The 57,671-nt window shown below is 38.2% G+C and carries 55 protein-coding genes, 1 tRNA gene, 2 rRNA genes and 1 riboswitch (2 of these 59 running past the window's edge); of the genes, 14 read left to right on the top strand and 44 right to left on the bottom strand.

Translation table 11 applies throughout. The features are described from left to right. Positions 1 to 84, bottom strand: partial view of an alkaline phosphatase D family protein gene (locus Q5760_RS09825; RefSeq protein WP_428912004.1) — the start only. The gene continues 1,839 nt to the left of window position 1, outside the view; only the first 84 of its 1,923 coding nucleotides appear in the window; its start codon is at positions 82 to 84; its stop codon lies beyond the left edge, outside the window. Between the two features lie 356 nt (positions 85 to 440). Between Q5760_RS09825 and Q5760_RS09820 the strand changes: the two genes are divergently transcribed. After that, positions 441 to 2,066, top strand: a complete 1,626-nt coding sequence (locus Q5760_RS09820) for an alkaline phosphatase D family protein (protein WP_428912003.1) — start codon at positions 441 to 443, stop codon at positions 2,064 to 2,066. 49 nt (positions 2,067 to 2,115) lie between these two features. Continuing rightward, positions 2,116 to 2,928, top strand: coding sequence for a glycerophosphodiester phosphodiesterase (locus Q5760_RS09815; protein WP_428912002.1), 813 nt, complete (start codon positions 2,116 to 2,118; stop codon positions 2,926 to 2,928). 447 nt (positions 2,929 to 3,375) lie between these two features. Here the strand turns inward: Q5760_RS09815 and Q5760_RS09810 are convergent, their stop codons facing one another. Further along, positions 3,376 to 4,671 (bottom strand): alkaline phosphatase family protein, encoded by a 1,296-nt coding sequence (locus tag Q5760_RS09810; RefSeq protein WP_428912001.1) that lies wholly within the window; start codon positions 4,669 to 4,671, stop codon positions 3,376 to 3,378. Positions 4,672 to 5,091: 420 nt separating this feature from the next. Between Q5760_RS09810 and Q5760_RS09805 the strand changes: the two genes are divergently transcribed. Together Q5760_RS09805 and Q5760_RS09800 are read left to right on the top strand one after the other, a co-directional pair. Then, positions 5,092 to 5,481, top strand: coding sequence for a P-II family nitrogen regulator (locus tag Q5760_RS09805; protein WP_428912000.1), 390 nt, complete (start codon positions 5,092 to 5,094; stop codon positions 5,479 to 5,481). After that, a complete protein-coding gene (locus tag Q5760_RS09800) occupies positions 5,472 to 6,767 on the top strand; it encodes an ammonium transporter (protein ID WP_428911999.1) in 1,296 nt (431 codons plus the stop codon). The genes Q5760_RS09805 and Q5760_RS09800 overlap by 10 nt, the downstream gene beginning before the upstream one ends. 82 nt (positions 6,768 to 6,849) lie before the next feature. Here the strand turns inward: Q5760_RS09800 and Q5760_RS09795 are convergent, their stop codons facing one another. From Q5760_RS09795 to Q5760_RS09785, 3 genes are all read right to left on the bottom strand, one after another. Continuing rightward, a complete protein-coding gene (locus Q5760_RS09795; protein ID WP_428911998.1) occupies positions 6,850 to 8,058 on the bottom strand; it encodes an MFS transporter in 1,209 nt (402 codons plus the stop codon). A 328-nt stretch (positions 8,059 to 8,386) separates the two neighbouring features. Then, on the bottom strand, positions 8,387 to 9,325 hold the full coding sequence (locus Q5760_RS09790) for an alpha/beta hydrolase (RefSeq protein WP_428911997.1): 939 nt from the start codon (positions 9,323 to 9,325) through the stop codon (positions 8,387 to 8,389). 139 nt (positions 9,326 to 9,464) lie between these two features. Continuing rightward, on the bottom strand, positions 9,465 to 10,592 hold the full coding sequence (locus tag Q5760_RS09785) for an FAD-dependent monooxygenase (protein ID WP_428911996.1): 1,128 nt from the start codon (positions 10,590 to 10,592) through the stop codon (positions 9,465 to 9,467). Positions 10,593 to 10,869: 277 nt separating this feature from the next. Between Q5760_RS09785 and Q5760_RS09780 the strand changes: the two genes are divergently transcribed. Both Q5760_RS09780 and Q5760_RS09775 read left to right on the top strand, forming a co-directional pair. Then, the gene (locus Q5760_RS09780; RefSeq protein ID WP_428911995.1) at positions 10,870 to 11,502 is read left to right on the top strand and encodes a TetR/AcrR family transcriptional regulator; all 633 of its coding nucleotides are present in this window, start codon (positions 10,870 to 10,872) and stop codon (positions 11,500 to 11,502) included. 196 nt (positions 11,503 to 11,698) lie between these two features. Next, positions 11,699 to 12,895, top strand: coding sequence for an MFS transporter (locus Q5760_RS09775; RefSeq protein ID WP_428911994.1), 1,197 nt, complete (start codon positions 11,699 to 11,701; stop codon positions 12,893 to 12,895). A gap of 78 nt (positions 12,896 to 12,973) precedes the next feature. Here the strand turns inward: Q5760_RS09775 and Q5760_RS09770 are convergent, their stop codons facing one another. The 11 genes from Q5760_RS09770 to Q5760_RS09720 all read right to left on the bottom strand — a co-directional run bounded on the left by Q5760_RS09770 (position 12,974) and on the right by Q5760_RS09720 (position 21,204). Then, positions 12,974 to 13,762, bottom strand: coding sequence for a hypothetical protein (locus Q5760_RS09770; protein ID WP_428911993.1), 789 nt, complete (start codon positions 13,760 to 13,762; stop codon positions 12,974 to 12,976). A 46-nt stretch (positions 13,763 to 13,808) separates the two neighbouring features. After that, entirely contained in the window at positions 13,809 to 14,798 is a 990-nt protein-coding gene (locus tag Q5760_RS09765) for a tetratricopeptide repeat protein (RefSeq protein ID WP_428911992.1), read from the bottom strand. Between the two features lie 61 nt (positions 14,799 to 14,859). After that, positions 14,860 to 15,276 carry a hypothetical protein gene (locus Q5760_RS09760; RefSeq protein WP_428911991.1) on the bottom strand — a complete coding sequence of 139 codons (417 nt, stop codon included), beginning with the start codon at positions 15,274 to 15,276 and terminating at the stop codon, positions 14,860 to 14,862. A gap of 170 nt (positions 15,277 to 15,446) precedes the next feature. Then, positions 15,447 to 15,602, bottom strand: coding sequence for a hypothetical protein (locus Q5760_RS09755; protein ID WP_428911990.1), 156 nt, complete (start codon positions 15,600 to 15,602; stop codon positions 15,447 to 15,449). A gap of 57 nt (positions 15,603 to 15,659) precedes the next feature. Next, entirely contained in the window at positions 15,660 to 16,106 is a 447-nt protein-coding gene (locus Q5760_RS09750) for a hypothetical protein (RefSeq protein WP_428911989.1), read from the bottom strand. A 122-nt stretch (positions 16,107 to 16,228) separates the two neighbouring features. After that, on the bottom strand, positions 16,229 to 16,873 hold the full coding sequence (locus tag Q5760_RS09745; RefSeq protein ID WP_428911988.1) for a DUF6438 domain-containing protein: 645 nt from the start codon (positions 16,871 to 16,873) through the stop codon (positions 16,229 to 16,231). 3 nt (positions 16,874 to 16,876) lie between these two features. Next, positions 16,877 to 18,106, bottom strand: coding sequence for a hypothetical protein (locus Q5760_RS09740; RefSeq protein ID WP_428911987.1), 1,230 nt, complete (start codon positions 18,104 to 18,106; stop codon positions 16,877 to 16,879). Positions 18,107 to 18,314: 208 nt separating this feature from the next. Continuing rightward, positions 18,315 to 18,773 (bottom strand): UPF0158 family protein, encoded by a 459-nt coding sequence (locus Q5760_RS09735; protein WP_428911986.1) that lies wholly within the window; start codon positions 18,771 to 18,773, stop codon positions 18,315 to 18,317. An 850-nt stretch (positions 18,774 to 19,623) separates the two neighbouring features. Then, the gene (locus Q5760_RS09730; protein ID WP_428911985.1) at positions 19,624 to 20,133 is read right to left on the bottom strand and encodes a hypothetical protein; all 510 of its coding nucleotides are present in this window, start codon (positions 20,131 to 20,133) and stop codon (positions 19,624 to 19,626) included. 26 nt (positions 20,134 to 20,159) lie between these two features. Next, positions 20,160 to 20,666: a hypothetical protein gene (locus Q5760_RS09725; RefSeq protein WP_428911984.1), complete on the bottom strand. Its 507-nt coding sequence runs from the start codon at positions 20,664 to 20,666 to the stop codon at positions 20,160 to 20,162. A 154-nt stretch (positions 20,667 to 20,820) separates the two neighbouring features. Beyond that, positions 20,821 to 21,204, bottom strand: a complete 384-nt coding sequence (locus tag Q5760_RS09720) for a YmaF family protein (protein ID WP_428911983.1) — start codon at positions 21,202 to 21,204, stop codon at positions 20,821 to 20,823. A 501-nt stretch (positions 21,205 to 21,705) separates the two neighbouring features. Here Q5760_RS09720 and Q5760_RS09715 point away from each other — a divergent pair. Continuing rightward, on the top strand, positions 21,706 to 23,049 hold the full coding sequence (locus Q5760_RS09715; RefSeq protein ID WP_428911982.1) for an HNH endonuclease: 1,344 nt from the start codon (positions 21,706 to 21,708) through the stop codon (positions 23,047 to 23,049). A gap of 81 nt (positions 23,050 to 23,130) precedes the next feature. Here the strand turns inward: Q5760_RS09715 and Q5760_RS09710 are convergent, their stop codons facing one another. Next, positions 23,131 to 23,976, bottom strand: a complete 846-nt coding sequence (locus tag Q5760_RS09710) for an NlpC/P60 family protein (RefSeq protein ID WP_428911981.1) — start codon at positions 23,974 to 23,976, stop codon at positions 23,131 to 23,133. Positions 23,977 to 24,417: 441 nt separating this feature from the next. On the opposite strand from Q5760_RS09710, the gene Q5760_RS09705 reads away from it, so the two are divergent. The 4 genes from Q5760_RS09705 to Q5760_RS09690 all read left to right on the top strand — a co-directional run bounded on the left by Q5760_RS09705 (position 24,418) and on the right by Q5760_RS09690 (position 26,779). Beyond that, on the top strand, positions 24,418 to 25,434 hold the full coding sequence (locus Q5760_RS09705) for an acyltransferase family protein (protein ID WP_428911980.1): 1,017 nt from the start codon (positions 24,418 to 24,420) through the stop codon (positions 25,432 to 25,434). A gap of 204 nt (positions 25,435 to 25,638) precedes the next feature. Next, positions 25,639 to 25,722, top strand: a riboswitch (cyclic di-GMP riboswitch). 208 nt (positions 25,723 to 25,930) lie between these two features. Next, positions 25,931 to 26,164, top strand: a complete 234-nt coding sequence (locus Q5760_RS09700) for a hypothetical protein (RefSeq protein ID WP_428911979.1) — start codon at positions 25,931 to 25,933, stop codon at positions 26,162 to 26,164. Positions 26,165 to 26,200: 36 nt separating this feature from the next. Next, entirely contained in the window at positions 26,201 to 26,416 is a 216-nt protein-coding gene (locus Q5760_RS09695) for a DUF2187 family protein (RefSeq protein WP_428911978.1), read from the top strand. A gap of 90 nt (positions 26,417 to 26,506) precedes the next feature. Then, positions 26,507 to 26,779 carry an HU family DNA-binding protein gene (locus tag Q5760_RS09690; protein WP_428911977.1) on the top strand — a complete coding sequence of 91 codons (273 nt, stop codon included), beginning with the start codon at positions 26,507 to 26,509 and terminating at the stop codon, positions 26,777 to 26,779. A gap of 251 nt (positions 26,780 to 27,030) precedes the next feature. Here Q5760_RS09690 and Q5760_RS09685 read toward each other — a convergent pair whose 3' ends face one another. After that, entirely contained in the window at positions 27,031 to 27,909 is an 879-nt protein-coding gene (locus Q5760_RS09685; RefSeq protein WP_428911976.1) for a LysR family transcriptional regulator, read from the bottom strand. Positions 27,910 to 28,054: 145 nt separating this feature from the next. Here Q5760_RS09685 and Q5760_RS09680 point away from each other — a divergent pair, with 145 nt between their 5' ends. Next, entirely contained in the window at positions 28,055 to 29,023 is a 969-nt protein-coding gene (locus tag Q5760_RS09680; RefSeq protein ID WP_428911975.1) for a DMT family transporter, read from the top strand. Positions 29,024 to 29,575: 552 nt separating this feature from the next. Here Q5760_RS09680 and Q5760_RS09675 read toward each other — a convergent pair. Beyond that, positions 29,576 to 31,969 (bottom strand): beta-glucosidase family protein, encoded by a 2,394-nt coding sequence (locus Q5760_RS09675; protein ID WP_428911974.1) that lies wholly within the window; start codon positions 31,967 to 31,969, stop codon positions 29,576 to 29,578. 237 nt (positions 31,970 to 32,206) lie between these two features. Between Q5760_RS09675 and Q5760_RS09670 the strand changes: the two genes are divergently transcribed. Beyond that, positions 32,207 to 32,755 carry a hypothetical protein gene (locus tag Q5760_RS09670; RefSeq protein WP_428911973.1) on the top strand — a complete coding sequence of 183 codons (549 nt, stop codon included), beginning with the start codon at positions 32,207 to 32,209 and terminating at the stop codon, positions 32,753 to 32,755. 326 nt (positions 32,756 to 33,081) lie between these two features. Here the strand turns inward: Q5760_RS09670 and Q5760_RS09665 are convergent, their stop codons facing one another. The 22 genes from Q5760_RS09665 to Q5760_RS09560 form a co-directional block, all read right to left on the bottom strand. After that, positions 33,082 to 33,564, bottom strand: a complete 483-nt coding sequence (locus Q5760_RS09665; protein WP_428911972.1) for a YjdJ family protein — start codon at positions 33,562 to 33,564, stop codon at positions 33,082 to 33,084. Positions 33,565 to 33,745: 181 nt separating this feature from the next. After that, the gene (locus Q5760_RS09660) at positions 33,746 to 34,396 is read right to left on the bottom strand and encodes a 2OG-Fe(II) oxygenase (protein WP_428911971.1); all 651 of its coding nucleotides are present in this window, start codon (positions 34,394 to 34,396) and stop codon (positions 33,746 to 33,748) included. A 296-nt stretch (positions 34,397 to 34,692) separates the two neighbouring features. Then, positions 34,693 to 35,952, bottom strand: a complete 1,260-nt coding sequence (locus Q5760_RS09655; RefSeq protein ID WP_428911970.1) for an anaerobic sulfatase maturase — start codon at positions 35,950 to 35,952, stop codon at positions 34,693 to 34,695. Between the two features lie 57 nt (positions 35,953 to 36,009). Then, on the bottom strand, positions 36,010 to 38,289 hold the full coding sequence (locus Q5760_RS09650) for an arylsulfatase (RefSeq protein ID WP_428911969.1): 2,280 nt from the start codon (positions 38,287 to 38,289) through the stop codon (positions 36,010 to 36,012). A 99-nt stretch (positions 38,290 to 38,388) separates the two neighbouring features. Beyond that, a complete protein-coding gene (locus tag Q5760_RS09645) occupies positions 38,389 to 39,180 on the bottom strand; it encodes an SDR family oxidoreductase (RefSeq protein WP_428911968.1) in 792 nt (263 codons plus the stop codon). Continuing rightward, a complete protein-coding gene (locus tag Q5760_RS09640) occupies positions 39,164 to 40,036 on the bottom strand; it encodes a carbon-nitrogen hydrolase family protein (protein WP_428911967.1) in 873 nt (290 codons plus the stop codon). Before Q5760_RS09640 ends, Q5760_RS09645 begins: the two co-directional genes overlap by 17 nt. Further along, positions 40,033 to 41,109: a hypothetical protein gene (locus tag Q5760_RS09635; RefSeq protein WP_428911966.1), complete on the bottom strand. Its 1,077-nt coding sequence runs from the start codon at positions 41,107 to 41,109 to the stop codon at positions 40,033 to 40,035. Before Q5760_RS09635 ends, Q5760_RS09640 begins: the two co-directional genes overlap by 4 nt. 69 nt (positions 41,110 to 41,178) lie before the next feature. Continuing rightward, positions 41,179 to 42,822: a purine-cytosine permease family protein gene (locus Q5760_RS09630; RefSeq protein ID WP_428911965.1), complete on the bottom strand. Its 1,644-nt coding sequence runs from the start codon at positions 42,820 to 42,822 to the stop codon at positions 41,179 to 41,181. A gap of 23 nt (positions 42,823 to 42,845) precedes the next feature. After that, the gene (locus tag Q5760_RS09625; RefSeq protein ID WP_428911964.1) at positions 42,846 to 43,661 is read right to left on the bottom strand and encodes an SDR family NAD(P)-dependent oxidoreductase; all 816 of its coding nucleotides are present in this window, start codon (positions 43,659 to 43,661) and stop codon (positions 42,846 to 42,848) included. A 39-nt stretch (positions 43,662 to 43,700) separates the two neighbouring features. After that, a complete protein-coding gene (locus Q5760_RS09620; protein ID WP_428911963.1) occupies positions 43,701 to 44,600 on the bottom strand; it encodes a VOC family protein in 900 nt (299 codons plus the stop codon). Positions 44,601 to 44,629: 29 nt separating this feature from the next. Further along, a complete protein-coding gene (locus Q5760_RS09615; RefSeq protein WP_428911962.1) occupies positions 44,630 to 44,842 on the bottom strand; it encodes a hypothetical protein in 213 nt (70 codons plus the stop codon). Positions 44,843 to 44,852: 10 nt separating this feature from the next. Beyond that, positions 44,853 to 45,383, bottom strand: coding sequence for an aromatic-ring-hydroxylating dioxygenase subunit beta (locus Q5760_RS09610; protein ID WP_428911961.1), 531 nt, complete (start codon positions 45,381 to 45,383; stop codon positions 44,853 to 44,855). Next, positions 45,376 to 46,734, bottom strand: coding sequence for an aromatic ring-hydroxylating oxygenase subunit alpha (locus tag Q5760_RS09605; protein WP_428911960.1), 1,359 nt, complete (start codon positions 46,732 to 46,734; stop codon positions 45,376 to 45,378). Before Q5760_RS09605 ends, Q5760_RS09610 begins: the two co-directional genes overlap by 8 nt. Positions 46,735 to 46,764: 30 nt before the next feature. Further along, entirely contained in the window at positions 46,765 to 48,723 is a 1,959-nt protein-coding gene (locus tag Q5760_RS09600) for an FAD-dependent oxidoreductase (RefSeq protein ID WP_428911959.1), read from the bottom strand. Positions 48,724 to 48,771: 48 nt separating this feature from the next. Further along, on the bottom strand, positions 48,772 to 49,530 hold the full coding sequence (locus tag Q5760_RS09595) for a maleate cis-trans isomerase family protein (RefSeq protein WP_428911958.1): 759 nt from the start codon (positions 49,528 to 49,530) through the stop codon (positions 48,772 to 48,774). A gap of 15 nt (positions 49,531 to 49,545) precedes the next feature. Then, positions 49,546 to 50,244 (bottom strand): isochorismatase family protein, encoded by a 699-nt coding sequence (locus Q5760_RS09590; protein WP_428911957.1) that lies wholly within the window; start codon positions 50,242 to 50,244, stop codon positions 49,546 to 49,548. Positions 50,245 to 50,473: 229 nt separating this feature from the next. Continuing rightward, positions 50,474 to 51,145, bottom strand: a complete 672-nt coding sequence (locus Q5760_RS09585) for a GntR family transcriptional regulator (RefSeq protein ID WP_428911956.1) — start codon at positions 51,143 to 51,145, stop codon at positions 50,474 to 50,476. 255 nt (positions 51,146 to 51,400) lie between these two features. Continuing rightward, positions 51,401 to 52,324, bottom strand: a complete 924-nt coding sequence (locus tag Q5760_RS09580; RefSeq protein WP_428911955.1) for a DMT family transporter — start codon at positions 52,322 to 52,324, stop codon at positions 51,401 to 51,403. Positions 52,325 to 52,431: 107 nt separating this feature from the next. Next, positions 52,432 to 53,433 carry a 2-keto-3-deoxygluconate permease gene (locus tag Q5760_RS09575; protein WP_428911954.1) on the bottom strand — a complete coding sequence of 334 codons (1,002 nt, stop codon included), beginning with the start codon at positions 53,431 to 53,433 and terminating at the stop codon, positions 52,432 to 52,434. Between the two features lie 194 nt (positions 53,434 to 53,627). Continuing rightward, positions 53,628 to 54,665 (bottom strand): Gfo/Idh/MocA family protein, encoded by a 1,038-nt coding sequence (locus Q5760_RS09570; RefSeq protein ID WP_428911953.1) that lies wholly within the window; start codon positions 54,663 to 54,665, stop codon positions 53,628 to 53,630. An 84-nt stretch (positions 54,666 to 54,749) separates the two neighbouring features. Beyond that, complete coding sequence (locus Q5760_RS09565; RefSeq protein ID WP_428911952.1) at positions 54,750 to 55,082, bottom strand: 2Fe-2S iron-sulfur cluster-binding protein; 333 nt, start codon at positions 55,080 to 55,082, stop codon at positions 54,750 to 54,752. Positions 55,083 to 55,118: 36 nt separating this feature from the next. Then, positions 55,119 to 56,033, bottom strand: coding sequence for a catechol 2,3-dioxygenase (locus Q5760_RS09560; RefSeq protein WP_428911951.1), 915 nt, complete (start codon positions 56,031 to 56,033; stop codon positions 55,119 to 55,121). A gap of 251 nt (positions 56,034 to 56,284) precedes the next feature. On the opposite strand from Q5760_RS09560, the gene Q5760_RS09555 reads away from it, so the two are divergent. Then, positions 56,285 to 57,034, top strand: coding sequence for a FadR/GntR family transcriptional regulator (locus Q5760_RS09555; protein ID WP_428911950.1), 750 nt, complete (start codon positions 56,285 to 56,287; stop codon positions 57,032 to 57,034). 138 nt (positions 57,035 to 57,172) lie between these two features. On the opposite strand, the gene Q5760_RS09550 is transcribed toward Q5760_RS09555, so the two are convergent. From Q5760_RS09550 to Q5760_RS09540, 3 genes are all read right to left on the bottom strand, one after another. After that, positions 57,173 to 57,260: transfer RNA gene (locus Q5760_RS09550), tRNA-Ser, on the bottom strand. Between the two features lie 142 nt (positions 57,261 to 57,402). Further along, positions 57,403 to 57,518, bottom strand: a 5S ribosomal RNA gene (rrf, locus tag Q5760_RS09545). 62 nt (positions 57,519 to 57,580) lie between these two features. Next, a 23S ribosomal RNA gene (locus Q5760_RS09540) occupies positions 57,581 to 57,671 on the bottom strand (it continues 2,845 nt past the right edge of the window).

Genomic DNA, 57,671 nt, shown 5'->3' with positions numbered 1-57,671 from the left:
CGCTAAAAATGTTTTTAAGAGTTTTCTTCTACCATGATTCATTTGAGTTGAAGTCTCTACGTTATTCCTCTTATGTTGATCCATTCAATTACCCCTTCCTTTATTATTCTTTTCTAACAATATAAAAAAGGTACTATATACGGGCGGGCACCTTTGGTATCAATATACTATCAGTTCACTATTAATTGTTAATTACAAAACTATTAATATTTTACAAATGAGTAAGGGGACTGGTTCCTTGACTCATTTTTTTGGTGTCGTGAGTCAAGGGACCTGTACCTCTGACTCAAAGGAACTATTCCCCTATTTCACATTGTTCCTCTATCATCCTACAATTTTACTAAATTCGACATATTTACCAAATGTTTATAATCTTCGAATTAACTCTTAATAATTGTTACCTATGATTTTAATTGAATCTTAGATAGGAGGAATCATACATGACAGAAAAGGAAAATCATCATTTTACAGACGAGGTTGGTCGTAGAAATTTTTTAAAAACAACCGGAAAGGGAGTAGGAATTGCATTAGGTGCTACATTGATGAATACATTACCCGTCAATTTTGCATCCGCTGAATCTTCTGCGTCCTCTAATTCTAGCAATCTAGCTTATCCATTTACTCTAGGAATCGCTTCCGGTGACCCACTACCTGATAGTGTGGTTTTATGGACAAGACTTGCACCTGACCCTCTAAATGGAGGAGGCATGCCAAGCCACCCTTTCCCTGTGCAATGGGAGGTTTCTCTTGATGAAGATTTTAATCATGTCGTAAAAAGAGGAACCGAACTATCCAAACCTCAACTTGCCCATTCCGTTCATGTAGAAGTGGAGGGCTTAAAACCTTCTACATGGTATTACTACCGTTTCAAAAGCCAAGATCATTTTAGTCCAGCTGGCAAAACAAAGACAGCTCCAGCTTACGGCAGTCCATTAGATAAACTAAGTTTCGCCTTCGCTTCCTGCCAGAACTGGCAAGCAGGCTTTTACACTGCTTACCAACATATGGCCAAGGATGACCTAGATTTAGTGGTCCATTTAGGTGATTATATTTACGAAGGAAAGCATAGCTCAAACGTTCGACCGAACAAAGAGGTTTACCCCGAAATTTACACGCTTGAAGATTACAGAAATCGTTATGCTTTATATAAGTTAGACAGTGATTTACAGGCAGCACATGCCAGCTTCCCATGGATTGTTGTATTTGATGATCATGAGGTCGATAACAACTGGGCTGGAGAAGTTCCTCAAGATCCACACAAACAATCACGCGAGGATTTCTTAAAACGAAGAGCACTTGCCTTTCAAGCCTATTATGAACATATGCCGCTTCGACGGACCTCGTTCCCAGATGAAAATAGTATCCAATTATACAGACAGTTGTCTTTTGGGAATTTAGTTGATTTTAATGTACTAGACACACGTCAGTTTAGAGACACACTCGTCAATTACAGTGTTTGGCAGAAGCCATCACCAGAATCCATGGACCCAAACCGCAGCATTTTAGGTGAACAACAAGAGCAATGGTTATTAGATAAGTTAGGAACTTCACAGGCTAAGTGGAATGTTCTTGCACAGCAGGTGTTTTTTGCAAAGCGAGATAACAAATTAGGGGTTGAAGAGGAAATAAATATGGACAAATGGGATGGATATTCGGCTACACGAGACCGTATTTTACATTTTGTCCAAGAAAAAGGGATTTCCAATCTTGTCGTTTTGACTGGTGATCAACACAACAACTGGGCGAATGAAATAAAAGCTGATTTCAATGATCCGAATTCAGCTAATCTCGGAGTAGAGTTTGTTGGCACATCCATTTCATCAGGAGGGAATGGCGCAGATAGCAATAATTCCTTAAAACTTGCCCTTGCTGAAAACCCGCATATTAAATTTAATAACAATCAACGCGGATATGTACGCTGTACCGTAACTCCAGAAAACTGGCAAACCGATTTTATGGTGCTTCCATATGTCAATAGACCAGGCGCCCCTATTCAAACCCGTGCTTCATTCAACGTAGAGAATGGAAAGCAAACCTTACAGCAACTTGCAGTAGCACAAGCTTAGTTCTGTCTTGATAAAAAGAAATTATTAAAAGAATAGGAAGTGTTGAAAAATGAAGAAGAAAACCATTGTATCATTAGCTGCACCATTTGTATTGGCGACATCTCTATTTGGAACTGCTGCAAGTGCAGCACCGAGTGATAACTGGTTAAAAAGCAGCAAAACAGAGTTAAGTGCTCACCGTGGCGCTCAAGTGGCAGCTCCTGAAAACACATTAGAGGCGATCACTCAGGCTGGAAAATTAGGATATGGCTTTGTTGAAATTGATGTCCAACAAACAAAGGATGGTCATTATATCTTAATGCACGATAAAACGATTGATCGTACCACGACTGGTACTGGAAATGTGAAAGATTTGACATTAGAAGAAATTCAACGTGTTCAAATAGAAGATAAAGCAGGAAATGTCACAGAATATAAAGTACCCACATTAGAAGATGTATTAGACGAAGCTCATAAATACGATGTTGGTATCAATTTTGACGGCTCAAAAGGTGATTGGCATGATAAGGAATTCGTAGACGGTCTTATGGAAGAAGCTGAAGAAGCGAAAGTATTAAATCATTCATTTTTTGTCTTAAGTAATGATGACATTCGAGATCAATTTAACGAATGGTACCCAGAAGCAACTGTAACATTCCTTGGAAATGCATTAACCAATCTAGAGAGCGATATTGAAGAGTTAAAGCAATATGAAAATGCCATTTATACAACATCGATTAAAAATGTAGATGAAGAAAGTGCTAAAGAAATTAGAAAAGCAGGCCTAAAACTACATGTATACTCTGTGAACACAGCAGAAACCTATGAAAAAGCGAAAAAGATTCATCCTCGTCTGATTGAAACTGATGTGATTATTCCCTAAATCATTATGGAATGAATGCATATGAAACACCGGGACGGAACCGTTCCGGTGTTTTACAAATTTGTCCTGCCTCCTAAGAGTTAAAGTGAATTTTAACTCTTGGGATGTATTTTTGTAAAATAAATTTTCGGGAAGAACACAGCAACCGTACTCTCAGACCGGATATTGTATTGTTATCGTTGTTTTCTATCTGAATGCTTCTAAAATAGACACTGCATTTCCACTATTTTCAAGTTTGGCAAATCCTCTTCCTCTTTTCCTACCTGTTCCCAAAAAAACAATTAAAATCCTAGTGAAAATAGTGATTCATAAAGGTCCCATAATCAAAATGGGAGTTAGATTCATACACCTCTTCCCTACCATTATCGGGTTCACCAGTCGGAGTTAAAAAATGGAACTACCTCTTTTCAGAGATAGTTCCGTGTGATCGAATCTATTAATCATTTTTTATTTATGGGCAGGTAGTGTCAATGCCTCACTCAGAACTCTGCCTTGAGCGTCTTTTGGTGAACGTGTTCCCAGTATTTTTGAAATGGTTGGTGCGATATCAATGAGTTTAGCATCATTCACTAGGGCATGATGACGAATTTTGTTTCCGGAAAGGATAAGCGGTACCTCCATTTCTTCCAAGCTTCCATGAGATCCTCTATCTTTTCCATCGTTGAGCAATGAGAAGCTCCAAGGCGCTTCTGCTTCCAGGACAAAATCACCTACTTTATCACTAGCATGTAAAGCTTTTAAGTCCTCTTTCTCAAGAATCCTTGCTATGTGTGGAACTTGTTCAAATGCTTGTTTTACCCGTTCATAACCTTCTGGAGTGGCAGCATTTCCACGTAATGTAATATCGGCGAGTCGTACATTCTGGACAATAATTACATCTGTCTCCTCTGCTGCTGATTTGCCCGTAGTAAGAATTTCTGGTTTAAAACCCGCTTCAGTGAGCTCATTCAAAAGAAACTGAGCCAATGAGGGATTCCAAGTAGTCATACCGTGATCACCTGTCACGATAAAAGTAGTTTTATGATAAATTCCTACATCTTTCGTCGCTTGGATCAAACGCCCGACCTGACGATCTAACTCAGCCATTAGACCGCCTATACTGGGGCTATCCGGACCTTCTTCATGAACAAGCCCGTCCAAATCGCTTCCGTAAACTGCTAAAAAGTCAGGAATCTTTGGAACGGTTACCATTTGTCCGCCAGAATTAACCGGTCGCTGGTTTAAAATATCAATCGCTGCATCCACGCGCTTTTCAAAAGATCCACCTGGCTGAACATAGAGTTGTTCAGGGTTGCCATAAGACGTTCCGTAATTCTGGACCATGTACCATTGGACAGATGCTACCGTTTTTCCTTCAGAAGCTAGGCTCTCGGCAAGAGTTTCTGCTGCAAGAAAACGATTTTGCCCAATTGCTTTATCTTGTTCAAGATCATAGTAAGCGGATGTATTACCATGAACTTCCGGATAGGCTCCCGTCACCATTGATGCGCGTGCGGAATTAGAAATTGACTTATACGTGCTTAGCGCTGTTGTATGAGTACCCTGTTTGATTAGAGAATCAAGATTAGGTGTGTCTGCTCTATCAAGAAACTCTGGGTCAAAACCATCCCAATCGATCAAAATGACATGTTCTGAATTTTTTTTGGCAGAAAGATTATCAGATTTGGCCAATGGTGTTGAAACAGGGGTTAAGAGTAAAACTAAAACAAGACAAAGAAACATATTTTTTCGGAACAACTTCATTATGATTCCCTCCTTTTTAATGTACTAACTATTAGAATCATTTCGATTATAATAGTTTTGTATATAAGGAGGATGAATAAGCTGTAAATCTGATGTTAATATTTTTCCAATATTCAAATATAAAGTTGCACACACCTTATCATTTCAGATAAGATAAAGCTTTTATCTCACTTTCATACCTTTGTTGCTTGTCACTTCCCGATAACCGAACGATTAACAGTGTCGCGGTATAAGATTAAGGCTGTCTGCCATTTCTCCAACTCATTTCCTACCATCTAATGAGTCAAGGGACCTGTCCCTCTGACTCACTCCGGTCCATTTTCCCTATATATAACATTATTCGATAAAACCAATCTCAAATTGATATTGAATATTAGATAAATGTTCAATATTATAGATTAATATAAATAGTACATAAGCTTGGAGGGGAAAAAGTTCAAAAAAATTGAAGCGATTATAAGACCAGAAAAGCTTACGGATACGATAAAAGGGTTAAAGAATATCGGAATTACAGGCTTTACCGTATCCCAGGTTGTGGGTAGAGGAAAACAAAAAGAAAGCCAAGGCGTTTATCGCGGAAAAAATTATAAAGTTACCCTTCGTCCTAAAGTGAAATTGGAGATTGTTCTTTCCGATCATATGGTCAAGCAAACGATTACGGCCATAATTGCTTCTGCACAGACAGGAGAAGATGGAGATGGTAAAATTTTTGTTTATCCGATTCTAGAAGCCTATAACATTAAAACAGGTGAACCAGACTTAAATATAGACGACCTAGCAGATCAGGAGGGTGAAACAACATGGAACTAATCTATTTAAATACCGTATGGATTGTGTTAGCTGCGGCAATGGTGTTATTCATGGAAGGTGGATTTAGTTTATTAGAATCTGGTTTTGTTCGAACGAAAAATGCGGTCAATGTTACGATGAAGATTTTTGTTGATTTAACCGTTGGAGTGTTAGCTTTTGGGCTTATTGGTTTCGGCATTATGTATGGGAAAGATGCCTTTGGATTGATTGGAACGACGTTATTTGGCAGTCCAGAAAAGATTGCTTTATCCATTGAATTACCTAGTGCAGCTTATGTTCTTTTTCAAATGGGATTTGCCGTCGCTTGTATCTCGATTGTTTCGGGTGCAGTAGCTGAACGTATGAACTTTAAAGCCTATATTGTAACGGTAGCGCTTATGTGTATCATCATCTACCCTCTTTCAGGTCATTGGATTTGGAACAGCGAAGGTTGGTTAGCCAAATTAGGAATGAAGGATTTTGCAGGCTCTGCTGCCATTCATGCACTTGGTGGATTTGTTGCCTTTGCGATGGCAAAAATATTGGGACCAAGAAAAGGAAGATTTAATTCTGATGGTAGTGCGAATGTATTTGCACCTAGTAACATTCCTTTAGCTTCGGCTGGTGCGTTTATTTTATGGTTTGGTTGGTTTGCTTTTAATGCAGGAAGTACATTAGATGCATCCGATGCATCCCTTGCAACAATTGCCCTTAATACCATGCTTGCTGGTGCAAGTGGGGGTTCCGCTGCTCTCTTCATGACCATGAAAAAGTTCGGAAAAGCGGACCCAAGTATGACGATCAATGGTGTATTAGCCGGCTTGGTAGCCGTAACTGCGGGATGTGCATTTGTTTCTCAGTGGAGTGCCATCATCATTGGCGTGATCAGTGGTGTGATTGTGATTTATGCTACCTTATTCGTAGACACGTTAAAAGTGGATGACCCTGTTGGAGCAGTAGCTGTACACGGATTTAACGGAGTATTTGGAACAATTGCAGTTGGTTTGTTCGATACCTCACAAGGTCTTTTTACAACTGGTGATTTTTCACTCTTAAAAGTACAATTATTAGGTGCAATCGTCGTAGTGGTTTGGGGGCTTGTCGGTGGAGCTTTAATTGCGAAGGTATGTGAAGCAACAGTCGGTTTACGAGCAAGCGAAAGCGAAGAAGAAGAAGGATTGGATATGTCCTACCACGGAATTCCAGCATATAATGAATTAGAACGTTTCACAGATTTCCCTACAAGTTTATATGATTTTGAAGAAACAACCGGTATCATAGTTGCACCTGCTAACAACAACACATGAGTCAAGGGGACCTGTCCCTCTGACTCATTTCTTTACAATAACCTATTAAGTTTGTCCTAATAAAATATTAATTAACTTTTTTTTACAAAGTAGCTTCTTTCTCTCTTCTTTGATTCGGTACTCTTTCCTTTTTTCCATGTAGAATGTAGTAAAGAATAATGGATACTAGAATTACAAAGACCATCGCAAAAAATAAACCACGGTATCCAGTAATGGGAACGAGGAATCCGAGTAAGAAAGGTCCTACACCCAGTCCTAATTCATATAAAATATAATAAGTAGAAGTAGCCAATCCTACTCTACTACGCGGAGTGACTTTGATAGCAATGGCTTGAACAATCGAAATAAAGTTCCCATATCCTAAACCAATCAGAGCAGCAGCTATTAATAAGGTCCATCCTTGATGTGCCTGACTAAATAACAGCATACCCAATGCAAAAATGATCAGGCATGGATATACTACGATATTTGGCCCTTTTTGATCCATCCATTTCCCCGTGAAAGGTCTTGAGAGTAAAACGAAAGTGGCATAGACTAGAAAGAAAAATCCTCCAGCCTCTTCTAATTGAATCTCCTCCGCATAAATAGACAGAAAAGACATAATGCCTGAATAAGCGAAACCAATCACAAGTGCGACAAACGAGATAGGGACAGCCTTGGGCTCAATAAAATAGGAGAGTTTTATTCCCTTTTCGCCTTTATCTTGATTTTTGTTCGACAGTTGCTGACCAGGAATATTCATAGAAAATGAGAGGACTAGGCAAATCATCGCTAAAATAAAATTAAATAAAAAGATCATCGAAAAATTTGAATTCCTTGTTAAAAGGATTCCTATATACGGACCAATGGCAGAAGCTACAATCGCACTCATGCTAAAATAACCAATTCCTTCTCCTCGTCGATTTTCAGGAATGGTTTGAGCAACAATCGTTCCTGCGGCAGTACTGACAATTCCTACAGATATGCCATGTAAAAGTCTATTAATAAGTAATAATGGTACATTAATAGCTGCATAATATAGTGCTGTTGTGATCATGAAGAAAGCGAGGCCAAACCGCAAGGTTTTCTTACTACCGTTATCCTGAATGATTCTTCCTGCCATCAATCGCCCGATTAAACAACCAATAATAAAAATACCTGATACAAGTCCGGCAACACTTGCAGGTGCATTGAATTCTTCTACCGCATAAGGAGCAATGGTCACCATTAATAAGAAATAAACCATGATGATTAAAGTATTAATCAAAGATACTACTATAAATTCCTTTGTCCAAAGTTTTCCCTTACCCATCCTATTCCCTCCTAAATTCTTTCCGAACAATACTCAAAATTCAATGGACTTCACATGGTTCTTCTCTGTCATTCACATCATGAATCTTGTTGAATGGTTCTTCTCTATATGCCAAGTTAGGAAAGGGTTTGTATGTAACGCAATGTATCCTTACTTCTTTGTGGAGAATGATTGTTACCCACCATTCCGGAAGAACCATTTCGGCTCCTACAAACGATGATGTATAAGCTAATGAAAATTGAATAGAAAGGAAAGTTCTCAAGTTTCTCCTCAAGCATCATGTTAAAAAAATCAGTGACTGGACATTTGTTCAGTCACTGTTTACCTTTTAGGATCTAACTACGTTTTTATTTAGAAAAGCAGCCGTACGTTTGTAAACGTCTTTATATTCATCAAGATGAGTAAATTTACCTAAGAAACCATGAGTAGCACCTTCATATCTTTTGGTTTCAACATGAACACCAGATTTCTTTAAATTCTCCGCAAATAGTTCCCCTTCATCCCGCATTGGATCATATTCTGCTGTAATAACAAGCGCTGCTGGAAGATTTTCTAAATTTTCTTCCCGAACTGGTGAAACAAGCGGATTATGTGGATCTACATCCCCTAATAAATAGAAGGAGTTAAATTCAGCTAATTGGTCACTTTCTACAAAATAGCCCTTTCCATTTTCCACTATTGATGGATACCGGAATTCACTGACATCAAGGTCTAGTGATGGATAAAATAATATTTGCTTACTTATCGTAAATTCCTTTTTCTCACGGGCCATTAGAGAAACGGTCGCAGCTAAGTTACCACCCGCACTATCCCCGGCAACGGCAATGGTTTCCCCGTCCCATTTTAATTCATCCTTATGTTCTGTGGCCCATTTGGTTGCATGATAGCAATCTTCTAATGCAGCAGGAAATGGGTGTTCAGGAGCAAGACGGTAATCAACAGAAATGACTTTATAGCCGGATTCCATGCAAATGGGACGGACAATTTCATCATGACTTTCTAAGTTTCCTGCGAAAAATGCTCCACCGTGGAAATACATGAGAAGTGGATAAGAATCTCTTTCCTCCGGAGTGTAAATTCTTACGGGTATATCGGCTTCAGGAATCGAAATGAGTTTTTCTTCTACAGAATAAACTTGTACACGTTTTTCAACAGGTAAAACGGGTGCATTGAATTCTTTTCTATATTCTTCTGGAATGAGTTTCTGTTTCGTTTCGGATTGTGGAATCGAATCCAAAACCTTTTTTATTTCGGGATGTACCGGCATCTGTATGTACCTCCTGTTTATTTTTTATTATTTTCGGATAGATCAACCTATCAAAAAACACACTATACTTCAGTGTTTGTGATTAATCACACATGTTTGCTTACAAGTCTCTAAGCTTTTTGTTTTTTAATCAATCATATTAATTAAATACTTTTTCAAAATGTTCTTTTTCAGGAAAAGCTGTTTCAGCCTCTTGCGATGGAAATACACGTGATAATTCTTGATATTTCGTTGCAATAGGTTTTCTTCGTGTCTCATATTTTTGTAACGCTTCTGCTACTGTTTTGGATTCACGTAAAGCTACAGCCAATGCACCTCCATCTTGGATGGCCTGATTTGCACCTTGACCTACATTATGAAGCATGGCATGTGCCGCATCCCCAACCAACGCTACGCAACTAGAGCTCCAACGTTCAAGTGGTTCGATATCATATAGGGGTCGACAAGTAAAATTCCCAATATTTAGGTTTTCGACAATTTTCTGTATCTTTGGATCGAAGTTCTTCAAGTGGTTAAGTATATCTTGTTTTGTCACTTCTGGTCGCCATGAGTCGTCTACAGATGGAGCTGTAACATCAAATGAAACTTGTTTTCTACGTTGTAATGGCAGTAAATACACCTGTACATGACCTTCCGCGTAAATTCGGAGGATATTATCGTCAGAAGCCATACCAAATGTATCTTCTTCACTTACCACCGCCCGGTAAGCATGGAATCCAGAGTAAACAGGCTTATCAGCACGAATTAACTCGGATCGAATAAGGGAACGAATACCATCTGCTGCAATAACTAAATCGGCTTCAATTGAGTGACCGTTCTCAAAATGAACCTCTGCGTAATTTTCATGAGGAATGATAGATTTACATCGGTGATTCAGATGAATGGAATCAGCTGGTAATGGCGCCAAAAAAGTGTCTAATAAATCGGCTCGATGAATTAATCTTGCCCAATTTTCATCAGGGTTGTCTGTCAAAATAGGCCAATGCTCTTTGATTTTGACTTCCCCATTTCCTGCGAGGATTTCCATGTAATCACTTTGACAGCTTTTCTCTTCAATTTGTTCGTAAATTCCCCAATCCTTGAACAATTGAATCGTTGGCGGACGTATCCCTATACCAGCACCTACCTCTGCTAAAGCGGGTGCTTGCTCATAAATTTCTGAACGAATTCCTTCTTTTTGCAAAGCAACTGCAGTTGCTGCACCACCAAGTCCTCCACCAATAATAGCCACTCTTAATTCAGTCATTTTTTTGTCTTTTAACAGCATAAATAACTTCCCTCCAAAGTGAAAATTGGGTTTGTGTACTATCAGTACACTTTAAAACCACAAGTTCATCTTACTAATATAAAAGTTTAAATTTCAAAGGATTTTTTTGAAAAAATAGAAATTCATTCGAAACGACTAAATTGGATGATGAGGCTATATTACTGAATTCTTGATTTTTTCTTAACTCTAAATATAATGAAAGTTAGGTATAAAGTTGTACTGCTAGTACAGCAAATTAGACGGAATAGTCCGATTCCTTCTACCTAAAATATAAATCATGATAAGGACTGAGTTTATGATGGGACCATTTTCTAGAAAACAAATCCAAAAAGAACGTGAAGACTATATCTTTCAAATTACTGAAGAAATTTTATCAGAAAAGGGTTATTATGATATGTCTATGGATGAAGTAGCATCTCGCGTTGGAATTAGTAAAGTTACACTCTATAGACATTTTAAGTCAAAAGAAGATCTTGTCTTTTCACTATTTTTCCGTCATTTGCCTAGTTTTCTTAAGGATTTGGATCAATTGATTTCGACTGACCTTCCTATAATCAAAAAGATAGAGTCCATTATTCATATGTGTATCTTAAATTTTTTAAAAAGGGATTCAGTATTTTCTCTATCCTTCATCTCCTCCTTAGGAGAACTTCCAATATTCCTAAAAAGTAAGCAAAAAGAACTCAAGAACATTGAACAGACTTTAGCAGATTATTTAATCCCGTTACTTGAGGAGGGTAAATCTAGGGGTGTGATTGATGGGGAAATTCCGTCAGAACTTCTCTTAAGAACATTTTTTGGTATCATTTCCTCGGTTAACTTACAACAAGGAATGAAAAATCATCCTTTGAGTAAAAATGCACTAGCCGAAATTGGTACACGACTTTATATGAAAGCCATTACTGTATAAAGAGTCAAGGGACCTGTCCCTCTGACTCAAAAGGCAATATAATTACTAATTTAGTAAAAGAAATACGAGGAAGAGATAAAAAGGTGTATTATAATGAATAAATTATAGATAGTTAACCAATCGACAAAGGAAAAAGAAGGCTGTTTACATAGTTACTATTATCATTAATATCATAACAAAGTTGGAGGCAGTATCATTGAAACAAACAAAACTGTGGACGAAAGACTTTATTATCATGTCTTCTGCGTCTTTTTTTATTTCATTAGTCTATTTCTTACTAGTGACAACATTAGCTGTATATGCCATTGAACAATTTAATGCGTCAGAAAGTATGGCGGGTCTTGCAGCTAGCATCTTCGTCATTGGAGCTGTTTTTTCTCGTCTCTTTACTGGTCGGTATATGGAAACAATCGGACGTCAAAAAGTGCTGTTTGCAGGACTTTTTTTATTTTTGGCAGCAACTCTGCTCTATTTTACTGTCACGAATCTGTATCTATTATTGTTTATTCGCTTCATTCATGGGTCTGCATTCGGCATATCAACAACGGCTTTAGCAACCGTTTTAATGGATATTATTCCTAAGGAACGTCGCGGAGAAGGCATTGGTTACTTTTCATTAAGTAGTACACTAGCAACATCGATTGGTCCATTCCTTGGCCTATATATTAGCCAGCATGCAGACTTCTCTATGATCTTTATCGTATGTACCATTCTTTCTATGATGAGTGTGATCATCTCATTATTTTTAAAAATCCCACGGACAGTGCTGACAGATGACCAGCACCATTCCTTGAAAGGGTTTAAACTATCAAACTTCTTTGAGAAAAAAGCCGTTCCTATTTCAATCATGATCACCATCATGGGATTTGTCTATTCAGGAATCTTATCTTTTATATCGGCATATGCAACTGAAATCAATTTAATAGAAGCAGCAAGTTTCTTCTTTCTTGTCTATTCAATTGTTCTCTTAATCTCGAGACCTATCACTGGTAAATTATTAGATAAAAAAGGAGATAACTTTGTTGTTTATCCGGCCATCCTTTCATTTGCGACAGGTCTATTGATTCTTAGTCAATCATACAATAGCTTCACCCTTCTCTTGGCGAGTGCTTTCATTGCACTTGGATTTGGAACGATGCAATCCTGCTTTCAAGTTATCGCCATAAAAGAAGCTCCACAACACCGGATAGGACTTGCGACTTCCACTTTTCTTATATGTATGGACTTAGGAGTTGGAATGGGGCCGTTTCTATTAGGTTCCCTCATTCCATTGTTCGGCTTCCGTGGAGTATATTTAATGTCAGCCATAGTCGTTTTCCTATGTATCTTTTTATACTTTTCACTGCATGGGAAAAAAACTGCAAAACAAAAAATGTATTCCCAAGCGAGTTAGCAGAGTATGAGTCAAGGGGACAGGTTCCTTGACTCATTTTTTGGGTTTTACGTGAGTCACGGAACCTGTCCCTCTGACTCATCGGCTTTCCTTCTCCATCCAATCAACCAAATCCTCAAATTGACCATTTAGACGATAGGTTTCTGCCACTTCTTTCATTTTTTGATTTCTCTTAAAGCTAGTGGCTTTTCTATCCTTTATTTCTGCGGAATGTTCCTTTAGTTTATAGGCCATCGTTAACGTATCTTCATAGATTTTTTTCATATCCCATTGCTCTGAATCAATTTTTCTCGCCACTAGCCTTGAGCCTGATCCGCCTTTGTATTCCACTTCCCAAATGTAATTTAATGTCAAACCGCTAAGGTATTCCTTTTGGATGATCTGAAACCAAGCTCCGTTATAAACGCCCGAAAACTGTAGGTTAGGCGCATGTCTTAGATGACCATCACAACCTGCTAGGCAAGAAAACCCGGCACCGTTTACTGCTTTTACTAAGCTAGCAATATAGGGGTCTAATTTCATCGTATCTACTTTTAATCCATGCTTCCGATTGACAAAAGCTCTCCATTTGAAATGATATCCATTCATGCTAACTGGAAACTCGGCCCCTCTGTGCGTTGTAATTTTTTTCATCATCATTACGGGGAATCGGTTTACAAGTAATTGAAATCTGTCTCCATTCCAGAAAATTGGAATATTTAACTTTGATAATAGCGCCTTTAGATCTGTAAAATCTGAAGCCGCACTGCCATTTCCTAATATTAAAAATGGTCCCTGCTTTTCGACTAAAAAGCCCCTCATTTCCAATGCCTCCGCTAATCTTTCCTGACCATCCATTAATTCCAATGATAATAAATTTGATTTCATTTATATCGCCTCCTCATTTGTTACCCTAAGTATAAAACAAAGAGGATTACAAAATTGTAATCCCCTCCCGAGAGCGTGAGCCACGCCTCCTATTTCTATAATGAATACTTCCCTTTAACCGTTCATGATCCCATAGATATTTATTTCCAGCTGTTTTTAAAAGCTGTTTCCCCTCTATACCTGTCGCTTTTTTGATGTCAGAACGAATCTTATTGATCATTCTCGGAACATATGAATCCGACATATCAATGGAATTATAGCCCCATAGAACATCTGCAATCTGAGGAATGGATAGCCCTTCTTCACTTAGCATAATAGCTTCTAAAATTTGCGTGTTTACGGGTGAAAACGGCACACTTTCCACTTCCCCGTTCAATTCGGTCTGATAAGGATGAATGATTAAAACTACCCTCTCTCCGTTTGAGACACTGTTTTCAATTTCCTCTTCAGTTTCAATTAAGGTACCATGCTGCTGTGAAAGTGGCACATATCCCTTCTTTTTGGAAACCTTTATTTTTGCTTGGTAAGGCTTTAGAAAAATGGCTAGGGTTGGATCATGCTTTGCTTTTTCTTCTACCTTAAGCAAATATTGATAAGCATCTGTAACAAACAGGAGCTTGAAATAACAGAGTGCCATATTGCAATACAACTTATCTGTCGCCTTGTCATCCAATCCTAGTTTAATCGCACGTTCTGCATAAAATAAGGCTCCTTCATCATTATTCTGCTTTTCTAACAAAAAGGAAAGATGATAGCATGGCCGAGGGTCCTTTGGATCAATGTATGTCGCCTGCTTTAAGATACGAACAGCGCGGTCAAAATTAGAAAACTTCATTTTTTCATTTCTGCCAAGATTTAAATACAACCGCGATAAAGCTTGTAAGTATTCACTTTTATTCTCTTTATCTACTTGAATACATTTCTCATAAAGGGTAATCCCCGCCTGAATCCATTCCTGCTCATCCTCTTCATCATCAATTCCCTGCATATCCTCCCACTCCTCGAGCTGTTGTGTTAGGTGTTGTATGGTTTCCATGGGTGTACCTCCCTTTGTTCGTTTGAGACATTTTATTGAATTTGTTCCAAGTCCTTCCCTATTATCTAGCCTTAAAAGATAGGTACACTTGCTCTAAAAATTGTAAAAACCGATCATTATTAAAATCATAATAAGCAAGGTGATCATCACAGAACATCAGATGTATGGCATCCCGATTTTGGTTTATCCAAAAACATGTTTCTCGTTTTCTATTTGTTTTTATAGGAAGCTGGGTTAATTGTTCGACTTCATCCTCATTTATGCTGTTAGGCTTAATGTCAATAACAACAATCAAGTGTGGAGATTGTTCATTCGGTTGATCGTTCATATCAATCATCATCCATCGCTTTTGAGGTACACTCTTTAATAAAATTGAATATCCTTCTTTTCTATTGAAGTCCAGATCAATCTCATAATTAGTTGCAACAGTTTTTATAAAAGCGGTATTGATTTTCTTGGGATAAGAGTGGTTATACATCCATATACCTCCATTTTGATAAAACCCTATTTAAGTGGCACCCCTGTTATTTAACGACTTATTTTTAGGTTTATAACTAATAAAATCTGTCCTAATCAAAAAAATTACAAGTTTTTTCAATTAATCTCTACTGAAATCATTTTTGGGGGATATTTATTACTCCCCTCGTCTCATGAAATTTTATCGTTCATATATTCTAACCATCTTACTTTCCCTTCTTTTGGGGGTGGACTGGCATGGTAATAATAGGGTTGTTTATTATATGCCATCCCGACAATCTTATTATGTGGTAAAACATCTAATGCTAATTTTGCTAAATTTTTCACTTTTGGATCAGTACCCCAAGCCAAAATAACTGGACCTTTACATGCTGCAATTACTTGCTACAACTTTTTTAATCTTGAAGATGAAAAAATGCTATGGCAATTAAATCCTACCCTACTAGCTTCAAGAAGTTTTTCTTTAAATTCTATTAAGTTTCCGGCACGAATGTCGGAAAGATTTAGTAACAACACCTTATTCCAATGCTTCAATTGCATCAGTCGCATTACTTGGTACTGAGTGTTATCTGTTTTAGAGAGAATATAGCGTAATGGAGGAGACTCACCCGCACTAATTTGTGGGATTTGGTAAGTTGATTGATTTGGTGTACATAAACCGGGATTCACCAAAACAAATACAGCATCATAATAGTCCTGATTTTTTCTACCTTTTCGATAGACTTGGGCATAATTTCTACATTCGAAAACCTTCCCACCCATAGCTACGGTATAAAAGCTCCCTTCAACTTCAAATTCAGCCTTTAATCGTTCAGCATTGATAAACTCCATTTCATCTACTCCTTTTTTATCTTCGAAGAAGTTTGTCATGGATGTGTTTATGTTTATTTTCAAATAATTGTTTTGCTTTATTGACTGCTCTTACATACGTGCATCTACATTTTTATGTTTGTTCATTGCTTCAATTCTTTTCCTATCACAATATAAGGGTAAACCATCATCTCACTTGTTGATGTATCTTTCCCAAGCTTCTTTATTTCCCACTGATCATCAAGGTACTCAGACTGGGCACAACTTAACGCCTCATCTTGATTGGAAGCACAAACCACTGCCTCGTATCCCTGAGATTTCAAAAGATACAAATACAACGGAGGATGATGAATGTACTTGCGTAAGCCTATGATTTGCTCTAATTTCCTTTCAAACTTCTCAAGATTATGTAATGTATGTTTTTGTTTTTTGATGTTACTCTCCGTGTCACCTAAATAATGATCGATTTCTTTTACATATCCATCTGAAAACTCCACCCTTGTAATACAGGAAGGATGGTCAGTCGCAAATACATCTGGCTCAGGATAGTTAAATGATCGATAGTCGAATTCTTCCAATAACGTTTCTATTTTCTTGATTTTATTCTTTGTAATCTTAAATTCTTCTTCACCAAAGCATGCAACGTGCATATGTCCATTCCATTTAACCGTACCATCGTTTGTGACTTCCACGTCATACACAGGACAAGTTCCGTAGCACACCGTCCTAGACAAAAAGATTGTCGTAAACATTTTCTCACCACCCTTATAGTCTATTTCTCTTGCCAATAGCTAAACATTGAGTTTCATATCTTGCACATTACCCTCTTTTAGTTTGTCGCCAATACTCCATAATCCCTTATCTACTATTCGCCATTCCAAACCTGTCTCTTTCACTAATCCTCTAAAGAATTTGGTATATTCTTCGTAATGAATCCATGAATGTGGTTTCGTTTGTTTGTGAATTTCTTCGCCAACGCTCCACTTATACGTTCTCCATACTTTCACATCCAATATTGGATATTGTGCTGGATTCCAGATATGAATATAGTACGTAGGAAGAACGATGGATGTCTTTGTTAAAGTATCTGCCTTCCTTCTAAATACTTCGTATCCGATTTGATTATCCCGAAACTTTAATCCACATTCTAGCATTTCTTCTGTTAAAGCATGATCAATTGCCATTCTATTAGAAGATGTGGTCCCTGAAACATAATACGTGATACCTTTTACTTGAATAGGTTCACTTGTTGGTGTTCTTTTCATTGAAACTTTTCCTAATTTCCAATACATAAGATACTTAACGGCTTCTTTAAGTTCCTGTGTTACACTCTTCTCTTTGGAAACGTTCTCTAAAAAGTGATGGTAAAGATCTTTTGAATACTTAACTTCATTAAATTCATTTGCAGCCTCTATTAGAACATTCCTTGTGATACCATTTTCTGAAGTAAAATCTTGATTCATATCATTGTGAGACAAAACTGTCCAAATCATTTCATCTGTTTCTTCAACAAAGTAGCCTGATAACTCTGTTAATCTAGCCTTGGCCCATTCTTTTTGTTCCAACGTCAACCATGAATCACCATCGATATACTCATATTCTACTTCGTGAACAAAGGCTAAATAATATTGAGTGATCGCTGTATCATTCTCTATGTACTGCTGTATTTTTCGAACATCATCCTCAAAAGGCTTCAGATTTACATTTCCCTTATACTTCACTTCAATGATAGCTAGAATAGACTCAACATCCTCTTTCAAATGGTCATGATTACCGGGAATATCATTGAGTTTTACAATCGCGAGATCAGAAATAAAACCCTGGTAATGAAATTCTGTATAAATTCTTAAGTTATAATAATCTAGTAAATGATGAAGTTCAGTCCGTAAATGGTAATAAAGAGCATTTTTTAAAGTATCCTCTTTTAGTAAGTAATAGGTTTTATAATCTTGACGAATTTTTGTTACCCATACTTTTTTTATGGTCTGGTCAATTATTTCTTGCAATTTCCTTATGTTCATCTTACTTACTCCTTTCATTTGTTTTTTCTTCAGTAACGATTCCATTAGCCCCCTTTTTCACTGTGGTACAAAAGATGGCAGTAAATGGATGAAAACATCCATATCACTAATCTGACTTGTGAGAGTCTTGGTGACAGCTTCCTTGACTCATTTTTTGTGTTTTCCGTGAGTTAAGGGACCTGTCCCTTTGACTCAAAACCAAGTAAACTTATTCTATATAGTCAATGCTATTTAATTTGCAAAAGGCGATAGCTATTTCCTTATATTTAACATCTCGGTATTCATACCATTGTTTAGTCAGACCGATTTGATCAATAATGTTTTTAAATCTTCTAAACGCTCCCTTTCCCCGAATTGCATGGAGCAATTTATCTTGTATTTTAACATCAGAAAGGCTATAGCAAAATCTTTCCATTATCTTATAATCATTCATTTCAAACTGAGAAGGTAGTTCCACATACTTATCAATGCTGTCTATGATATCAAAAGCTATCTTCACTTCAGCTTGTTGCCATTCCGGTAAACCTTCATACTCTCCTTCGTCCGCAATTGATAAAGCTTCTTGTGAGACATATACAATTTCCCCAGTATTTAGATTGAGATACGAACAGGTCTCATCTGATTGCATCTCAATTCCTTGTAGTATGTGTTGAAGTTTCACTCTCATAAATATTATCCCTTCTATCAAATTTTATTGATTGTTTCCTACTTCACATAACTTACTAATATGATCTATCCTTTCGAACTCTAATATTCTGAAAATGCTTAATTTCATTGGGCAGAAAATAACCACAACCTTTACAGTAATAGCCTCGTTTCTACCTATCTACGATTTTATCATCAAATCGACAAGTCACAGTGGTAAAGCCCTAATATGTAGGCAACATGAAAACACCACAAAATCAAGTTATTTTGTTTATAAAACTCATTCTACAACTAATATAGTTATCCCTTCCGCTTTATTCCACACATCATCATGATAGAATTTACCTCCACAAAAATTACATAATCCCCCCCTTTTTTCTACATCCCATTACAAATACTGTTTTAATTTTTATTATAAGAATTATATACCATGATATACTAATGTTAATAATTTTTATGAACTTTCAAAGAATATGGAGTTAATAAATGGATGTAAAAGCTTAAACGGAACTTTTGAAACATTTAACTCACAAATCTTTCGAACAAATGCCTCTTTACAATTGGAGGTAAGTTTAAATGTTTACCTATTATTTTCATATCTTCTTTGTTCAACGTAATGTTACATTAATTAACCTCTCTTCGAATCAAATAGGCTATAATTAAAAGTAATTCTTGAGTATATCGAGGATGCCGATCATCTTCTCCAATACAAGGATGTAAAACCTAAATATGAAAAGTGAAAAAACAATTGACCGTGTATTCATTGATGAAAAAGAAAAGCTGGCGATGCAAACTTTCGCAGGAGTCAGATGGACAGGTCCGTTGACTCATGGAAAACCAAAAAAATGAGTCAAGGAACCTGTCCCCTTGACTCAATCCGGTAATGTAGTTGAGTGCTTTACTTCATTTTGTATGATTTGTAAGGCTTCTTTTCCAAAGAAGTCGCTAGATTTTTTTGATATTTCAATTAACATTTCATCATTTTTTAATAACGTCTTACGAATTCGTCTTATCAATTGTAGAGCATTTCCTCCAGTAATTTGCTTAGCTACACGTTCAAGCAGAACTTTTGCATCGACCGAATATTTGTCGGCAAAACTATGACACATGATCATATTCTTCCGAAGGCCATCAGAGTATTCTCCTGAGAAGGCTCGACGAATACATCCCCGAATCCCAGCGTGACCGTATGATATTTCAGAGACTGCTCGATAAAAAAGAACGATTCCATCTGCATGACTTGATTCCGGATGTAACCGCAGCTCACTAACTAATGAGACTAAATGTCGTACAACCACCTTAGCTGACTCAGTTGCGTTCCACCACTCCAACAAACGTTGTTGATCATCTGCACTCATACTTAGCGTTTGTGTATATGGCATGATTCACCCCTCCATTGTTAATCTTCTTAAAGTCTCGGAATCGCTTGAACGTTCTTAATCCGTGCACGAACCATTTCCCATTCAGGACCAAGAAGCATTTGACCCAGTCTGATGGCTTCTTTAATTCTTTTGGAAATTTGATTATTTAAATATCGACTTTGCTCAACCAGGTATAACACATCTAGAGAAGCCTCTTTAACAGCTAGTTCAAAGTTAGGACTTAATTGTTTTTCACTAATCCGTAATGTATCAAGGTCAAACACCAACATCTCTTTTGCAAGAGGAATCCGCTCTCCCTTAAGAAGACGTTGAATGGTTCCTTGGGCTGCGTCAAATCCATATCCTATATCAGCTACAGAAGCATGATATGGATTAAGTCCAGGTGTAGTACGTAAGGAAGGAATGGATCGAAATCCCGTGGTAATGGAGCATACGACTTCTTTAGCAGCCATTCCTTTCTCTAAAGAAGAATGGATGGCATGGAGATAAAAGTCTCTTTGGGTGGAGTTCATTTCCATATTGCTAGCTGTCATTTAGTCATCCCCTACTTTATGTTTAAATTTTACTTTTTATTGTATGTAAAAGAGAAAATTCTGGTCATCATCTTATATCTATATTGTCAGATATTTAAAAATGCTCCAATTCACAAAAGGAATGGAGCAGAAGCTTTGCAATATATAAAATCATTTAATTTCTAGGACTCGTGTTGCCACTATATTTGTGTGAATGAGGATGTGTGCCGTTTACAGTCGTTACTCCGTGAAATTTATGATAATGTCCTCCTTCACGTAAGGGTATGGCAGGCCCTGTAACACCGCGAATTTCATGTCTATGTCCATCATTGATGGAAGTAATCGTCATATATTTATGTGTATGTGGGACTCCAGTAGGTGCTGGTTCAGTTGTACCAGCATACCGATGTTCATGTCCATTATTAACAGAGGTAACTCCTGCAAAATGATGTTTATGAACAGGTCTACCGTCCCATGAAGTAAGATATAAAACATGCGAATGTTCCTGATCTGTTAAACCAGGTGTCTCAACCATATAACCTACAACGGGTATCTCCATATTTGGGTTCACCTTCCTATTTTGTTATCAAGTAATCATATGCTTATTAAGAAAAAAAATGTCTTTTGATTTAGAGCATCTCTTTTTCGTTTGTATCATTTGTCATCTTATCAAAAACTTGTAGATATGATCGTCGGTGAAGTTGTTCAATTAACTCCTGTTAGTTTCATTATGCGGTCATCGTCATGATAGAATTTACCTCCATAAAATTACTTAATAACCACCTTTTTGAAGTGATTATCATTACATAAATGGACACAAGACAGTAACCTGTCCCTGTGTCCCTAATAAAAAATAGAGCCCTTCACTATTCGAAAGGCTCTGTTTAAATGTTTTCCTATTACTTTCATATCATCTTTGTTCCAACGTAATGTTACAATAAATTAGCCTTACTTCAAATCAAATAAGCTATAATAAAAACGTAAAGCCCTTTAAACAAAGATATGAATATATCATCATATTTCCCCTAATACACTTATTAAAAAGGATGACAACAAGAAAATGGAAAACAGCATGATAGAATTACAACAAATAAATGGATCAAAAGAGGAATTATATAATTACGAATTTAAAGAACGATTTCTTCAATTACAGTATCCTAAAGAAAATACACGTAGAGTGAAAAGAACACACCTGAAGCATGCCGCAGATTTAGAATATGACTTAAATAAAGATTTATATGATTTTACTTTTGAAGAATTTGAGGAATTACTATATAAAATTGGAGCGAAAACCGTACGGAGTCTCCAATCAATCCTTCCTACTTTAAGGCGTTATATTCAATTCGCCATTGAGCAGGGAGTAAAAAAATCAAAAGATAATTCCCTCGAGAATTTTGGTTCAACAGAAGTTATTTCTAAATATTTAAATAAATTAAATCTATTTAGTAAAGAAACGATTACCAACATCCTTTCTTCATCAGAAAACCCTCAGGATGGGGTCATTGTTGCTTTGATTTTTGAAGGATTAAGCATTAAAAAGAAATTTCAAGAATTAGTTAATCTTCAAATAAAGGATATTGATTTTGATGAAGGGATCATCACCTTACCAAACCGAAAAATAACCATTAGTGAAGATACTAAAAAAATGATTCACCTCGCTATTAAAAGTACAGAATATGTTAGTGTGAAAGGTGATGAAAGAAAATATGCGTTACCTGCGAGTAAATATATTCTAAAGTCTCCAAGAGGGAATGATTACATTCCAACAGATATTATCTATCAACGAATCGTTCGAATGTCTAATTATTTTGATTTAAAAACGTTAAACGCGACAACTATTTCCTATAGCGGTCAAATCAATTATGCTGCTGCGTTACTCAAGAGCGGGAAAAATATAGAATCTGTTATTACTAGTATTCTAGACCGGTTCCATATTAACGAAAATGTTAACTCCCGGAATAAATTACGAATAATGATTAATGAGCACTTAGGTGATTTGTTAAAAACAGATACTAATGAAGGATCAATTGTTGATTTGAGGATAATCAAACAAGATATAGATGCAGAACGTGCCGAAGAGGAAGAATATTATGAGGATGGTGATAGTCAAAATTTTTATGGAATAAGATACGAACGTGATCCTAAAAATCGTCAACGTGCCATAGAGATCCATGGTTTATCATGTAAAATATGCAATTTCATTTTTGAAGAAGTATATGGAGAATATGGAAAAGACTTTATCGAGGTTCACCATATAAACCCGCTAAGTTTAACAAAAAAAGTAACCATCAACCCTGCAAAAGACCTTATTCCTGTATGTTCAAATTGTCATCGGATCATTCACAGAAAGAAAAATGAAATATTAAGCGTTGAACAAGTAAGACAAATGATTGAGTCAAGGTGAGTCAAGGGGACAGGTTCCTTGACTCACTTTTTTGGTTTTCCCTGAGTCAAGGGACCTGTCCCTCTGACTCATTACCCTGACTCATTGAAAAGATTTAGCACCAATATAACGCTCTTGCCAATAGCTGTTATTCAAAGAGGTTATTTCAACACCGGTTGCTTCTGTACCCGCATGAATCATTTGGTTGTTTCCAATGTAAAGACCACTATGTGATACGCCACCTTTATATGTATTCTCGAAAAATACAACATCGCCAATACTTGGGCCATCTACGTGTGTCCCATTATTCGCCCACATAGCTGTATGGGTTCTCTCCAAAGGAATGCCGACTTGAGAGAATACATAGTTGATGAAGCCACTGCTATCAAACCCTGTAGGAGTCGTTCCGCCAAATTGATAAGGACTTCCAACTAAGTTTTGGGCGATCGAAACAATATCTGACTGCGAATAAGAGGATAAATCGACTATTGGATAATCTTTTTGCTGGTTAGGATCCTCACTATTTCCTAACTTCTCTATCTCTGTATGAGTAGCTGAATTTAGGGCTTCTTTCGTTTCTGGTCCGACGATACCATCGACCGCAATCCCGTTATTTTTTTGAAACCCTCTAACTGCATGATCCGTATTTGAGCCAAAAACCCCATCAACATTTAAACTGAATCCTTGGTCATTTAGAGCTGATTGTAACGTTGTAACAGCCTGTCCCCTATCGCCTATTAAAATAAGACCAGAATTAGGAATTGACGATGCTGTCTCCTCTTGATCTGCCTCTTCATTTACAGTTGTAATGTTATCGTTTGTACTCTCATCTGGGGCTGCACCTTGAGCAAAAACACTTCCTCCTGAGCCAACTGGTAGAATTGCCAACGATGTCACAAAAACGGCTGCTAAAATATACGTTTTAAAAGAATCGATTCTGTTTAACATAAAATGTATTCCCTCCTTAAAATAAATTTCTAAATCTAACTATAGCAAATTATATAGACTATGAAATTACAGATAAGATACACTTTACTTACGATTATTTCTGAATTATCTCAAAAATGGGTCAAGGGACAGGTCCCTTGACTCATTCAGTAATCTGGATAATAAGATAAGCTTAAAAGCTTAATTGCACATAATAATGCTAGGCAATTGAGCTCTCTTTTAAGAAGAAATGCTAGCATTTTCCCTGTGTTACAAAGAGAACTCAATCCACAGACATCAGAGGGATGGATGGGATCTGTGAAAACGTCCTTTTTAAGATGAGTCAACGAACCTGTCCCTCTGACTCATGGTATTAAAACCCAAAATACGGGACATCTTATTCAAGATTACTTGAGTGAAATGATAAAAGTCGATCGTTTTGATGAATAAGGAGGATCCGTTGTGAAAGGGCGATTGGGTTGGTTAGATGTAGGGAAAGGAATTGGGATGGTGTTCGTGATCTTTGCTCACGATCACATTCCGACGATGGTAAAGACATTGATTTATACCTTCCATATGCCCCTATTCTTTTTCTTATCAGGTTTTCTATTTTCGCCGACGAAGTACCGTAGTTTTTCCCGTTTTTTTATTAGTAAATGTAAGTCCCTGGTCATTCCCTATTTTTCTTTTTCCATCATCGTCTATCTTTGGTTTTTATTTAGGTATTCCATTGGAGATATTGATTACTCAAGTAGTTTGTTTAAACCGTTAGTAGGTACCATCATTGGGATCAGAAACAGTGAGTGGACCGTTCATATTGGAGCACTTTGGTTCCTATCCTGTCTATTTATAACGGAGCTTATATTTTATTTCTTAAAAACGAAGCTCAAAAAGAATCTTTTCGTTGTGAGTGCACTCATTTTTATGTCTCTTTTAGGGTATGGGTATAGTCGGTTTGTAGGAGAACCACTACCTTGGAATATCGATGCCGCTTTTATTGCTGTTCTTTTCTTTGGTGCGGGGAATGTTTATAAAGAAAGTGTACAGAAACTAAATCCTATTTTAAATTTGCGGGGGTTGCTGTTCTTTTGTTTCCTTAATTTGACGACTGGTTATTTTAACTTTCTGCTTTCGGGTCAAAGGGTAGATATGTATGAGAGCCTCTATGGAAACTATATGTTGTTTGTCATCTCTGCATTTTCAGGTATCATCGCCCTCCTCATTGCCGTACAGAAGATTGGAACGAATGCGGTTTTGGAGTATATCGGAAGGAACTCTTTGATTTATTTGGCCCTACATCAAAGCATTGTGTTTAGTATCCTTAATATGGTGTTTAAAGAGACTTTGGAACAGGAATCCCTTTTAAGTCAAATTTGGATTGGGACTGTCTATACCATTATTGCCCTTTTAATGATTGCTCCTGTTGCTTATGTGATTAAGAACTACTTTCCTTATATCTTAGGGAAGTCAAAAATGTAAGGATTTGAAAAAGTAAACATGGGATGGTTTCCTTGTTCCTCTACATCTCATCCAGGTGACGATTCTGGCTGATTGAAACACGAGAACCGTCCCCCTGTTTCATTTCGATCCTTAGGTATATATACCTGTTTTTTGTCGAAAGATGTTAAAAAAAGGTGAATATTGTTGGAATTATAATACTAAAGATTTATTATAAAAGTATGAATTTGATAAAGGCAAACTTATTGAAAGATAAGGACGCAAAGCCACGAGTCTAAAGTGATGAGCTATGATAGTCGGGTTACCAAATGTGGTTGGACACAACATTTATGAAAAGTACAAATGAAATCGCCTTTATCATAAAGTCTACCAATCTTTTGGGTAGGCATTTTGTCGTTTTAACATAAGTGATATTCTATGGGCTTTCCATCTCAAGTTTTGAAAGACCCAAGGTATCCTATTACTGAAAAAATGGCAGTAAGAGAATATGACTTAAATAAAGTAGGAGGATATTAGTTTGACTGTAATGTTTGGCAGTATTGAATTTTTTGAAAGAGAAATTATTAATTCTTTAAATGAGAATCAATTAACTAATGTAAATGAGGATTCTATATCGGTTATCACTTCGAAATTAGAATATGAACTATTACATGATTTCATTTGTCATGAAAGAATACGTTTAGAGTGTTTGAATAACCTGAAAAGGGCAAATCAAAAGATAATTGAACGTACTGAATTAGTGTTACGTTAAGTGATTTTTATAAAATAAGAGGAGAATATTGTTACAATGCAAAAAGAAAAAAGAGTCTTATCAGATAGAAAAATAGCAAGTACAGGGGACATGATTCTTTTTGAAAGAAAAAATAATACCTATAAGGGTACAGTTTTCCTTGTGAGGAATAATAGTGTATTAGTTAAAATATCAGAAAAAGACGCAAAATCTTTAGGTTACGAACAGCCAAATACAGTTGTTGGCCATGGAAAATATATTTTTTGTTCGTAGAGGAGTAAGCAATTTACAATACTAAACACAGAATAAAAGATGCTATATTTTAGAATCTACATCGTAATGATTAAATAGAGGTGCATGATAATGAACAAAAAAGAATTAGTAAGAGCAGTCGCTACACAATCTGAATTGACACAGCTAGATGCAACAAAAGCAGTAGATGCATTATTTGAAACCATTTCTAACACACTTGCTAAGGAAGAGAGAATCCAATTAATTGGATTTGGAACTTTTGAAGTACGTGAACGGTCAGCTCGAAAAGGACGCAATCCACAAACTGGTGAAGAAATAGATATTGCTGCTTCTAAAGTACCTGCATTTAAACCAGGTAAAGAACTAAAAGAAGCTGTTAAATAACAATAAGTACAGGTTAATTTTTTATTTACTCTAGGAATGAATATTATTTCTAGAGTATTTTTATTTTCAAAATTCATTCGGGAAGGAAACGTTAAAAATGGGAGATCTCCTAGTATTATGCGGATTTGCCGGAGGCCTACATAAGCAGTCATCGTTATTAAAAAGAACTTTGAATGAAAGAAAAACAGTGGAGAAAAATCCATTTGTTATTCTCCACTTAAACAAGATAATTAAATAGCTCGTTTATTCATTTAATAATGAAGTGGTTCAATTGATACTTGTTTATTCGTTTCGATTGTTTCGATAAATTTTTCGATGGTTGAAGTTAAGTAAGTATCAGCCCTTCTTATAAAAACGGTTTTTATCTTACTGTATTGATCTGGAAGTGTATGGCATTGAATGAGCTCGCTTTGTACCATATGGGCGACTGCTGAATTTGGAACGAAGGTTACGCCAAGTCCCATGGCAACACTACGCAAGATGGTCTCTAATGTGCCGAATTCCATCACCTTTTGCGGTTTGATCCCTTGGTCTTTATACCAAGCTTCAAGACGTGCCCGGTATCCACAGCCTTCACTAAAACACAAGAACGGCTCCTCTTTCAATTCCCCTATTGTAGAAACACGCTTATCCGAAATGAGAACAAGCTCGTCTTGAAACACTTCATGCGAGACAAGATCGGGATGAAGGGTTGATTCTGTAACAAACGCTCCGTCTAACTTATGATTTAATACTAATTCTTGTAATGTTTCCGTGACCCCTGTATAAATGGACAAATCGACATCTTTGTATTTTTTAACATAGATTGATAGGATGTCGGGTAACTGAATAATCGTTTCAACGGTGCCAATGTCTAATTTTCCAGACGGTTCATTTTTACTTGTAACGACTTTTTTCATTTCATCTGTTAACATTAATATTTCTTTACTATAGGTTAATAATTTTTTCCCTTCAGGTGTCAAACTCATCCCACGACGATGCCGATTAAACAAAGGAGTATTTAACTCTGTTTCAAGCTTATGAATTCTTGATGTAATATTCGATTGCACATAATTAAATTCTTTCGCAGCTTCTGTAATGGTTCCTTTTTCTGCCACCATCTGAAAAATTTCTAAGTCCTTAAATTCCACGCTTTTATCACCCCTACTCTTTTCATCATTATTTCTATGGTATCAAAAATAATGATGATAATCATTATTTTCATTCATTTTACGGAATGTCAAAAACGAGATAATATGTAAATTGTGACAAATTAGTGAAAGGGGTAGAAAATAAATGAAAAATAGTGTATGGGTAGGAACAATTTTATGTTTTATTGCAGCCGTTTCTTGGGGAGCGATGTTTCCTGTAGCCCATGCGGCATTCAAATACATGGATCCCTTTTATTTTACGATTATTCGTTATGGAGCGGTTACGATCATTTTAGTAGTGATCTTATTTTGGAAAGAAGGAAAGCAGGCTTTTCGATTTGAAGGCAAAGGCCTTTCCTTATGGTTTTTCGGCACAATGGCGTTTACCGTCTATAATCTATTGATCTTCTGGGGAGAAGATTTATTAGGTGAATCAGGTGTGATGGTGGCATCCATTATGGAATCATTAATGCCGATGATTTCCGTTGTTATTGTATGGATGATGTTTAAAAACCGTCCTCATCTATTCACATTACTATGTGTGCTTTTGTCATTTATCGGAGCTGTGTTAGTGATTACAAAAGGGGATATAAACGCATTTCTTGGTGCAACGGATCATATCATCCCGTCGTTGCTTATATTTATTGCTGTTATTGGATGGGTCGTTTACACCATGGGGGGTAGCAAGTTTAGTGGTTGGTCCGCGCTACGGTATTCAACGTTAAGCTGTTTACTTGGAACGATCACAGCGATCGTGATTGTAGCGGTGACAACGCTGCTTGGCTATATTTCTGTCCCCTCACAAAAAACGATCATAGCCGTAAGCCCCCATTTATTGTTTATGATTATCTTTCCAGGCGTCATCGCGCTGCTTGGTTGGAACATCGGTGTGAGCATCTTATCTCCACTTAATGGATTGTTGTTTATTAACTTTGTTCCCGTTACAACGCTCTTAATTTCGATTTTTCAAGGCAATCCTATCACGATGTTCGATCTTCTTGGAACGGTCCTGATCATCGTTTCCCTTTTGGCTAATAATCTATTTGTAAGGATGTTACAAAAGAAAAAGACAAAGCAACGTACTCAAACTTTCTTGCAGGAACACATATCCTAACAGAGAAACACAGGGACGGTTCTCGTGTTTCATTTTTATCCAAATCTTTAGACGTTAGGTGTGAAGATAAGTGAACGGATTAAAAGAACCCAGCTCTTTTGATAGCTGGGTTCATTTTAAAGAAAAATAAGAAAAACGAGTTACTTAACTTTCGGATCGTCGCGTTTCTAAAGGAGACCGCTGGGTAGATCGGTTCACCTTTATTCCGTCAAGCCACCCTCAGTTCGGTTTCGTAGATGCTATTGATGACATTTTCGACTAAGTTAAGGTGTTCACCAGCATCAATCCTAATGCCATTGGTGACCTGTCGAATGACATTGCGCTCAAACTCAATGCCAGAGGAGATTCCTTTTCCCCTTCCGTCAGCACCGCGATCCTCTTTGAGCTAGATGGTCCAAGATCCATCCTTCTCCCTTGTGATTTGGTTCCCGCGCAACTCCGTGCCTAGTGTATTGCGGTCCTCATGCCGGTCTTCCAGACGTTTATATCATCCCTTAGCCTGGTCCTATCGACAGATTTACCCCATCCTTACCTTTACCTTTTATTTAGTCCTTACCGATTTTTAAAATTTAGCGGGACCTCCTTTTCTAACGGGGTGTTTGCTGAGGAACCGCCGACATGCACCCGATATTTTCCCTTAGCGGTAACCCACTCGCCGTCAGCCCAGTTCGCAAGGTTGTCCGGCTCTTTCGGGATGAAATAAGAGAACGGGTGGTTAGAGTCGCCCTGATTAATCCGGACCGTCACTCGCTTGTTCTCACCGGGCTCAAGGTTCACTTTTTCAAAGCCTACAAGTCGTTTGGAAGGCTCTCCCGCCTCGTTCGGCAGAGTCAGATAGACTTGTGCCGCTTCTTTTCCGGCAACGCGACCGGTGTTCGTGATGGTGAAGGACACGTCAATACCAGACAACACGCCTCTATTTCCACGGACCCTTTTTACCTTAAGGTCGCTATACTTGAAGGTCGTGTATGACAGGCCATACCCGAATGGGAAGACAGGCTTCACATTGTTGGCCTCGTACCAGCGGTAGCCCATCTCAAGGCCCTCTATATACTGGGCAATTAATTGGTTGGAACCGTTACCGTACGGACCAGGACCTCCTGGCTTGCCGGTATCTTGACGGGTTCCAGGGAACTGTTTCTCGGTCGCAAATGCGGCCTCACGCTCGGTGGCACCGAACGTCATTGGTAACTTCCCTGATGGATTGACTTTACCGTAGAGCAGGTTGGCTACGGCATTCCCATCCTCCATGCCCGGATACCATGCTTGAAGAACGGCTGGGACCTTATCCAACCACGGCATGAGCACCGTACCGGAAGTTTTCAGGACTACAACTGTTTTCTTTGCGTTGGCTTTCAAAACCGCATCAATCAACGGCTCCTGCTCCACCCAGTCCACTCGATCCGGGTTCTTGTCGAGGTCGATACGCGGGAAGCCTAGTGTCTCTCGGTCCTTGGTCTCATGCGGGTTATCACCGATCATGAGAAGCACGACGTCTGACTCGGCAGCAAGTTTTGCAGCAGCATTTGGATCACGGCCATCATTGTACGTCACTTTGGTGCCATAGCCCAGCTCTTTAATGACATTCTCGAGACCCTGTTTTGGCGTGACCGTATAAGGTGTGTTTACGTTCTCGTTGTTGTCCCGAACGGAGCGCGGGGACATCTTAGCTATACCGGCGAACCACTCGACGCCGATCAGCGCGATTGACTTCGGCTTGCCGTCCAGTGGCAGAAAGCCATCATTATTCTTCAATAGCACGGAACCTTCCTCGGCCATCTTTCGTGCGCTAGCACCGTTGACCATCGGATCGACAATCTCCGGTACGAACTTGTCGTAAGGCTCATCCATTTGACCATACTCAATCATCTTGATGTACCGCGGACGAAGTAGATTGTCAATGTCGTCCTCGGTCACCTGACCCGAGTCGAGAGCCTTCTGGACCTTCTCCTGGGTGTAATACTGTGGTGCCCAGTCGAGCTCGACACTTGTGCCTGCCTTAATGGCAGCGACCGTATCATGAATCGCGCGACGGTCACTCATAACCCAACCGTCGAAGCCCCAGTTGCTGCGCAGTGCATCTTGCAGCAGTTCAGAGCTGTCACACGCATAAGTGCCGTTAACATCTGGAAATGAGCACATCACAGAGGCAGGATCTGCATTCTTGACGGTCATCTCAAATGGTAGCATGTATAGCTCGTTCATCGCCCTTGAGGGAACCTGGACACCCATTGTCCAACGCTCTGTTTCCTGCTCGTTACCAGCTAGGTGCTTCAGTTGAGCTTGAATCCCTTGTTTTTGGATGCCCTTGACCTGCTCGGTCGCAAGGATCCCCGTTAGGTACGGGTCCTCACTGAAGTACTCATAATTCCGACCACCGTACGGATGACGAACAAGGTTCATGCCCGGTCCAAGCAACACTTGATGCGCAAAGGCACGTGTCTCCTGGCCAAGAATCCTGCCTGCCTCATAGTTCAATTCACGATTGTAGGTAGCAGCCATAGCCACGGTGGAAGGCAGTCCCGTTGCCTTGGGGTCATTACCACAAGAACCGCCCTTCACGCCTGTACCACCATTGGTCATGCGGACTGTGGGGATACCCAGTTCCGCGATTCCACGGATCTGCCGACCGGTGTCCTGCCACTCACAACCGGGCAGTGTACCCTGGGGCGGAAAAACGCCGCTCTGGTACTTGCTAGTACCGCTCCTATTGATGACGATCGGCTCACCCCTGTCGTTCTCATTGAAGCGCGAAATAGCGATTTGCTGAATCTTCTGTTCCATCGTCATTGCTTTAAGAAGTAGCTCAGTGCGCTCCTCAGCAGATAGCTTGGTGTTCATCCAGGGCTTGGTCCCTTCTGATCCACCGTTCGTCGCATTCGTAGGAATTACGAATGTAAACATGAGGAGTATTGCTGTCAATAAAATTGAAATCATTCTTTTCATCTTACTATCTCCCTTGCAACTAGTTTTCTATTGAATTTGAATTCATCTTAATATCTCCCATGTAGCTATTTGACTATTCGTGTCGAATCATTTGTTTTTTTATTTTTATCTCTTCTTATCTATCAATGAGTCAAGGGGACAGGTCCATTGACTCATTTACTTGAACAAGAACCGCGCCTCGTTTCTTAACGAATAGTTCCAAGTGCAAAGGGAATTATAGGTTTTGAGGTGAATGAATTGAAAAAAGTCAAGGTATTATTCTTAATCCTATTCTTTGCTGTTGGGCTAACAGGTTGTGGACAAGGAGATCAAGAGAAGGAATCAAAACTTGATTTAAAAAACGCCGAGGAAATCATTTCGTATTTTAAAGAAAAAGGCCTTCCTATTAGTGATACAAAAACATATACGGAAGAAAATGACACAAATGAATTATTAGGTAGACCAGGTGGGTATATTGGAAAAATCGATTTTATTGATACAAATGTAGAAAAGAAGCTGATCGAGGAAAATTCTAAGGAATACGGTATGTCAGAAGAAGACACCAAAAATGAAATGCGTGAAGGATTTGGAGTAGAAAACGGTGGAAGTTTAGAAGTGTTTGATAATGAAGAGGATGCAAAAAAACGTTATGAATATGTATCGACGATTACCAAAGAATTAGGAGGCATGTTCGCTGAGTACGGGTATCAACAAAAAAATCTTTATTTACGACTGTCTAAATCGTTAACCCCTACCCAAGCAGAAGAATACGAAAAAATTCTAAATGAACTTGTGGAAAATAATTAGGTATTTGAAAGAAGCATTCATGTCAGCTGAGACGTTGGGTTTGTTTGATTTAGTTGTTGAGTGGGACAAGGAGACATTTTCCGGTCCCTTCCCCCACTACTCTTAGCGTATTTCAAGTTATTCTATCTTGTTCACACGACCAGACCATTTACCAAACAAAAAGTGACAGACACCATAAAATTATAGTGGTGTCTGTCGCTCTTTATTTTTAAAATGAATGGTCACCATTAGGTTCAGCCATAATCAATTCCGTTTCATTTTCATCATTGGCGCATCTACAATTGTGGTGACAAGCCACTACGATTTGTTCATACCGTAATAAATGTTCACATGGACGGAATTTGCTCCTTTTTACGGTTACTCCGTAAAGCTTTTGCCAGCGCGGCAACGGTTAAAAGAATTCCCAAAAGAAAAAATAGATTAAAAAAAGTTTGTAAATCATTTGTTGGAAAATTGGCTACGATCCCACTTATTCCTAAATACAAGATTCCGATAAGCGAGAGGAAACCAGCATATCCTTTTTGACTTCGTTTAAATAAAAGATAGCCGATGATGATCAGTAGATGAGTACCGCTCAATAACATGAGGATTGGAAATGTAGGAAAAAACTTTGCGGCGTAAATAAAATAATCGACGAGTAAGATGTCGTTAGACTGGGTGACTGCTCCATTCAACTGTTGAGTGAAAATCGCTGTGGACTCCCATTCTTGTACGTTTTGTAAAATATTACTGCCTTCGTACCATGCCACAAGCGCAGAAAATAGAAAAACCATAGAACTTAAACCAAGTTGGATCATGATTTTAAACACTTTCCTCACCTCATATACCATTAGATTTGGATGGAATCCATACAAAATCATCCATTGACGACCCTACCCCTATTCAAATACCTATACTCCTGTATTTTCATTTCGATATGCTATCCAGAATCCCTTTAAATTTTTAAAAAATTACAAAAAAGGAGTCAAGGGACCTGTCCCTCTGACTCATTTAAATCACTCTCTGCCTTCTCATCCATTGAGTTGCTATCCACTTTTCTCCTTTTATTACAGGAGTTCCTGCGTGGAGGGTTAACTCATTTAAAAGTGGATCAATATAAAAATATTCAAAGTAAACGGCCATGCCTTTTTGCGGGCAAACCGTTAAATTGAGTTTCGGGAAAAAGGTTGTGCCTCCCTCTTCTACATCATTTAAGTATAATACAAGCGTACTGATCCGATTGTTCTTCACCACTTTGCTTTTAGGAGTGAAATAATCTACATGTTCTTTGTATTCTTGACCAGGTTTGTAGTTCAGAATATGTAGTCCTTCCCCATGTTCTGTAGGAATCCCCATAATGGCCGAAACCCTTTTTTCTACCCTCGCAAGAATAGTATTGTTAACGTCTGTTAAAAATGCACCGGTACTTGTTCGTATATCACTGACTTCTTTTGTACTTCCGATTTTTGAACGTTGAAGGAGCTCTTTTGACAACTGAATCAGCACCTCACATTCCTCATCATCCAGTACAGATCCTAGAACGACAACTAGTGGTTCTTCGAATCTTGCAATGATATTAATTTCTCTGTCTTCTGTTTTAATTTTATTACCATTATGGTTAAATAACGTTACTTCCCTTACTAGTGCATCTTTAACATCCATCTTCCATTCATCAGCCCCTGTTTCTATAGAAATATTTTTATATTATACTACAAACATGTTCTTAATTCCTTTCGATTTTTCGCTACAAAAAAAATATTTTTTTATTGACTCTTAATGAAACGTGGGGACGTTTCTCAAAAATATAAAAAGAAAAGACACCCTCAGAACAGGGGTGTCATTTTGTGATTAGCTGTGGGATATGGACATATTTATAATAAAGTAACACTTTACATGAATGAATCGTTCAATACGTTTGGAAAACTATAAAATTTCTCCATACTATCGAATATACATCATCAGTTTGTTTTAATAATTATTGGTCCTTTTATAACATCCATTACATTTGAAGCTGGTAGATTATTCTTGATTAATTGAACCATTACTTTCATATATGGGTGGATGTGACGAAAATATTTTTTATATCCTTTACACAAGTAATTCAGTCCAGGTTCGTCATTCTGTGTTTTCATAAAACGGCGCTTCGGGCATTCGCCATGGCAGGCAAAACGGACTTCACAGGTTTGACACTCCCCCGGTATATCTAGTTTTTTACTTGCACCAAAGCTTTCCTGCTCTACTGAATAAACTAATTCGACTGGATTATCTTCCACAATATTTCCTAGCTTATAGGATGGGTATACATAATGATCACATGAATAAATATCCCCGGTATGTTCCATGACAACTGCTTGTCCGCAGCTTTCAGAGAAAATACAAATATTTGACGGCAAACCGAGCCATGATGTAAGTGCCCATTCAAAATTCATAATATGAATGTCTCCTACATCGTGACGAACCCATTCATTAAAAACCTGAATAAGAAAATCACCATACGCTTGTGGATCCACTGTCCATGATGTTACTTGTTGATGTTTACTCTCACTTTTAGGGGAAGAGGGAGCTGCATGGCGCAAGCCCCATTCTTCGGCAACTCGATTTGGTGTCCGTTCCACAATCGGAATGAATTGAATAAAACGAATCCCCTGCTCTTTGAAAAAACGATAAATCTCTAATGAATATTGCGTGGATTCATTGGTTACACAGGTTAACACGTTATACTCCACACCATATTCCTTTAATAAGGTGAGTGCTCTCATAACTTTTTCAAATGTTGGTTTTTGACCCCGATCCACCCGATATCGATCATGAATAAATTGGGGACCATCTAAGCTTAAACCTACCATAAACTGATTTTCCGCTAAAAACTCACACCATTCTTCATCTAGAAGAGTTCCATTTGTTTGTATAGAATTTTTAATAACTTTATCCTTTGCGTACTTGGACTGAAATTTGATCACTTTTTTATAAAAGTCTAAACCTATTAAAGTCGGCTCTCCACCTTGCCAGACAAAGGGGACCTCAGGGGCAATCTGTGATTCTATATATTTTTTAATAAAAGTTTCTAATACTTCATCAGACATTTGATAGGTTGGTTTACCAGAAAACAAAGCTTCCTTTTCAGTGTAAAAGCAATACTCACAATCCAAGTTACATAAAGGTCCTGTTGGCTTGGCCAATATATGAAACCCTTTTTGAACATTTAATTGATGTTCCATTTTTTCTCCCCTATTAATCCATTTTTTACTATTAATCCTTCATTTCTCTGGAACTAATCACTTTAAATCATATTGAACCTTATAAATTTTTCCACTAAATTCAAAGTTCTTGCCTTTACCATAGTTTGGACTTACAGGGCTCAGTAAATCGCGGCCCACATCTAGCCCTTCCTCTGCAATAATTGTCGCCCAAAACGTTTGAGGCATATCCACTTCTCCCGCTTTTTTGCCGTTAATTGTTAAACTTCCCTTTCCTTGATTTTCACCTGTCTTCTCAAATGTAAAGATGATCGTTGAATCACCAACTGGTACCTTCTCATTAGAAACGATTTTATATACGTTCCCCAAATGGTTGTATTCATAAATGACCCTACTATTTTTTACATACAAGGTGTAACCACTTATATGATCTCCGTGAGCTACAAGGACACCTTCTATATTATTTTTCTCTCTATTTATCTCGGCTGTGATCGTGTAGGAACGATTTTGAATTTTAGGCGTCGCACTTGTACCAATATGCTCCAATCCCTGATAATAAGTAAATCGGTTCCGATTATTTGTCGCATTTGGATCTTGATAGGCAGCAATCTCTTTAAAATCATATTCAAATGGTAACGCTCCATACTTTTCAGCTTCTTTGTACCATAACGCTTGGAGTTCTTTTACTTTTTCAGGTTTTTCATTAGCAAGATTATTGGCTTCTGAGAAATCTTTGTTAAGTTGATACAACTCCCATTGATCGTTCTCGTATGGCTCTCCTTGTTTATGGAATGTAACAGCTTTCCAACCATCCTGTACAATCGCACGATGGCCGTTAATGGAGAAATATTGTGTGGTTCGATTACTTGGTTCCTTTTCATTATGAAAACTGTTAACCATACTTACACCATGGATTGGCATTTGCTCAATTCCTTGGTAGGTTTCAGGTGCTTGGGCACCGATCAAATCAAGGGCTGTTGCCGTGATATCCGTTACGTGATGGTACTGGGATCTAATTTCTCCTTTAGCTTCAATTCCTTTTGGCCAATGGATAATAAGTGGGGATCGAACTCCTCCATTATGAACAGATTGTTTAAAGTTTTTAAATGGTGTGTTACTTACTTGAGCCCATCCTAAAGGATACGCAGCCTTTACTTCAGGACCGCCAATTTTATCCTTCACATTCATTAGATCTTGTGTTTCCACTGGATATCCATTCAGATAATTAATAAAAGTAAGGGATCCATTCGGGCTTTCCGCACTTGCTCCATTATCTGAAAGAAGGAATATCACGGTATTGTCATACTCACCAACTTCTTTCAAATGATCTATAAATCTTCCAATTTCTTCATCTGTATGTGTTAAGAAACCGGCATAGGCTTCTTGAAAACGGGCATATGTTTCCTTTTCTTCTTTTGAAAGTTCATCCCAATCTTTTATTCTTGGATCTCCCGGCGGTAGTTTTGTGTCTTTTGGAATAATTCCCAATTCTTTTTGGCGTTCAAAACGTTCCTCTCGGATCTTGTCCCAACCTTTATCATAAACCCCTTTATACATATCAATATATTCCTGCGGAACTTGAATCGGTGAGTGAGTCGCCCCGAACCCTAAATAAAGGTGGAACGGTTTATCAGGAGTAATGGACGCATGGTCTGTTACAAACTGTTTGGCATGATCGGTGAAATCCTCCGATAGATGATAATTTTCCTTTTCCGGAGGTTCTATCATATGATTATCATAAACGAGCTCTGGTTGAAATTGATCTGCATGACTTTCAAGAATTCCATAAAATCGTTCAAACCCTTGCCCTAAAGGCCAATTATCAAATGGTCCTGCAGGTGTTATTTCATCTGCAGGTGCTGTATGCCATTTTGAAACAGCAAATGTGCTATATCCATTTTCTTTTAACATTTCTGCCGAAGTGGCAGCTTCATCCCTTATTAGTCCTTGTGTATGGCTATCAGGACCTAAATCAAAGTTGGAGATATTCCCCATTCCGACTGAATGATGATTTCTCCCTGTTAAAAGTGATGCCCTTGTAGGTGAACACATAGGATTGACTGTAAAATTATTGTAAAGAAGTCCATTTTTTGAGAGATTATCTATGTTTGGAGTTTTAATTTCTGATCCATAGCTTCCAAGATCAGAAAATCCAGCATCATCTAAGAGGATATATACAATATTTGGTTTCTCTTTTATATTGTTTTGAGCAGAAGGCTGAGGGACAGAATCAGTCTTTTTGGATGGTGTACTTCCCATCGCATGCTTTAACGTCATGTGGGTTCCAGCCATTAATACTGTACTAACAGCAGTAACTTTTAATAGAGATGACATTTTTTTCTTTAAATTTGTATCCAATAAATTTCATTCTCCTTTACGAAAAAATGATTCCTGTATTTGATAAAAAGCTTATACCTTTATCAAATACAGGAAAATAGTGAAATTCTTATTGTCAAATCAAACAGTAGACTTAATCTGACCACCATCCACTTGCAACGATGAACCGGTTATAAACGAAGCCTTATCGGAAGCTAAGAAAGTCACCGCATTTGCGATTTCTTCTGCTGTTCCATAGCGCCCAAGCGGAATTTCTTTTGCAATTTCTTCCTTGATTACTTCAACAGGGACCCCACGAGCCTCTGACAGACGAGCGGTAATTTCTCTTGAGCGATCTGTCCAAGTCGGACCCGGCATGATTTGATTAACCAAGATATTATCCGATGCTAATTCATTGGATAGATGCTTTGATAAGCCCGAAATCGCACTTCTTGCCATGGTAGAAATGACGCCTTTTTCACGTGGCTGCTTCACCCATGTGGACGTCATGAAAATGATTCGTCCCCATTTATTTTCTCTCATTTTTGGAATCGCGCGTTGTGTCATCTGTAACACAGGCAAGAGCATCATATCTAAGCCATTTTTCCAATCCTCATAATTTGTATCGGTAAAATTGGAAGTTTTAGGACCTCCCGTATTACAGACTAAAATATCGACTTGCCCGAAATGGTTTAACACACGATCCATTAAGCGTTCAACATCTTCAGCCTTTGCTAAATCTGCCGCTTCATAAAAAACATCATATTTTCCATTTTGTGATAAACTTTCTGCTGCTCTTTTAATACTTTCTTCATTTCTTGAGCTAATTGCGACACGCGCTCTTTCTTCAAGCATCGCTTGAGCAATTGCATAGCCAAGACCTTTACTTGAAGCTGTTACTAATACGACTTTATCTTTAATTCCGAGATCCATTTAGTGCCACCCCTTCTGTCTGTTGGATTTCTTCTAACCTATATAAATCCGTTCTTCTTTGCGTTAATGTCGGGACCCGCTTGCGGACATCCTCGACCCAATCTAAATCAAGATCTACCGTCAATACATCATCTCGATCAGATGATTGAGCAATAACAAGACCCCATGGATCTACCGCCATGCTTCTTCCATAGCTCCACTGATCATTTGGCGGGAATTTTCCGTAAGTAGCAGGTGCAACAATATAAACTTGGTTTTCAATCGCTCTTGCCCGAAGCAGTACTTCCCAATGATCCTTACCAGTGTGAAGCATGAAGATGGCCGGAACCAAAATGACTTTGGCTCCTTTTAATGCCAGAATTCGAAACATTTCTGGAAAGCGAATATCAAAACATACACTCAGACCCACAGGAACTCCTTTAATATTGGTGACAATTAATTGATTGCCTGCATCCTCTACTTTGCTCCCTTGATATTGAACATCCCCCACACGTGCATTAAATGTATGGACCTTATTATAAATATCTTGAATCTCACCTTTTGGATTGATCACGCAGCAAATGTTTTTTAATTTGGCTTCACCAGCTTCTTTTAACTTCATTGTTCCAGCCACAATGTAAGTATCCAGTTCTTTGGCAAGCTCCTTCAGTCTAGTAATCGTTGGGCCATCAATCGTTTCCGCTTTGTCAAAAAAGTCCTGATTCGTTGTCATTAAATGAAAGTTTTCAGGCAAAACAATCACATCTGGTTTACTTTTTGCTGCTTCTCTTACCAAATCGACTGCTTTTTGGACATTGACCTCCACTTGATCCGTTACCTGCATTTGTACCATTGAGACTTTTAACTTATTACTCATTTGATCAATTCCTTACCTGTATTAGCTGGGATTAAACTTGGTTCCACAATCGTGCCTTCTCGAATAATTTCTTTTCCATCTAATTCAATTGTGCAATTTCTCATTGGGATATCATAATGGCAAGGCGTAAACCGCTTCACATGAGCGTTCGGTCCCGTTGACCACATAAAGTTCCCTGCAAAAGAACGCGCATCCATGCCATACGTATCACTGCCATAAAAGCTTAATGCTTCCCAAAGCGCTGTTTCATCAAGACCCCAACCAAAATGGGAAGTACCATAGACATCTTTATCGTTATACGACTCAAAATATTGTTTAAATATCAAAGTGTCTAACCCCTGACCTTTGATATCGGTAATAAATCCTTCTTCAATCGTAATATCAATGGGCGATTCGATATAACGATTAAGTGGCAGTAGAATGTCGCCCACATCTAATACAATTCGTCCATTTACACTAACTTCGCTCGGATAACAAGCGACAAATCCACTTGCAAAATGATCCCATCTTCCTGGCTGGTCTGTATACCCGTATTGACCAACAATTGGTCGATCCTTTACTAACCTTACGGAAATATCTGTACCGATTTCAGAGCGAACACGCATTGTTTCTGCTTGTTTTAACATATTGACACTGGATTCTACTCTTTTTCGTAATGACTCTCTCGGAAACATTCTTTCTAAGATTTCTTGTTTTTCCCAAACCATTAGCATTCTTGCACCGCCACCTAATGTAACGGCTCTTGCTTTTGTATGAACCAATCCTTCTGCCGTTACATCAACAACCATATCCGCTTTTTTCAAAATCTCCATCGCATGTGGAGCTGAGTCGATAAATACATCAATATCTTCGGTTTGACGGCCTAAATAAGGAAGCTGCGCATGACGGATTCCTGGGAATTGAAGGTTCACACCATGGGCTCCTAATTCTTTAATCGCAGTTAAAAAAGCATCTACATATCCTTCACGGGATTCAGGTTGACTAGCGACTACGACAAACTCCCCTGTTTTTACACCGCAAAGAACTAATTCATCTTTAAATAAATTGATTAATTGTGAAAAATTTGGTTGCATGTAAGCCACTCCTTTATTATGTTCCTAATATTTCGAATTTTTATTTTTTACTTAATGCATCTTGTTCCATTAAAATGTCGGGTCAGCTGGAACCGAACTTGGTATCCCACTTGTTTGACACATTTTGTTACATTTCATTTCTGTTGCGCAAGTACTTGACGAGATCCAATTATTTTCATGGAATGGACACTTAACAAAATCACTCTTATGTCCAATGGCTCCTGTAACTGCACAGGAAAGGGTTTCTTCGGTTGTGTTAGGAATTTCTGGTAATCTACTAAAATATTGCTTCACCGTTTTTTCCTCACCTAGAATGGCAGCAATTATTGCTGGTAGTATGAATGCTAAGATAAGGGTAAAGAATACAGCCAATGACTGAAGTACAGTTCCAAACCCTCCAAATGTAGCAATCAATCCAATGATAATGGGTGCAATTAAAGACGTAAGACCAATCTTGTTTATATCAGGTAGATAGGCACGGCGAATTTCCAACCATTTTGGAATTTTATATTTCGGACGAACTAATGTCCATTCACCAAATGTCGAGCCTACCCATGCCGCAAACACTACTCCCGCAAACGTTGCGATGGTAGAGAAATGCGCAAGTACTGGACTGATGACAATGATAAAACCTAAAATGACAAAAGGAATAAGGATTTTTGAACGTGCAATATTTTTCTTCGTAATCTGTGTAATGACATTTTCAAAAGCAATCGTGCCTAAATACATATTCAATACATTCCCACGTAGTTGAGTGACTAACACTAAGAACAAACCTAATGGTCCTAATACCCAAACAAATGTAACACCCGGATCAGGATTTGTGCCATTTGTCGCCGCTAAGAAGAAAATTCCCATCGCTCCAATTAAGAATGAGTTGATAACGGAATTGATTACAACTTGAATCACTGCACCCTTTTTGGCTTCGCTTCGTCTTGTCATTCTTGTAAAGTCCGTTCCAGCAAAAATATTCATAAAACCAAATGCTCCCATCCATGCACCTGTCGCACCTAGAACGGTTAACCATGTTGTTGGAACTCCATTTGGATTTAGCTTCCACCATTCACCGGCAAATGCTGCATTTGCCAATTCGGACCAATTACTAAATAAACCAGCAAACACTAAAGCAATTCCAATCACATAAAGGACAAAGGTTGCAGTCTGCAGTCTAGCGATAAATACCATTCCATAAATCCCTAATGGAATAAAACAAACAACAATTAAAGATACAAATATCCAATAAGGTACATTTGGTAAAAATTCATGTATCGATTTTGCCATTACGGAGGTTTCAAGAGAAAACAGAATCATTAAGTAAAAGCCGATAATTAACGTATTAACAACGGATCCCATATAACCATAACTTCCACGACTCATTAAGTCTTTTCCGACTCCTTCATTTGTCGCCTTTAAGGAAGTGATATAAACCCCGACACCTACCAAAATCATTGAAAGCAGAAATCCAATCATCACATTTGTCGCACCAAAGGAGAGAGTTAGTAGAGCACCTGTTAGAGGGTACGCTAATGCGGTCGATAACCCCATCCAGCTCCAAGCACTATTCCAGGCACTGAATCTCCAGTTCCCAGGAACTCGACTAGAACCGTAGTCATCTTTTTTATTTTCAGCATTTGATGATCTTTCTAATTCCCTCGTATCATAGAACAAGCTTTCAGGTTGCCGATTTAATTCCTCTACATTTTTAATCTTCATCTACTATCCCCCATATCCTTTATTTAGGTATCAGCTAGAGAATCCTCCATTTTAAAACCACCTGATGTGCGTGCAAGTCCTCTGATACTAATGCCACTATCTGCCTGAATAATCGTTCCTGTCATGACTCTTGAACTTTCAGAGGCAAGTAATACATAGATATCTGCGTATTCCTCTGGTTGTGGAATAAAGGGTAATGGCAATGATTCCTCCACCCCAGAAATAATCGATGGTGCTTCAACCCCTAATGCATTTGGTGAGCCCATAACTGTTGCGATGACACCAGGCGCTACTCCATTTACGCGAATGGCTGGAGCCAATTCAAAGGCTAATTCCTTAATAAGCCCTGCTATCGCATGCTTAGAAGCGGTGTAAAGTGGACCTCCACCTGCAGAGTAGAAACTAGCATGTGAGGCAGTAAAGATCATGCATCCTCCCGTTTTAGCTAACTCTGGAAGGGCTAGTTTTGCTCCAAAAAGCATCCCTTTTACATTGATACTAAACAACTCATCAAAGGAAGCGCCCAAACGTTCCAATGGCATTTCTGCGATTCCGATATTTCCATCGAAGATCCCAGCGTTTCCTATGAAAATATCTAATTTGCCAAATTGGGATATCGTCTTCTCAATCATTCTCTTATTATCTTCTACTAAAGAAACATCCCCTTGAATGGTTACAATCGAATCTCCGAGTAAGGTTTCCATCTCATTTAATTTTTCTTGTGAGATGTCTGCTACACACACTTTGGCCCCTTCCACGACAAATCGAGTCACAACCGCTTTTCCAAGTCCTGATGCACCGCCCGTAACGAGTGCCACTTTATTTGTCAACCGTCCCACTTTTCTTCCTCCCTTCAAGCTGCTACATATTGATTATGTTTAGGTACTTTGTATAAAGCTTCCAGGCGGTTTCCTTAATCTTGACCAAGATTCTAATGTATCCTGCATGCTTCTCCATTTTTTCGTTGGAGAAGATGGATCTAAATAGACTTGTTCCGCTACAAATTCAAAGCGGTTCCCACCTGGCTCCATATAATAAGCATAGAGGTTTGGACCAATCGGATGGCGACCAGGTCCAAATTCAACGTCGACTCCAAATTGGGTAATCACATCGCAAGCGACCTTAATATGTTCGAAGTTGCTCATCGTCCAAGCTAGATGGTGAAGGGTTCCGTCTTGATTTTTTGTAATCGTTGATGCGACATCATGGTGATACCCTCTAAAGCGCATAAACGACATCATGTAATTTCCATTCATTTCTGGGTCGACCACATCTGAAACTTTAAAATTTAAAATCTCGGAGAAAAAGTCGGTTTCCTTTTTTACATCCTTTGTCACGAGATTAATATGATCGATATTTAACGGTGCTGCCGCAATATTCCTCGGATAAGCAGGCCTTGCCGGATTCGCATAATCATTATCAGCCACAAGCACAAACTCCATCATAATCCCACTTGGTAAGGGGAAACGAATGGCCCTTACCTGACCAGGCTCTGTTCCATTATGTCGGGTCACTTTCACACCTAGATTAGTAATTTTCCGATAAAAATACTCCAATTCCTCTTCATCATCGACCCTTACGGCAAAGTGAGAAATACCTGTCCCACCTTCTTTCACAGCAAGATCATAATTTTTGTCATAGCCGCAGCCTAGATAGGTGACACCATCTTCTTTACCGATTTCCACTAAGCCAAGCGCATCTTTATAGAAGTGCAGAGCTTTTGATAAATCTTTAACCTTAAGCTCCACATGCTCAAACCTCTGTGCTTTTGAATGCATGGTCAGACATCCCCCTTTCTTAGAAAATCTTAATCTCTCGAATCATTAATGCCATAATGGGTTTCAAAGAAAAATGAGAAATCTTCTGGTCTCATCAAGGTCAGACTTTCTAATTGCATCGCATCTAAGATGATTTTTCGATCATTCTTTTTATCTTCTATTTCTAATAACTCTCCGTTACTTGTTTCGATTTTCCTTATTTCAACATAGGCAAATTCATTGGCAATTCTCATGTTTTCCATATCGGGCCTCCTAAATAAAAATGGCTAAATTTTTCATTGGGATTGTAGCATGATCAAGAAGAATGAGTCGGTTCACCAACTTCCAATCCCCATCCTCTAAACGGAGCGTATCATGTCTTTCCCCGCTCAAAAATTGGTTAGTAGGTGAATCAAATTGACCTCTGAAAATGAGAAAGTTCGATTTAAAATGGATTTCATTTTCATGATCTTCTACTAATCTTGCTCTGAAGTTTGTTAGGAAATGTCTTGTGCGTGAGATTGGGTCTTCTGCCCAGTTGTATTGGGAATAGCTGCGTTGAACCCGCATTTCCATCGTACTTTTCGTTTCGTTCATATGGAAGGCAAGATCACTGAATTCACTTCGTGCCGCTTTTTCTCTTGTAACCCTTATAGGAATCCTGTACGTAAAGTCGTCTGCCATTAAATCAAGCCATTCTGTAAATCGACCATCATCAATTAATTCAGCTTCGTATAATAAGAAGTCAACAGCGTCTTGATAAATATCGATTGGAACTTTTTTTGTCATTTCGATTTTATTCATCTTTCAGCATCTCCTCTATATAAGTCCGATACATGGCTCTTTGATTTCCTTCTTCAAATCTCGGGTAATGGGCAATCCCTGGAAATGGCCAATCCATTACTTGTTTAGAAGTTCCCATCCCATTTAATCCCATTTGTAAATTTAACTTCATATGTTTCTTTGCAAACGTACCACCCGCATTACGGGTCATCGTTTCCCATGGAACCGGATCATCCATTTCAAAGGTACCCGCAATTCCAAATGAGGATACGGCCGCCTGGTAGGATGCACGCTTAAATTCCTCAGATGTATTTTTGTACATAAAGAACCAGTTAAAGACTTCAATTTCATCCTTGCCAATCGGTCTCCAAATCCTCCATGTAAACAGTGGAGTTGGCGGCACATTCTTCGGATCTGGACTCAACGGCAGCATCAGAAATGAGATATTCGGAAAAATATTTCCTACACATACCCGAGAACCTCGCGCTAATCTCAATTGATCTTCCGATAAATTATCCAAATTAAACGTTTTCACAATTTCTTCTGGGTAAAAGAAGAACAGCGGATCTTCACTTTCTAAATCAATGGAAAAGCTTACTCCATGTCCATTTCCTGCTTGTATATGATAGCCCTTCATATTTTCTTTTAGTGGGATCTGCATTACCCCAATATCATACGTTGATTTGTGAAGATACATTAAATGATAGTCATCACCAGAGAAATTCTCCGCCGCAATTTTCCAATTTCCTTTAATGGTAAATCGTTGCGGCTCTCCTAGTACCTCCATGCCTTCATCTTGTAGAGAGAAAATCATATCTAAATACCAAGCCATGCCTGACAAGGATTCTTCTAAACTAGGAGCATACTCATCCAGACAGGCAAAGATAAATCCATGGAATTTCTCTACACGCGGCGCGTGCTTCATTCCCCATTGGGATCGATCCAACCCATCATAAGCATCCTTGAAGGCTGGAGCACCGACTAACTCGCCATTATTTTTGAAGTTCCATCCATGGTAAGGGCAACGAAAATGGGAGCTATTCCCTTTTTCCGCACGACAGACACTTGCACCACGATGAGGACAAACATCTAGAATCGCGTTGATCTTTCCATTGCTATCTCTCGTTACGATAAACTTATCGTCCCCGATATAGCGAAGAACGTAATCCCCGTTATTTGGAATCTCTGTCTCGTGCGCCAAATAATTCCATCTTTTCCCAAAGATTTTCTCTAATTCAGCTTGATAAATTTCCTCATCATTTAAAATACCTATTCTTGAGATTCCCTTTTCTAAATCCGCTTTGAAGTCCTCAAGCATTGCCTTTGCTCTCGGAGACAACTTGGATGCCTCTTCGATATATTTATTACTCACATGAAATACCTCCCCATTTTCCAACCCTTTTTAAATTTGACGTCCTAGTAGATAGCCTGCATGAATGGCGTCAAAGATTTTGCCAGGCTGCTTGCCATCGCCAATCTCATGAACTTCTAGTAAAGTCTGTTCTTTTAACTCCCCAATCAAGCGATCATTGGAAACATAGCCAGTCGCATTGATAATCGTATCGACCGTAAATTCCTTCTTCATCCCGTTTTTATTGACCGTTATCATGATATCGTCAACCACTTCTTCTATTGATGTAGAAAGATGTACGTTTACCTTCTTTTCCGTTAGTTTTTGCATATAAGAAGTCGTAAAGGTTGCTAAATCTCCCTGCATTGTCGCTTTCTTTTCTTCAAGAATGGTAACGTCACAGCCTTTATCAGCTAGAAATAGTGCCGCCTCGATTCCAACGAGACTTCCGCCAATCACAACGACGGATTGACCCGAAATCACTTTGCTTTTTAAGACATCCTTTGCTTGCAAAACTTTGGACTCTTTCAAACCGTCAATTTTAAGTGGCTTTGGCACACCACCTATTGCCAAAATGACTTCATCAAATTCTTGATTTTGGAGATTGTCTACTGTCGCTTCTTGACGAATGACTTCAATATTTAGTTTTTCGATTTGAGCTTTATAATAGTTTTGTAGTCGGATTAAATCCTCTTTAAAAGATAGAACCGAACCTGGTACAAGGGAGCCACCAAGTTCTTCTTTTTCAAAAAGTGTGACTTCGTGGCCACGTAATGCGCTCACTCGTGCTACTTCTAATCCTGCTGGTCCTCCCCCAACTACTGCGATTTTCTTTTGTTTCGTTGCGGGGGTGAGGGTTAACTCTCCTTCTCTACCCGTATTCGGATTAACGGTGCAACGGATCGAGCGATATTTCCAATGGGTCCGTTCCATACAGCCATCGTTACAACGAATACAAGGGGTAATATCCTCCACTCTTCCTTCTTTCGCTTTCTGAGGGAAATAAGGATCCGCAAATAATGGACGTCCAAACGAGACAAAGTCAGCTTTCCCTTCCTCTAGAATGGTTTGTGCTAAATCTGGAGATGTAATCGACCCGGACGCGATAATTGGAATCGAAACATTTTGGCGAATCGCATCTGCTGCCCAAATATTCGGACCTCTTTTCACAGGCATTGGGGATACTTGATAAATCATTTGGTGGTGGTCTCCACCTGACACATGAAAGGCTTGGACCCCTAATTCTTCTGCCTTTATACAGACTTCAATCGTCTCCTCAATTTTGATTCCGTCTGGTTGATAATCAGTTCCATTGATTCTCATCGTAATCGTGAAATCTTCACTTACCTTGCTTTTTACATTTTCAATGACTTCTATTAAAAATCGCATTCGGTTCTCAAGAGAACCACCGTATAAGTCGTTTCGTTTGTTTGTGTGTGGAGATAAGAAATTGGTAATTAAATAACCATGCGCCGCGTGGATTTCAACTAAATCAAATCCAGCGATTTCAGCTCTCTTGGCGGCGTCGCCAAAATTCTCGATGATTTGTTTAATTTCTGTGATGGTTAATTCTTCGGGGATCATCCCTGTTTGTTCGTAGATCATTGGCCAAGGGATTCTTGATGGTGCTTTCATGGGTGGGGTGCCTAGAAATTTTTGTCTACCGCAATGTTCTAATTGAATTCCAGCTTTTGCCCCTTCCTCTTTGATCGTAGAAGCAAGATAAGATAAGCCAGAAATATGTTCCGTTTTACTAATGCCCAGCTGGCAAAAAGCAGATTTACTTGCATCATTATCGACGTACGTATATTCCACAATGATTAGTCCAGTGCCGCCACGTGCCAGTTCTTTATAATGTCGGATTAACCTCTCAGATACGGTACCGTCTTGATTCGCCAGTCCCGTATGCTGTGGTGCCTTAACAATGCGATTCTTGATTTCGACATTTCCAATTTTCCCAGGCTTAAAGAGATGCGAAAACGTAGTTTTTTCTTTTAAAAATGGATTCATTACTCGTCTCCTTTAATTAAATTACTCCGGGCTAATCAAGTTGCGATTTTATGATAATACAGGGGAACCTGATAGTAATTTCCCTGCATTTGGAACGACTGGATTTAGATGCAAACTTTTAAGGATTTGATAAACGGTTGATGTAGCTGCAGAGATCACTGGTTTGCCTAGCATATCCTCTACTTTTTGGATGGCAGGTAATGACGGCATCTGAACGCATGCCGATAACACAACTGCATCTGCATCACTAACATCAAGGTCTTTGACTATATTCACTAGGTTCATCGGATCTAATCTACCAACCTCTAAATTATCGGATACTTCTAAGCTGATTGAATCCATTACTTTAATCCCGCTTTCCTCAATATAATCAGCTACCATCTCTGTGAGCGGTTTCATATACGGTGTGATAATGGAAACTTTCTTTGCACCTAGCGTGTGAATCCCTTCTATTAAAGCCCCAGCTGAGCTAATCACGGAGGTTTCTGGACTCTCTTTTCTAGCAATCTCTGTTAAACGAGATTCTGATAAACAATGATAATTGGAACCTTGTGACATAATCGCTACGAGACAGGCATAAGCGATGACATCACAACGTGCATCAGATAGTTCTACGGCACAACGGTCGCTATCTTTATCCATTTTTGCTAACTCTTCTTTATTCACATGCATCATTCGCATTCGACTGGAATGGAAGGTGAAGGTTTCTTCCGTATTTTTTCTTGCTTGTAGCATGGCTGGAATTTCTGTTTCCATCGTTGTATTTGAACTAGGGACAATTAAACCAATTCGATAATTTTTTGTCACTTCATCCACCTCTTTTTATTGATTTACTTTCGTTTTTAATTGATCAATGACTTCTTCCGTTTTTACTACATCTGCGTATTTTTGCTGCATATCAAATAGATTAATCGCATGTGAAGTAACGCTTCTGTCAAAGACACATTCCTCTGGAACAATCACTTGATAGTTATAAGAAAATGCATCCACTACCGTGCTCCGAATACAGCCGCTAGTCGTACATCCTGTCACGATCAAGGTATCAATCTTATCTTTTATCAGATAGCTGTTTAACGGAGTTCCAAAAAAGGCACTTGGTTTCTTCTTCGAGAATACCATTTCCTCAAGTCTTGGCTGGATTTCATCCACGACCTTTGTTCCCTTTTCCCCTTCCAACAAGGTAGAATGCGAGAATATTTCACCTTTAATGGCTACGCGATCATTTGATGCATGCCTAGAACCTTCAATGATTGTATAGTAAACAGGGATTAGTGCTTCTCTTGCTGCTTCTAGTAAACTCTTAATCTGTTTTATTGATTCCCAACTAGCCTCACCACAGCTTGTTGGATATTTATGAATAGACTCTTCAATGGACTCTGCCTTTTCACCCGTAAAGCCATATTGCACATCCACAATGACTAATGCAGGCTTGTTGCCCATCCCATATTTTTTACCAAAACCACTTGTAGAATAATTGACTAAGTCCTTTGGATCGAGGTACTTTTCCCAGATTTCTGTCATAATGATCTCCTTTTAAAGATTTTTTATTGCTTGAATTGCCCACATTCGTTTCGATTTCATTTCTTTGTTTTTTGACTTCTGAATACTGTCGACAATTAAACAATTTCCCTTTTAAGAAAGAAGGGAGAGTTTAGTGATAACACAACTAATTTTTAAATTAGATTATATTATAGTTTAATGATTTTTGTAAATTTTCAGATAAATTACAGAAAATAAAAAGGGTAAATCCTTATGCTCCTGATTGATCCCCTTTTTGTTCATTCAATTTTTCTTTTAATTGCTCTAAGTCATGTAGGATGTGATCCCTCATTTTTTTAGAGGCTAAATCGGGATTACCCGATTTTATGGCTTCACATATTTCTATATGTTCCTCAATAAATGAATCATTGACATAGTAATAATTAAAGAAATTATTTCGATAAAGCAGCGTTAAATTGTTAATATTGCCCATCATGTCTATTAATCTTTTATTTTTACTCGCTTTTACGATAAACTCGTGAAAGAAAGTGTTTTGATTGACTACTTCTTGCAGATCTTTTTCAATAAAAGCTTTTCTTACTCGATAGATGCACTTTTCAAGATCTTCAATCTCTTGAGCGCTGATCCTCGTTGTTGTTAGAAAAATGGCCATCCCTTCGAGACCTGCTCGAACTTCGAAAAGCTCAACGACATCATCTACATTTGGTTTATAAACAAGCATTGCACCGTCTTGATTAATCAGTAATCCTTCTTGTTCGAGTTTTCGGAAAGCTTCTCTCACTGGGCTTCTACTAACACTTAGCTTTTCGGCAAACCACGCATCTACCATTCTTTCTCCTGGTTGAAGTTCACCGCTTATAATAGCCTCTTTTAAATTGTCATAAATTTGTTCATATAGTGGATTAACCTTTTGAACTTTCATATTTCTCACCACCTCTTTTGTCCTTATCTTTTGCACTCATCCTCTTCATAAGAAGTGGGAGGATTCCACTAAATGAAGGTAACTGGACTATGAATGCTGTCGACAGTATATCTTATGTCCTTATTATATAAATATTCTGAAAGTTTGGCAAGTACTTTTTAGAAGTTTTTTTAATTGAGTCAAGGAGACAGGTTCCTTGACTCATTTTTGGCGGTGTTCGTGAGTCAAGCGACCTGTCCCTCTGACTCTGCAAACTTATAAAGTGCTTGCCTTATCAACCTGTTCTTTCTTTTGACTTCTAAAACCCTTTAAATCTCTAACATTCACTAAACCATTCGCTAGTAAAATAATCATCATCCCAATGATTGATGTAAATGTAATGATTTCATCTAAAAAGATCCAGCCTGAAAGAATACTTACTACAGGGACCAATAATAACGATAAAGTTGTTTTTCCTCCTTCTCCGGAACTTAAAAGATAGAACCAAAGGATAAATGCAAGGGAGGATGCAATAGCCCCAGCGTAAAACACAACCATAACAGAATTCCAATTCCATGTTACACTTTGTCCCTGTTCAAAGAGGAAGGAATAGAGCAGGAGAACGATTGCTCCAATCAGCATCTGATACGCTGTAAATTGCCAATTATTATGACTGTGAAGTACCTTCTTTACAATAATATTTGATACGGCCCACGCTAAGGCACCAGACAATACAGCCAATTGTGCGATCAGACTGACTCCACTCCAATTCAATTGAAATGGGTTAATCTCCATTACCATAAAAAGACCGATTATCCCTAAAGCTAAAGCCATTACCTTCAGGGATGTTAAACGTTCCCCAATGAAAAAGTTGGCGAGAAACGCATACCATATAGGCATTGTATAAACTAATAAACTCGTTAATCCCGCATCAAGGTATTGAAGGGCAAGCTGATTCATAATAAATACGTAGCTTGTTTGAAGAACGCCACAAATCGTATACCACTTTAAATCTCCCTTTTTCGGCAGAGGAATCCTTTTATAAAAACAGATAAGCAATAGAATTCCGGACCCTATGAAGAAACGAAAAGCAGAAAACAAAACTGGAGGAAAAAAATCTAAAGCTACTTTCATTACAATAAAGTTATATCCCCAGATAAGGCATAGTAGCAAGGTGATCCAGATCACTTTCACTTTCACCTTCCCTCTATCAATATTTTAATCTTTCATAGTTTGCTCTGCAAAAACAACAATTCCTCACAAAAAGTTTTGAAAATCCTTTTTGTGAGGGCTTGATATAGTTCCTACTATACAGTATCTGCTAACCCAAATTCTTGATTTTCTTGTTGTCGAGGTGTATGTTGCTTCGCGTATTTTTTTGCTAGAAACGAAACATAGATCGGTAAAAGTATTCCAGATGTTACAACCGCAGCAGCAATTTGGACAGTAGCTATTTCTACTTGAGGAGCAAAACTTGCATTTACAGCTGCAATAGCAGCTGGAGTTGCAATAGCATTACCCGCGACAGCACCTTCTGCTACACCAACAATTGGATTCCATCCTACCTTTTTGAAAATCATCGAAATTGTAGTACCAGTTAATACAACAGTAAGTACTCCAAGTGCAATACCAGCTAATCCACCTTGAATAATTGCAGTGAAATTAATTCCCATACCTAGCGCAAATACTATAAATGGAATAACAGCGTCTGCTCCTTTTGTTAAAAATTCCTTCATATCAGAATCTAAATTACCTAATACTATACCTAGTAGAAGTGGTACTAGAACTGCGACAAAATCAATAATTGAGAATAAACCTCCACCTAATCCCATGCCTCCAAATAAAGCTAACGCTAACATTGTTAAAAACGGACCATCGTTCAAGGATAGAATCCCAATTGCTGCACGGTCATCCGCCTTTCCAAATTGGCTTGTAATTGCAAGGTACATAGACCCATTACTATTTGTCATAGCTGCAATAATGGCAAGCGGAGCAAGACCTAAGAACAAACCATTTGAACCAGCTAATGAATAACCAATGATACCAAATGCCGCACCAATCACCCATTTCGAAACTAACATGGTTGTACCTTTTGCTAATGCCCCTTTTGCTGTTTTTAGATTAATTTCAGCACCTACACAGACAAAGAAAAATCCAAATAATGGAACCACACTATTAACAAATAATCCTTCTGTAAAGCCACCAATACGCAGTGCATTAGGGGCCAATGTGTTGATCAAAATCCCTAAGAATAGTGGTACAATTACCATTCCCCCAGGAATTCGATCCAAGGTTTTTTTTATCTGCATAAAAACATCCCCTTCTCCAACGTTTTGAAAAATCAGAAAATTTAATTCAACCCTATAAGAATTCTCGTAACTTTATAATTCAACACTAGTTTCATTTATCATTTTTTAGTAGTGGTAGAGTCAAAGAGACTAATACTTTTGAAATAACTAGTCTCTCTACCATTTTAATAAAAGTTCCTTTAAAAGTTTACTGTTTAGTTAACAGTTGCTAACGAATCTATCTCTTCTAACCTAACTACGCGTTTTTCCTCAGCTGACTTTTGAGCAGCTTCAATAATTCTTAATTGAGTAATAATCTTCTCACCGGATGTTAGAGGTTCTCTATCCTCGATAACTGAATCAACAAACTCTTTCATTTGAATAGCGAAATTGTGAGGTTCGGAAGCACCGGACATGATAAGCTCTCCATTTACATATAAATCAGTATCTGCTGTTCCGATAAGACCAACGTGATCACCTGTTTGACTCCACTTTATCGTACCTTTTTTCCCGATAATATTTCCTTCGTGAATTGGATATTTATTATTGATACCTAAAAAACACGTTGCCTGTGTTCCGTCGTTAAACCCAATAATAATCGTTAGATCATCATCGCCCTCAAAGTCAGGATTGTTTGAAGTCCCTTGGGCAAGGACAGAAACTGGTTCACGATCATCCATCATCCATAGAGTAATATCAATGGCATGAGAGCCTAACATTGGATAAGCTAGTCCGCCAGTTGCCTCTTTAGATCTCCACCAAAGTGGAGCAATATCTTTGTCAAAGTAGCAAGTGAAATTGTATAACGAATTAGTAATCTTACCAATTTTATCAAAGTGTTTTCTAGCTTCATGGAATGCCTGGAAATATCTTCTACTTTGAGCAACCATTAGCTTTTTGTTATTCCTTTTAGCAGCATTAACCATTGAAATACCTTCTTCGACAGAGGTTGCCATAACTTTTTCTACAAGAACGTGTTTCCCTGCATTAGAAGCTTGTACAGAAACAGGCTCATGTAGGTCATGTCGCAGACAAATCACTACTGCATCAACATTAGGATCTGCTAAACAATCCTCTACAGATGTATAATATGGAACATTAAATTCCTCAGAATAAGATTTAGCTAAATCTTCCTTTATATCAACAACAGCAGTAAGCTCGCATAATTCAGGCCAATGCTGGATCGAATCAATATGTGTGCGTGCAATTCTACCTAAACCAATAATAGCAATCTTTACTTTGTCTAAACTCATTTAAAACATCCCCTTATTTTTAGTTTTTATCAGGTTATCAGACATGTTAAGAAAAAATATCAGGTTATCAGACATCGTTGTGCATTAGAATTCTTTATTTATGTAAGAAGCTTCTAGCTCCTTACGCTTCTCGTAATCTTCTACTGTAATCAATTCCAAATAAGATCCCGGGGTCATACAACAAGCTAATGCATATCCTTCTGCTAGCTCTTCATCAGATAAAGCATCATGTGAACGAATTAATTCCTGATTATACTCACCACTTAGCACCTTTACTTTACACATTCCACAGCCGCCTCGTACGCATCCGGTAGGAATTGGAATAAATAGGTCACGTGCTGCTCTTAAAGGTGTTACATCAGTTGGACAAGAATAATCAAATTGCTGTCCTCTTGCATGAAGAATCACTTTATTCATAATTAAACCCCCTATTATCTAAAAAGTTATACCGAATTAAGTTAAGGCCTTCATAAAGGATTCAGATAATTCTCTTCTATGATAGAAAATACCCTGTCCAATTTTGTCCTCTGTCCAAGTAATAGTTGGCATATCTGGATATGCCTTATATCCGCCAGCGAAAGCTTCATTACGATTACCAGATGGATCAAAGAAGTAAATGGTTTCACCTCTAGTGATACCGTGACGAGTAGGTGTAACATCAAATGGAACTTCATACATGGATAGTATATCTGCTGCTTTAAATACATCATGAAGAGAATCAACATGGAATCCTGCGTGGTGTAGTTTAGCATCTGGTCCTTTTACAAATGCAATATCATGAGCTGAATTAGTTGTAAATAAAAAGCTTCCTAGCAGTTCTTCAGCGTCAATAGAAGTAATTCTTTCACTTTGTCTAAAATTGAGAGCTTCTACAAAGAATCTAGTAACTGTTTTTAGGTCATCACCTGTTAGCAATATGTGATCAAGGCGATGAGGAGCAATACCTTGTTTACCTAAAGGCCATGGGTGTGGGTTAAGTGTTCCAACAGCTGTCCCTAAAAAGTCAATCTCATGGTACAGTTCACAGTGGTGACCAGTTGGTAGAATAAAATGAACAGCTTCTCCCTCAGCTAATCTAGCACCCTTTGAAATACGAGTTGTTGTACATCCGAATTCTTCTACCTTTTTCTCGAAATAAGCTAAGTCGTCCAATGTTTCTACTTTAAAAGCAAGGTGGGCAATCCCAGCCGTGTCTGATTTAGTTATGATTAAACTATGGTGATCGAACTCATCCCAAGCCTTTAAGTAAACACTATCTCCCGAGCGTCCAGTTTCTTCTAGACCAATAACCTTTGTATAGTATTCTACTGATTTTTCTAGATCGAGAACTTTAAGTTCTACTCTCCCCATACGCATTACCCTAGCCATAATATTCCTCCTCTAATTTAATAGATAAGTGTGAAATAGTAAGTTTCCTGTTTTCTAAAACTTTTCTTGAAGAAGATAATTTGATATAATCTGAATATCAGGTTATCAGACATGTTAATGAAAGTTTATGGAAAACGTTTACAATTGATATATTATCAGATGTTTTTTTACTTGTCTAGTTATTTTTCAGAAATTTTGTATTTTTTTAAATATATAATATAATCTAATTAATTTTAATGATGGGGGCTATTATGAAAACTACTAAAATAAATAGACAAAAAATTTATGAGGTTATTGCTGAACAGATTAAACAACAAATTATAGATGGTGATCTAAAACCAGGCGATAGACTGCCTACTGGTAAAGAGTTATGTGAGATGTATGGAGTAGGTAGATCCACAGTAAGAGAGGCTTTAAGTGCATTAGAAATAATGGGTCTTATTGAGACACGACAAGGTGAAGGAAGTACAGTAAAGACATGGAATCCAGAGATCATGGCACTCCCTAATTTTCAGGACTTTCTAATAAGCGAAGAAACTGTTCTTGAGCTTATGGAGGCTCGGAAATCATTAGAGATTTCAATTTCTAGAATGGCTGCAATCAAAAGGACAGAGGAAGATTTGAATAAACTAGAGGATAATCTAAAATATATGGAGTTAAATTTATCAAATCCAAATGAGAGTAAAAAAACTGATATGCTCTTTCACAAGCTTTTGGCACAATCTACTCAGAATTCAATTATGGTTCATTTAATAGAAGCAATATCAGATCAGATGGACAAAGCCATGGAAGAAATACGTAGGATTACATTTGGCAGTCCAAGTTTATCTAGAAAGATTCTAAAAGAACACCGTGCTATTTATCAGGCAGTAGTGGAACAAAATACGGCGTTAGCACAACAAAAGATGTTAGATCACCTTGGTCATTTTGAGGGTGAAATGGGTGAATATTATAAATCAAAAAAGGAATTGAAGGAGATGGAAAAAAGAGGTAAGTTTTGATGCATTGGTTTCCCTTCAAATGGGAAAGAGATTTTAGAGGGAATTAATAGTAAAAAATAAAAGTTAATAAAAATCAGTGTACATACAAAACCCCCTATTCATAAAAGTAGAATAAGGGTTTTTGTTTTAAAAACATAACGGAGAAAGAGGGATTTGAACCCTCGCGCCGGTTGCCCGACCTACGCCCTTTCCAGGGGCGCCTCTTCAGCCACTTGAGTACTTCTCCAAATTAAAATTTGGCTCCGCAGGTAGGATCAAACCTTACGACCGTTTGATACTGCCGATTGCTTACCAACTGATCTAAGCATTACAACGAAATAATATCTTAATTCAAAAGTTAACCCCCTATTAACATAGGGGGTTAATTTGCCTGGCAACGTCCTACTCTCACAGGGGCAAAGCCCCAACTACCATCGGCGCTGAGAAGCTTAACTTCCGTGTTCGGGATGGGAACGGGTGTGACCTTCTCGCCATTGTTACCAGACTATTTTGTTGAAGGATTGTTCCTTCAAAACTAGATAATGTATGTTAGACAATCATGAATGTGTGGTTAAGTCCTCGACCGATTAGTATTTGTCAGCTCCACATGTCGCCACGCTTCCACCTCAAACCTATCAACCTGATCATCTTTCAGGGG

The sequence above is a fragment of the Niallia sp. Kr1 genome, assembly GCF_050389805.1.
Taxonomy (GTDB): Bacteria; Bacillota; Bacilli; order Bacillales; family Cytobacillaceae; genus Bacillus_BD.
This window is presented reverse-complemented; position numbering and strand designations above follow the sequence as displayed.

Coding starts and splice junctions, on each gene's coding strand:
- Q5760_RS09820 (WP_428912003.1), top strand. CDS start 441: ATGACAGAAAAGGAAAATCATCATTTTACAGACGAGGTTGGTCGTAGA.
- Q5760_RS09815 (WP_428912002.1), top strand. CDS start 2,116: ATGAAGAAGAAAACCATTGTATCATTAGCTGCACCATTTGTATTGGCG.
- Q5760_RS09810 (WP_428912001.1), bottom strand. CDS start 4,671: ATGAAGTTGTTCCGAAAAAATATGTTTCTTTGTCTTGTTTTAGTTTTA.
- Q5760_RS09800 (WP_428911999.1), top strand. CDS start 5,472: ATGGAACTAATCTATTTAAATACCGTATGGATTGTGTTAGCTGCGGCA.
- Q5760_RS09795 (WP_428911998.1), bottom strand. CDS start 8,058: ATGGGTAAGGGAAAACTTTGGACAAAGGAATTTATAGTAGTATCTTTG.
- Q5760_RS09790 (WP_428911997.1), bottom strand. CDS start 9,325: ATGCCGGTACATCCCGAAATAAAAAAGGTTTTGGATTCGATTCCACAA.
- Q5760_RS09785 (WP_428911996.1), bottom strand. CDS start 10,592: ATGCTGTTAAAAGACAAAAAAATGACTGAATTAAGAGTGGCTATTATT.
- Q5760_RS09780 (WP_428911995.1), top strand. CDS start 10,870: ATGATAAGGACTGAGTTTATGATGGGACCATTTTCTAGAAAACAAATC.
- Q5760_RS09770 (WP_428911993.1), bottom strand. CDS start 13,762: ATGAAATCAAATTTATTATCATTGGAATTAATGGATGGTCAGGAAAGA.
- Q5760_RS09765 (WP_428911992.1), bottom strand. CDS start 14,798: ATGGAAACCATACAACACCTAACACAACAGCTCGAGGAGTGGGAGGAT.
- Q5760_RS09760 (WP_428911991.1), bottom strand. CDS start 15,276: ATGTATAACCACTCTTATCCCAAGAAAATCAATACCGCTTTTATAAAA.
- Q5760_RS09750 (WP_428911989.1), bottom strand. CDS start 16,106: ATGGAGTTTATCAATGCTGAACGATTAAAGGCTGAATTTGAAGTTGAA.
- Q5760_RS09740 (WP_428911987.1), bottom strand. CDS start 18,106: ATGAACATAAGGAAATTGCAAGAAATAATTGACCAGACCATAAAAAAA.
- Q5760_RS09735 (WP_428911986.1), bottom strand. CDS start 18,773: ATGAGAGTGAAACTTCAACACATACTACAAGGAATTGAGATGCAATCA.
- Q5760_RS09730 (WP_428911985.1), bottom strand. CDS start 20,133: ATGCCATATACACAAACGCTAAGTATGAGTGCAGATGATCAACAACGT.
- Q5760_RS09725 (WP_428911984.1), bottom strand. CDS start 20,666: ATGACAGCTAGCAATATGGAAATGAACTCCACCCAAAGAGACTTTTAT.
- Q5760_RS09720 (WP_428911983.1), bottom strand. CDS start 21,204: ATGGAGATACCCGTTGTAGGTTATATGGTTGAGACACCTGGTTTAACA.
- Q5760_RS09715 (WP_428911982.1), top strand. CDS start 21,706: ATGGAAAACAGCATGATAGAATTACAACAAATAAATGGATCAAAAGAG.
- Q5760_RS09710 (WP_428911981.1), bottom strand. CDS start 23,976: ATGTTAAACAGAATCGATTCTTTTAAAACGTATATTTTAGCAGCCGTT.
- Q5760_RS09695 (WP_428911978.1), top strand. CDS start 26,201: ATGCAAAAAGAAAAAAGAGTCTTATCAGATAGAAAAATAGCAAGTACA.
- Q5760_RS09690 (WP_428911977.1), top strand. CDS start 26,507: ATGAACAAAAAAGAATTAGTAAGAGCAGTCGCTACACAATCTGAATTG.
- Q5760_RS09680 (WP_428911975.1), top strand. CDS start 28,055: ATGAAAAATAGTGTATGGGTAGGAACAATTTTATGTTTTATTGCAGCC.
- Q5760_RS09675 (WP_428911974.1), bottom strand. CDS start 31,969: ATGAAAAGAATGATTTCAATTTTATTGACAGCAATACTCCTCATGTTT.
- Q5760_RS09660 (WP_428911971.1), bottom strand. CDS start 34,396: ATGGATGTTAAAGATGCACTAGTAAGGGAAGTAACGTTATTTAACCAT.
- Q5760_RS09655 (WP_428911970.1), bottom strand. CDS start 35,952: ATGGAACATCAATTAAATGTTCAAAAAGGGTTTCATATATTGGCCAAG.
- Q5760_RS09645 (WP_428911968.1), bottom strand. CDS start 39,180: ATGGATCTCGGAATTAAAGATAAAGTCGTATTAGTAACAGCTTCAAGT.
- Q5760_RS09640 (WP_428911967.1), bottom strand. CDS start 40,036: ATGAGTAATAAGTTAAAAGTCTCAATGGTACAAATGCAGGTAACGGAT.
- Q5760_RS09635 (WP_428911966.1), bottom strand. CDS start 41,109: ATGCAACCAAATTTTTCACAATTAATCAATTTATTTAAAGATGAATTA.
- Q5760_RS09630 (WP_428911965.1), bottom strand. CDS start 42,822: ATGAAGATTAAAAATGTAGAGGAATTAAATCGGCAACCTGAAAGCTTG.
- Q5760_RS09620 (WP_428911963.1), bottom strand. CDS start 44,600: ATGCATTCAAAAGCACAGAGGTTTGAGCATGTGGAGCTTAAGGTTAAA.
- Q5760_RS09615 (WP_428911962.1), bottom strand. CDS start 44,842: ATGGAAAACATGAGAATTGCCAATGAATTTGCCTATGTTGAAATAAGG.
- Q5760_RS09610 (WP_428911961.1), bottom strand. CDS start 45,383: ATGAATAAAATCGAAATGACAAAAAAAGTTCCAATCGATATTTATCAA.
- Q5760_RS09600 (WP_428911959.1), bottom strand. CDS start 48,723: ATGAATCCATTTTTAAAAGAAAAAACTACGTTTTCGCATCTCTTTAAG.
- Q5760_RS09590 (WP_428911957.1), bottom strand. CDS start 50,244: ATGACAGAAATCTGGGAAAAGTACCTCGATCCAAAGGACTTAGTCAAT.
- Q5760_RS09585 (WP_428911956.1), bottom strand. CDS start 51,145: ATGAAAGTTCAAAAGGTTAATCCACTATATGAACAAATTTATGACAAT.
- Q5760_RS09575 (WP_428911954.1), bottom strand. CDS start 53,433: ATGCAGATAAAAAAAACCTTGGATCGAATTCCTGGGGGAATGGTAATT.
- Q5760_RS09570 (WP_428911953.1), bottom strand. CDS start 54,665: ATGAGTTTAGACAAAGTAAAGATTGCTATTATTGGTTTAGGTAGAATT.
- Q5760_RS09565 (WP_428911952.1), bottom strand. CDS start 55,082: ATGAATAAAGTGATTCTTCATGCAAGAGGACAGCAATTTGATTATTCT.
- Q5760_RS09560 (WP_428911951.1), bottom strand. CDS start 56,033: ATGGCTAGGGTAATGCGTATGGGGAGAGTAGAACTTAAAGTTCTCGAT.
- Q5760_RS09555 (WP_428911950.1), top strand. CDS start 56,285: ATGAAAACTACTAAAATAAATAGACAAAAAATTTATGAGGTTATTGCT.